General features: G+C 67.0%; 47 protein-coding genes, 1 tRNA gene and 1 pseudogene (1 of these 49 only partly in view). 15 read left to right on the top strand and 34 right to left on the bottom strand.

All coding sequences use genetic code 11. The annotated features are described in order from the left end of the window. The 6 genes from BMZ21_RS24160 to BMZ21_RS24135 all read right to left on the bottom strand — a co-directional run. Window positions 1-692, bottom strand: part of the annotated coding region (locus BMZ21_RS24160; RefSeq protein ID WP_280141491.1) for a DNA translocase FtsK (this coding region is incomplete at its 3' end). 919 nt of the annotated region lie to the left of the window's left edge; 692 of its 1611 annotated nt are in view. A gap of 145 nt (window positions 693-837) precedes the next feature. Continuing rightward, window positions 838-3828 (bottom strand): FAD-binding and (Fe-S)-binding domain-containing protein, encoded by a 2991-nt coding sequence (locus BMZ21_RS24155; RefSeq protein WP_091840786.1) that lies wholly within the window; start codon window positions 3826-3828, stop codon window positions 838-840. Continuing rightward, a complete protein-coding gene (locus tag BMZ21_RS24150) occupies window positions 3753-5276 on the bottom strand; it encodes a tripartite tricarboxylate transporter permease (RefSeq protein WP_091840737.1) in 1524 nt (507 codons plus the stop codon). The genes BMZ21_RS24155 and BMZ21_RS24150 overlap by 76 nt, the downstream gene beginning before the upstream one ends. Before the next feature lie 10 nt (window positions 5277-5286). Next, window positions 5287-5787: a tripartite tricarboxylate transporter TctB family protein gene (locus BMZ21_RS24145; protein WP_091840735.1), complete on the bottom strand. Its 501-nt coding sequence runs from the start codon at window positions 5785-5787 to the stop codon at window positions 5287-5289. Between the two features lie 202 nt (window positions 5788-5989). Continuing rightward, complete coding sequence (locus tag BMZ21_RS24140) at window positions 5990-6970, bottom strand: Bug family tripartite tricarboxylate transporter substrate binding protein (RefSeq protein ID WP_091840732.1); 981 nt, start codon at window positions 6968-6970, stop codon at window positions 5990-5992. A 128-nt stretch (window positions 6971-7098) separates the two neighbouring features. Further along, a complete protein-coding gene (locus tag BMZ21_RS24135) occupies window positions 7099-7815 on the bottom strand; it encodes a GntR family transcriptional regulator (RefSeq protein WP_091840730.1) in 717 nt (238 codons plus the stop codon). A gap of 150 nt (window positions 7816-7965) precedes the next feature. Between BMZ21_RS24135 and BMZ21_RS24130 the strand changes: the two genes are divergently transcribed. Next, window positions 7966-9153 carry a pyridoxal-phosphate-dependent aminotransferase family protein gene (locus tag BMZ21_RS24130; protein WP_091840728.1) on the top strand — a complete coding sequence of 396 codons (1188 nt, stop codon included), beginning with the start codon at window positions 7966-7968 and terminating at the stop codon, window positions 9151-9153. A gap of 140 nt (window positions 9154-9293) precedes the next feature. Here BMZ21_RS24130 and BMZ21_RS24125 read toward each other — a convergent pair whose 3' ends face one another. Then, complete coding sequence (locus BMZ21_RS24125; protein ID WP_091840726.1) at window positions 9294-9782, bottom strand: MarR family winged helix-turn-helix transcriptional regulator; 489 nt, start codon at window positions 9780-9782, stop codon at window positions 9294-9296. 149 nt (window positions 9783-9931) lie between these two features. Here BMZ21_RS24125 and BMZ21_RS24120 point away from each other — a divergent pair, with 149 nt between their 5' ends. The 4 genes from BMZ21_RS24120 (at window position 9932) to BMZ21_RS30065 (ending at window position 12543) form a co-directional block, all read left to right on the top strand. Next, window positions 9932-10348, top strand: a complete 417-nt coding sequence (locus tag BMZ21_RS24120; RefSeq protein WP_091840723.1) for an organic hydroperoxide resistance protein — start codon at window positions 9932-9934, stop codon at window positions 10346-10348. An 80-nt stretch (window positions 10349-10428) separates the two neighbouring features. After that, window positions 10429-11457, top strand: coding sequence for an alpha/beta fold hydrolase (locus tag BMZ21_RS24115; RefSeq protein ID WP_091840720.1), 1029 nt, complete (start codon window positions 10429-10431; stop codon window positions 11455-11457). A 131-nt stretch (window positions 11458-11588) separates the two neighbouring features. Then, window positions 11589-12095, top strand: a complete 507-nt coding sequence (locus tag BMZ21_RS24110) for a cupin domain-containing protein (RefSeq protein ID WP_091840717.1) — start codon at window positions 11589-11591, stop codon at window positions 12093-12095. A 124-nt stretch (window positions 12096-12219) separates the two neighbouring features. After that, entirely contained in the window at window positions 12220-12543 is a 324-nt protein-coding gene (locus BMZ21_RS30065; RefSeq protein ID WP_143079784.1) for a hypothetical protein, read from the top strand. Window positions 12544-13316: 773 nt separating this feature from the next. Here the strand turns inward: BMZ21_RS30065 and BMZ21_RS24105 are convergent. The 6 genes from BMZ21_RS24105 to BMZ21_RS24080 form a co-directional block, all read right to left on the bottom strand. Further along, window positions 13317-14936 (bottom strand): GMC family oxidoreductase, encoded by a 1620-nt coding sequence (locus BMZ21_RS24105; RefSeq protein ID WP_091840715.1) that lies wholly within the window; start codon window positions 14934-14936, stop codon window positions 13317-13319. 249 nt (window positions 14937-15185) lie between these two features. Continuing rightward, window positions 15186-16817 (bottom strand): ABC transporter ATP-binding protein, encoded by a 1632-nt coding sequence (locus BMZ21_RS24100; protein ID WP_091840712.1) that lies wholly within the window; start codon window positions 16815-16817, stop codon window positions 15186-15188. Next, complete coding sequence (locus BMZ21_RS24095; protein WP_091840709.1) at window positions 16814-17644, bottom strand: ABC transporter permease; 831 nt, start codon at window positions 17642-17644, stop codon at window positions 16814-16816. Before BMZ21_RS24095 ends, BMZ21_RS24100 begins: the two co-directional genes overlap by 4 nt. 3 nt (window positions 17645-17647) lie before the next feature. Further along, on the bottom strand, window positions 17648-18625 hold the full coding sequence (locus BMZ21_RS24090) for an ABC transporter permease (RefSeq protein ID WP_091840707.1): 978 nt from the start codon (window positions 18623-18625) through the stop codon (window positions 17648-17650). A gap of 40 nt (window positions 18626-18665) precedes the next feature. Then, the gene (locus BMZ21_RS24085; RefSeq protein ID WP_091840706.1) at window positions 18666-20270 is read right to left on the bottom strand and encodes an ABC transporter substrate-binding protein; all 1605 of its coding nucleotides are present in this window, start codon (window positions 20268-20270) and stop codon (window positions 18666-18668) included. Between the two features lie 103 nt (window positions 20271-20373). Next, on the bottom strand, window positions 20374-21222 hold the full coding sequence (locus BMZ21_RS24080) for a VOC family protein (RefSeq protein WP_091840704.1): 849 nt from the start codon (window positions 21220-21222) through the stop codon (window positions 20374-20376). A gap of 326 nt (window positions 21223-21548) precedes the next feature. Here BMZ21_RS24080 and BMZ21_RS24075 point away from each other — a divergent pair, with 326 nt between their 5' ends. Further along, a complete protein-coding gene (locus BMZ21_RS24075; protein ID WP_091840784.1) occupies window positions 21549-22877 on the top strand; it encodes an NAD(P)/FAD-dependent oxidoreductase in 1329 nt (442 codons plus the stop codon). Here the strand turns inward: BMZ21_RS24075 and BMZ21_RS24070 are convergent. From BMZ21_RS24070 to ligD, 7 genes and pseudogenes are all read right to left on the bottom strand, one after another. Further along, window positions 22874-23704 carry an inositol monophosphatase family protein gene (locus BMZ21_RS24070; protein WP_208862363.1) on the bottom strand — a complete coding sequence of 277 codons (831 nt, stop codon included), beginning with the start codon at window positions 23702-23704 and terminating at the stop codon, window positions 22874-22876. The genes BMZ21_RS24075 and BMZ21_RS24070 overlap by 4 nt on opposite strands. Window positions 23705-23736: 32 nt before the next feature. After that, window positions 23737-24579 carry an endonuclease/exonuclease/phosphatase family protein gene (locus tag BMZ21_RS24065; RefSeq protein ID WP_091840701.1) on the bottom strand — a complete coding sequence of 281 codons (843 nt, stop codon included), beginning with the start codon at window positions 24577-24579 and terminating at the stop codon, window positions 23737-23739. Window position 24580: 1 nt separating this feature from the next. Beyond that, on the bottom strand, window positions 24581-25420 hold the full coding sequence (locus BMZ21_RS24060) for a carbohydrate ABC transporter permease (RefSeq protein ID WP_208862366.1): 840 nt from the start codon (window positions 25418-25420) through the stop codon (window positions 24581-24583). Window positions 25421-25443: 23 nt separating this feature from the next. Then, the gene (locus BMZ21_RS24055; protein WP_091840695.1) at window positions 25444-26322 is read right to left on the bottom strand and encodes a carbohydrate ABC transporter permease; all 879 of its coding nucleotides are present in this window, start codon (window positions 26320-26322) and stop codon (window positions 25444-25446) included. A 4-nt stretch (window positions 26323-26326) separates the two neighbouring features. Next, the gene (locus tag BMZ21_RS24050; RefSeq protein WP_091840692.1) at window positions 26327-27616 is read right to left on the bottom strand and encodes an ABC transporter substrate-binding protein; all 1290 of its coding nucleotides are present in this window, start codon (window positions 27614-27616) and stop codon (window positions 26327-26329) included. A 54-nt stretch (window positions 27617-27670) separates the two neighbouring features. Continuing rightward, complete coding sequence (locus tag BMZ21_RS24045; RefSeq protein ID WP_091840778.1) at window positions 27671-28711, bottom strand: ABC transporter ATP-binding protein; 1041 nt, start codon at window positions 28709-28711, stop codon at window positions 27671-27673. Window positions 28712-28831: 120 nt separating this feature from the next. Beyond that, window positions 28832-28951, bottom strand: a pseudogene (gene ligD, locus BMZ21_RS31165) (non-homologous end-joining DNA ligase LigD); the annotation flags it as partial. Between the two features lie 194 nt (window positions 28952-29145). Between ligD and BMZ21_RS24035 the strand changes: the two are divergent. From BMZ21_RS24035 to BMZ21_RS24010, 6 genes are all read left to right on the top strand, one after another. Next, window positions 29146-30798, top strand: a complete 1653-nt coding sequence (locus BMZ21_RS24035) for an ABC transporter substrate-binding protein (protein WP_091840686.1) — start codon at window positions 29146-29148, stop codon at window positions 30796-30798. Between the two features lie 200 nt (window positions 30799-30998). Next, entirely contained in the window at window positions 30999-32597 is a 1599-nt protein-coding gene (locus BMZ21_RS24030) for an ABC transporter substrate-binding protein (RefSeq protein WP_091840683.1), read from the top strand. A 24-nt stretch (window positions 32598-32621) separates the two neighbouring features. Then, window positions 32622-33575 carry an ABC transporter permease gene (locus BMZ21_RS24025; RefSeq protein WP_091840679.1) on the top strand — a complete coding sequence of 318 codons (954 nt, stop codon included), beginning with the start codon at window positions 32622-32624 and terminating at the stop codon, window positions 33573-33575. Between the two features lies 1 nt (window position 33576). Continuing rightward, window positions 33577-34470 carry an ABC transporter permease gene (locus BMZ21_RS24020; RefSeq protein WP_091840676.1) on the top strand — a complete coding sequence of 298 codons (894 nt, stop codon included), beginning with the start codon at window positions 33577-33579 and terminating at the stop codon, window positions 34468-34470. Between the two features lie 3 nt (window positions 34471-34473). Next, window positions 34474-35514: an ABC transporter ATP-binding protein gene (locus BMZ21_RS24015; RefSeq protein ID WP_091840673.1), complete on the top strand. Its 1041-nt coding sequence runs from the start codon at window positions 34474-34476 to the stop codon at window positions 35512-35514. After that, window positions 35511-36491: an ABC transporter ATP-binding protein gene (locus BMZ21_RS24010; protein ID WP_091840671.1), complete on the top strand. Its 981-nt coding sequence runs from the start codon at window positions 35511-35513 to the stop codon at window positions 36489-36491. Before BMZ21_RS24015 ends, BMZ21_RS24010 begins: the two co-directional genes overlap by 4 nt. 211 nt (window positions 36492-36702) lie before the next feature. Here the strand turns inward: BMZ21_RS24010 and BMZ21_RS24005 are convergent, their stop codons facing one another. From BMZ21_RS24005 to BMZ21_RS23980, 6 genes are all read right to left on the bottom strand, one after another. After that, window positions 36703-40230 (bottom strand): DUF2339 domain-containing protein, encoded by a 3528-nt coding sequence (locus BMZ21_RS24005; protein ID WP_167561729.1) that lies wholly within the window; start codon window positions 40228-40230, stop codon window positions 36703-36705. Between the two features lie 458 nt (window positions 40231-40688). Then, a tRNA-Lys gene (locus tag BMZ21_RS24000) sits at window positions 40689-40764 on the bottom strand. A 194-nt stretch (window positions 40765-40958) separates the two neighbouring features. Then, window positions 40959-42236, bottom strand: coding sequence for a solute carrier family 23 protein (locus BMZ21_RS23995; RefSeq protein ID WP_091840667.1), 1278 nt, complete (start codon window positions 42234-42236; stop codon window positions 40959-40961). Between the two features lie 166 nt (window positions 42237-42402). Next, on the bottom strand, window positions 42403-44655 hold the full coding sequence (locus BMZ21_RS23990) for a tetratricopeptide repeat protein (RefSeq protein ID WP_091840664.1): 2253 nt from the start codon (window positions 44653-44655) through the stop codon (window positions 42403-42405). 116 nt (window positions 44656-44771) lie between these two features. Further along, window positions 44772-46334: a 2-isopropylmalate synthase gene (locus BMZ21_RS23985; RefSeq protein WP_091840661.1), complete on the bottom strand. Its 1563-nt coding sequence runs from the start codon at window positions 46332-46334 to the stop codon at window positions 44772-44774. Between the two features lie 547 nt (window positions 46335-46881). Further along, window positions 46882-47367 (bottom strand): hypothetical protein, encoded by a 486-nt coding sequence (locus BMZ21_RS23980; protein WP_091840658.1) that lies wholly within the window; start codon window positions 47365-47367, stop codon window positions 46882-46884. A gap of 253 nt (window positions 47368-47620) precedes the next feature. Between BMZ21_RS23980 and BMZ21_RS23975 the strand changes: the two genes are divergently transcribed. Both BMZ21_RS23975 and BMZ21_RS23970 read left to right on the top strand, forming a co-directional pair. Beyond that, on the top strand, window positions 47621-48262 hold the full coding sequence (locus tag BMZ21_RS23975) for a YoaK family protein (protein ID WP_244543985.1): 642 nt from the start codon (window positions 47621-47623) through the stop codon (window positions 48260-48262). A gap of 84 nt (window positions 48263-48346) precedes the next feature. Continuing rightward, window positions 48347-48682 carry a hypothetical protein gene (locus BMZ21_RS23970; protein ID WP_091840652.1) on the top strand — a complete coding sequence of 112 codons (336 nt, stop codon included), beginning with the start codon at window positions 48347-48349 and terminating at the stop codon, window positions 48680-48682. Window positions 48683-48710: 28 nt separating this feature from the next. Here the strand turns inward: BMZ21_RS23970 and BMZ21_RS23965 are convergent, their stop codons facing one another. The 8 genes from BMZ21_RS23965 to BMZ21_RS23930 form a co-directional block, all read right to left on the bottom strand. Beyond that, window positions 48711-50783 (bottom strand): M3 family metallopeptidase, encoded by a 2073-nt coding sequence (locus tag BMZ21_RS23965; RefSeq protein WP_091840775.1) that lies wholly within the window; start codon window positions 50781-50783, stop codon window positions 48711-48713. A gap of 170 nt (window positions 50784-50953) precedes the next feature. Further along, complete coding sequence (locus BMZ21_RS23960; protein ID WP_244543984.1) at window positions 50954-51673, bottom strand: NUDIX hydrolase; 720 nt, start codon at window positions 51671-51673, stop codon at window positions 50954-50956. After that, entirely contained in the window at window positions 51670-52569 is a 900-nt protein-coding gene (locus tag BMZ21_RS23955) for a PhzF family phenazine biosynthesis protein (protein WP_091840649.1), read from the bottom strand. The genes BMZ21_RS23960 and BMZ21_RS23955 overlap by 4 nt, the downstream gene beginning before the upstream one ends. After that, on the bottom strand, window positions 52566-53687 hold the full coding sequence (locus BMZ21_RS23950; protein ID WP_091840647.1) for an endonuclease/exonuclease/phosphatase family protein: 1122 nt from the start codon (window positions 53685-53687) through the stop codon (window positions 52566-52568). The genes BMZ21_RS23955 and BMZ21_RS23950 overlap by 4 nt, the downstream gene beginning before the upstream one ends. Before the next feature lie 59 nt (window positions 53688-53746). Then, window positions 53747-54298 carry a hypothetical protein gene (locus BMZ21_RS23945; protein WP_143079782.1) on the bottom strand — a complete coding sequence of 184 codons (552 nt, stop codon included), beginning with the start codon at window positions 54296-54298 and terminating at the stop codon, window positions 53747-53749. Then, a complete protein-coding gene (gene pdxY, locus BMZ21_RS23940) occupies window positions 54295-55143 on the bottom strand; it encodes a pyridoxal kinase PdxY (RefSeq protein WP_091840641.1) in 849 nt (282 codons plus the stop codon). The genes BMZ21_RS23945 and pdxY overlap by 4 nt, the downstream gene beginning before the upstream one ends. Before the next feature lie 158 nt (window positions 55144-55301). After that, a complete protein-coding gene (locus BMZ21_RS23935; protein ID WP_091840638.1) occupies window positions 55302-55718 on the bottom strand; it encodes a nuclear transport factor 2 family protein in 417 nt (138 codons plus the stop codon). A gap of 138 nt (window positions 55719-55856) precedes the next feature. After that, window positions 55857-56882 (bottom strand): ABC transporter substrate-binding protein, encoded by a 1026-nt coding sequence (locus BMZ21_RS23930; protein ID WP_091840635.1) that lies wholly within the window; start codon window positions 56880-56882, stop codon window positions 55857-55859. A gap of 254 nt (window positions 56883-57136) precedes the next feature. Here BMZ21_RS23930 and BMZ21_RS23925 point away from each other — a divergent pair, with 254 nt between their 5' ends. Next, window positions 57137-57646 carry a hypothetical protein gene (locus tag BMZ21_RS23925; protein WP_143079781.1) on the top strand — a complete coding sequence of 170 codons (510 nt, stop codon included), beginning with the start codon at window positions 57137-57139 and terminating at the stop codon, window positions 57644-57646. The last annotated feature ends 25 nt before the right edge of the window (window positions 57647-57671 follow it).

Raw genomic sequence — 57671 nt, 5'->3', positions numbered from 1 at the left:
GGCGGCGTCAGGCTCAACTCGAAGCGATAGGGCTGCGTCCAGCCGAACGACATCGTCGCCGACGCAGCCGCGGGAATCGGAGCAGCCACCGGGCGCCCCGGCTCGGCCGCGAGCGTCGGCGCGATCGGCCGAGCCGTCTCCACCGGGGCCCTCGCTGCAAGAACCGGCGGCGCAATCTCGAAGGCCGCTTCATCCTCCTGTTCGGCGTCCGGAATGAACTCCCAGAAGGCGGCATCGGAGAGGAAGGCGAACGGGGTCGTCACCGCCTCGGCCTGGGTCTCTTCCGGCGGCGGCAAATCGAAGTCGGGAGCCGTCAAGGCATCCTCACCCTCCCCCGCCATCTCGGCCTCGGCTTGCGCCATAATCTCGGGCATGGGCGCCTCGGGCGACCCGCCACCCCAGACCTGCTGCAGCATGCGCTGGGGGGTGCGCCAATAGCGGACGCGACCGGGATCGACGGGTGCCTCCGGCTCGGGCGCGGGCAGCGGGGTAGCCACCTCCGCGGCAACGCGCTCGACCGCCTGCCGGCGAACCTTGTCGGGGGTGCGACCGTAGCGGACGAGCCCCGCAGTGCCGGCGCGGGGATCAGCTGGAACCGCCTCCGGAATATCTGCGAAATCAGTGAGTTGATCCGAGATCCGGGCTGCGGGAGAGGCGTTGTTCGTCTGCAGATTGCGATGGATTCGACGCATGGATCAACGCTGGCCCGACACTCGCTCGACTGAGCATCGAGAGGTACCGGCGCAGGGTTAACAGCCCCTGAACCCGCGCCGGAAATTGCTGTGGATCGTGGCCTGCCAAGCCTGCTTCCTTGAGTGGTGTGGTTCCTCCGAAAGGTCAGTCCTTCAGCGCTCCGTCCAGCACCCTGACGACATGCACGGCTTCGCGGCCGGCGCCGTCATGGATCTGGTGGCGGCAGCTCGTGCCGTCGGCGACGACGAGATCGCCCGCCGCAGCCTTGCGCACCGCCGGGAGCAGCGAGAGCTCGCCCATGGCAAGCGAGACGTCGATCGTCGCGGCGCCATAGCCGAAGGCGCCGGACATGCCGCAGCAGCTCGATTCGATCGGCCTGACCTCCAGCCCCGGCACGGCCCGCAAGGTCTTCTCGACCGCGCCCATCGCGTCGAAGGCCTTCTGGTGGCAATGCCCGTGCAGATGCGCGACGCGTCCGCTCTGGTCGCGCAATGGCAGGCTGGTCCTGCCCGCGGCCATGTCGGCAGCCAGCAGTTCCTCGACCAGCAGCGCCGCCTTGGCCAAGGGCTCGACCTCGGCCTTGGGCAGCAGCGCGCCGAACTCGTCGCGGAAGCTCATCAGGCAGGACGGTTCGAGCCCGACGACCCGCGCTCCCCTGGCGACGAAAGGCGCGAGCGCATCGAGCGTCCGCCGCGCCTCGGCACGGGCCTCGTCGACCAGCCCGGCCGAGAGGAAAGTGCGCCCGCAGCAGAGCGGCCGGCCTCCCCCTGCGGCTTCGACGTGATGCAGGCGGTAGCCGCCGGCCTTGAGCACGCGCTCCGCCGCCTCCAGATTCTCGCGCTCGAAATAGCGGTTGAACGTGTCGCCGAAGAGCACGATGTCGCGGCCGTCGCCCCGCACGGCCGACGGGCTCGAAGGTCCAGCCGCCTCGCGCCAGGGCGCTCGCCAGACCGGCAGCGAGCGCCGCGCTGAAAAACCGAGCCAACGTTCGCTGAGCGTCGCCAGCAGCGGGACGCGATCGCGCAGGTTCATCAGCGGCGCGAGCTTCGCCGCGAAAGGTGCATAGCGCGGAAGGTTGGCGATCAGGCGTTCCTTCAGCGGCAGGCCGTGCTTGCCGTGGTAATGATGCAGGAACTCGACCTTCATCCGGGCCATGTCGACGCCGGTCGGGCAGTCGCGCTTGCAGCCCTTGCAGGAGACGCAGAGATCGAGCGTCTCCTTCATCTCCGGCGAGGTGAAGGCATCCGGCCCAAGCTGGCCGGAGATGGCGAGCCTGAGTGTGTTGGCCCGCCCTCGGGTGACGTGCTGTTCCTCGCGGGTGGCGCGCCAGGACGGGCACATCGTGCCGCCCGCCATCTTCCGGCAGGTGCCGTTGTTGTTGCACATCTCGACAGCGCCGCCGAGGCCGCCCCAGTCGGACCAGTCAAGCGCCGTCTCCACCGGCACCGGCGTGGCGTAGCCGGGCGGAAAGCGCATCAGGCTGCGATCATCCATATGATAGGGCCGGACGATCTTGCCGGGGTTGAGCCGGTTATTAGGGTCGAAGCCGTCCTTGACCACCTCGAAGGCGCGGGTCAGCGGCCCGCCGAACATCGGCTCGACGAAATCCGAGCGCGAGATGCCGTCGCCATGCTCGCCCGAGAACGAGCCCTTGAAGCGGCGCACCAGTTCGCAGGCCTCCTCGGCGATGCCGCGCATCGCCTTCACCCCGGCTTCCGTCTTCATGTTGAGGATCGGGCGGACATGCAGGCAGCCGACCGAGGCATGCGCATACCAGGTGCCGCGCGTACCGTGCCGCTCGAACAGGGCGGTGACCGCGTCGGTATAGTCGGCGAGGTGCTCGAGCGGGACGGCGCAATCCTCGATGAAGGAGACCGGTTTCCCGTCGCCCTTCATCGACATCATGATGTTGAGGCAGGCCTCGCGCACCTCCCAGACCGGCTTCTGGCGGGCGGGCTCGACGACCTCGACCACCGCATCGGGAAAGCCGTGATCGGCCATGCACTGGTCGAGGCGCCTGAGGTCGCCCTTCAGCGCGGCGAGATCGTCGCCGGCGAACTCGACCAGCAGCAGGCAGTTCGGCTTGCCCTTGGTGATGTCGGCGAGCGTGCGCACGAAGAGCGGGATGTCGGCGCCGAGCACCAGCACATTGTTGTCGACGAGCTCGACCGCGACCGGCCCGAGCGCAACGATGTGCTGCGTCGTCTCCATCGCCGCGCGGAAATTCGGGAAGTGGCAGACGCCCATGACTCGATGCTGCGGCAGCGGCGAGAGCTTCAGCGTCGCCTGCGTCGTCAGCGCCAGCGTGCCCTCCGAGCCGACCAGCAGATGCGACAGGTTCGGCCGCGGCACGATCAGCTCGTCGAGATTGTAGCCGCCGACCCGCCGCTGCACCTTGGGGAAGATCGCCTCGATCTCGTCGCGATGCCGGTCGGCCAGCGCGAGCATGGTCTCCATCAGCGCTCGCGCCCGCGGCGAGCCATTGTCACCGACCGGCCCCTCGCCGAGCGCGAAGGGTTCGCCGTCATGGAACATCGCCTTCAGGCCGACGACGTTATCGACGGTCTTGCCGTAGCGCAGCGAGCGCGCACCTGACGAATTGTTGCCGACCATGCCGCCGATGGTGCAGCGGCTCGCCGTCGAAGGCTCGACCGGGAAGAACAGCCCGTCCTTCTTCACATGGCCGTTGAGCGCTTCCAGTACGATGCCGGGCGCGACCGAAACGGTCTGGGCGGCCGGATCGTAGTCGCGGATCGCGTTGAAATGCCGGCTCATGTCGAGGATCAGCGCATCGCCGATCGGCTGGCCGTTCTGCGAGGTGCCGCCGCCGCGCGCGATCACCGGCACGCCATGTTCGGCCGCAATCGTCAGCGCCGCTGCGATATCGGCCTCGCTCGTCGGGAAGGCGACGCCCTGTGGCACGATCTGGTAGATCGAGGCGTCGGTGGCGTAGCGCCCGCGGGTGAAGGCGTCGAAGCGCACCTCCCCTTCCAGCGCCTGCGACAGCTTGCGTTCGAAGCCGAGATTGCGGCTGTGCGGGCGCGGCAATGTCGTCTGGTTCATTCCGCAGCCTCGGCGGTCTTGGGCTGGTTCTTGCCGCGCAGCGTGGCGATCAGGTCGCCCATCGGCCCCCAGAGCAACAGCAGCAGCGCCAGCACGACAAGAGTCCCGACGAGACCGTTCGCCCAGAATACGTTCAGCGACCCGCCCGAACCGAGCAGCGCCTGGCGGAAGGCGTCCTCCGCCCTGTCGCCGAGCACCAGCGCCAGGATCATCGGCGCCAGCGGATAATCGAGCTTCTTGAAGACATAGCCGATGATGCCGAAGATCAGCATCAGCCAGATGTCGAAGATCGAGTTCGAGATCGTGTAGGCGCCGATGGCGCAGACGATGAGGATCACCGGCGCGACGAAGGAGAACGGGATCCGCATGATCGCCGCGAAGAGCGGCACCGTCGCCAGCACGATGATCAGCCCGGCGAGATTGCCGAGATACATCGAGGCGATCAGGCCCCAGACGAAATCCTTTTGCTCGACGAACAGCATCGGCCCGGGCTGCAGGCCCCAGACCAGCAGGCCGCCGAGCAGGACGGCCGCCGTCGCGGAACCTGGAATGCCGAGCGCCAGCATCGGCAGCAGCGCGCTGGTGCCGGCCGCGTGGGCCGCAGTCTCCGGCGCCAGCACGCCCTCGATCTCGCCCTTGCCGAAATTCCTGCCATGCTTCGAGAAGCGCTTGGCGAGACCATAGCCCATGAAGGAGGCGGCGATGGCCCCGCCCGGCGTCACGCCCATCCACATGCCGACGATCGCGGAGCGCAGCAGCGTCGCCCAGTAGCGCGGCAGGCCGGCCCAGGTCCGCAGCACGATCTTGAGGTCGATCTTGGCCTGCTTGCCCTTGAACACCAGCCCTTCCTCGACCGTCAGCAGGATCTCGCTGACGCCGAACAGGCCGATCACCACGATCAGGAAGTCGAAGCCGCGCATCAGCTCGGTCGAGCCGAAGGTCATGCGCAGATCGCCCGAAATCGAGTCGAGTCCCACCGCGGCGAGCAGGAAGCCGATGCACAGCGAGGCGATGATCTTGGCGCGGTTCTCCCGGCCCATGCCGATGAAGGAGCAGAAGGTCAGGAGGAAGACGGCGAAGAACTCTGCCGGGCCGAAGCGCAGCGCGAACTGCGCGACCAGCGGCGCGACGAAGGTGATCAGCACCACGCCGGAGAGCGCGCCGATGAAGGAAGCCGTGAAGGCCGCCGTCAGCGCCTCGGCCGCCTTGCCCTGCACCGCCATCGGATAGCCGTCGAAGGTGGTCGCGACCGACCAGGCCTCGCCGGGGATGTTGAACAGGATCGAGGTGATCGCGCCGCCGAACAGCGCCCCCCAATAGATCGACGAGAGCAGGATGATCGCCGAGGTTGGGTCCATGCCGAAGGTCAGCGGCAGCAGGATCGCGACGCCGTTCGGTCCCCCTAAGCCCGGCAGCACCCCGACGATGATGCCGAGAATGACCCCGACCGCCATGAAGCCGACATTGTGCCAGGAGAGCGCGACCTGGAAGCCGGCGATGAGCGAGGAGAGATCGTCCATCGGTCGTCCTTCAGTAGCCGAGCATGGCTTCGAGCGGGCCCTTAGGCAGGGGCACGCGGAACTGCATTTCGAACACCCAGAAGCAGACGACCGGCACCAGCAGCGCGGTCAGCCCGATCGACCACCAACGCGAGGTCCCAACCACGGCCATGAAGGCGATGATGAAGACCGCCGAGGCAACATAGATCCCGAGCGGCTGGATCAGCGCGACGAACAGGACGAGCGGCCCGAGCACCCTGACGACCTGGCGCAATTGCTCATAGGTGACGAAGACCCCGTCTGGCCGGCGGAAGGACTGCCAGAGGATGAAGAGCGAGGCGGCGAGGAATATCCAGCCGACGCGGGCCGGGAAGAAGCCGTTCTGCGGGCCGCCATCCCAGCCGGCGCCGCGCCCATGCGAGTCGTAGAGCACGATGCCGGCGAGCCCGATCAGCAGCAGCGCCGTGGCAATCTCGACCGGGCGGCGCGAGATGCCGCGTTCGGGTGCTTCGGTTTCGGAAGGCAACGACATCGATCACTCCCGCTCATCATTCCGTGCCAGATCGAGGGCTCGGCCCCGCCCCTCGACACCCAGCCGCTACGGTTTCGTCATGCTCGCCCTTGTGGCGAGCATTCACGTCTTGAGCACCGCACGCGATCAGGAAACGAAGACGTGGATGGTCGGGACAAGCCCGACCATGACGATAGAGGCCGTGATCGCAGCCCTCGGAAGCTCACTTCGCCATGAAGCCGGCTTCGGTCATCAGCTTCTCGTGCTTCGCCTCGTCCGCCTTCAGGAAGGAGACGAAGGCCTCGCCGTCGCGGTAGTCGGCCGCCAGCGCATTGCGTGCGAGATAGTCCTTCCACTCCGGCGTCTCGGACACCTTCTTGAACAGGTCGACATAGAAGGCCTGCTGCTCCTTGCTGACCTTGCCGGGCATGAACATGCCGCGCAGCATCTGGTAGCTGACATTGAGCCCCTGCGAGGCGCAGGTCGGGATGTCGGCCCAGGACTGTCCGTCCGCTACTTTCTCGGTATAGGCCATCTTCTGCTCGGCGAAGACGCAGAGCGGGCGCGTGGCGCCGCCGCGCCAGTTGGCGAGATCCTCGGCCGGATTGTTGGTCGTCGCCTCGACATGCCCGCCCGAGAGCTGGGTCGAGGCCTGGCCGCCGGAGGTATAGGGGATATAGGCGAATTTGGTGCCGCCCTGCTTCTCCATGGCGAAGACGAGCAGGTTGTCCTCGCGCTTGGACGAGGTGCCGCCGATCTTCATCGGTGGGTTGGCGCTCTTGGCCGCCGTCATCAGGTCGCCCGCGGTCTTGTAGGGCGCCTTGGCATTAACCCAGAGCAGGAAGGAATCCTGCGCGAGCATCGCGACGGGCGTATAGTCGGTCCAGTTCAGCGCCAGCTTGGTCGCCATCGGCGTCATGAAGATGCCGCTCGAGGTGGTGATCAGCTTATGCGGGTCGCCGGCCGATTTCTGGATGTCGAGCATGCCCTCGGCGCCGCCGGCAGCGGGCTTGTTGACAACGATGATCGGTTGTTTGGTGAACTGCTGCTTCTGGATGATGCCCTGGATCGTCCGCGCCATCTGGTCGGACGCGCCGCCCGCCGAGAACGGCACGACGATCTCGATCGGCTTCGTCGGCTCCCAGGCGAAAGCCGGCGAGACGAGGCCGAGCGGCAGGACTGCGGCAAGCCAATGGTGCTTCATGGTCGCTCTCTCCCTGAGCGCGCTCTGGTGGCGCTAAGGGAGCGAGCCTAAGGTCAAAAAATTTTGCATTCAATCTAAAAGTTGATGCCTTTCAAATTGACGACCATCCTCGCCTTCACTGGATCTCTTCACGCGCCCGCAGCCAGAGCAGGCGCCTGCGCCGCCTTCAGCTTGTTGCGCAGATGCAGGAACAGGATGTCGCTGAGTTCGGAACCGGCGCGACGGCGCAGGGCGTCGAGGATGGCCTCGTGCTCGCGCATCGCCTCTCCCAGCCGGTCGCGATCCTTGGCGAGATTGGCGGAATAGCGCACGCGGCGGATACGACCGGCCAGGCCGGCATAGGTCGCGCTCAGGGTGGCATTGCCTGCAGCCGCGACGATCAGTTGATGGATCGCCTGGTTGCAATGGAAATAGCCATGCATGTCGCGGCGCAGGTAAAACCGATACATCTCGTGATGAATCCGCTCGATCTCGGCGAATTCCACCTCGGTTATCCGCTCGCAGGCGAGGCGCCCGGCCAGGGCCTCCAGCCCGCCCATGACATCGAAGAGCTCGCGCAGATCGGCAGAGCTCAGTTCGCGGACCCGCGCGCCGCGATTGGGCAGAAGCTCGATCAGCCCTTCCGCCGCCAGCACCTTCAACGCCTCGCGCAGGGGCGTGCGCGAGATGTTGAAGCGCTCGCACAGCGCCCGCTCCGGAACCCGGGCACCATCCTCGAGATTGCCCTCGACGATGAAGTCCCGCAGCGCGACCAGCAGCCCCTCGTGCAATGAGGCGACCGGCTTCGCAATCTCGGCAGGCGCCGGGCTTTGCTCATCAAGCGTATCGAGAAATGGTTCGCTCATGCATCATCGCTAAGTCGGCTCGGACCAGCTGTCGAGCCCGATTGTCGATCATCGGCATACCATACCGCAGTTGATCTTCCAAAAAATGAATGCAAAATGATCAGCAATGGCGCTGCGGCGCTCAAGCCCTGACGGGAGGAAAACAAGATCATGCAAGGGCGTCACTTCCTGCACATCCCCGGCCCGAGCCCGATTCCGGACCGCATCCTGCGCGCCATCGCTATGCCGATCATCGATCATCGCAGCGCCGAGTTCGCCGCGCTCGGCAAGGAGGTCCTCGACGGCAGCAAGGCCGTCTTCAAGACGAAGCAGCCGGTGGTGATCTATCCCTCTTCAGGCACCGGTGCCTGGGAAGCGGCGATCGTCAACACCCTCTCCCCCGGCGACACCGTGCTGATGGCCGAGACCGGCCATTTCGCGACCTTGTGGAAGACGATCGCCACGCGATTCGGCGTCGAGGTGGAGCTCATCCCGGGCGATTGGCGCCGTGGCGCCGATCCGGCCGCGATCGAGGCACGTCTCTCCGAGGACAAGTCCCGCCAGATCAAGGCGGTGATGGTCGTCCACAACGAGACCTCGACCGGCGCGACCAGCCGCGTCGCCGAGATCCGCAAGGCGATCGACGCTGCCGGGCACCCGGCCCTGTTCATGGTCGACACCATCTCCTCGCTCGCCTCGGTCGACTACCGCCATGACGAATGGCAGGTCGACGTCACCGTATCGGGCTCGCAGAAGGGCCTGATGCTGCCGCCTGGCCTCAGCTTCAACGCCGTCTCGGAGAAGGCGCTGGCGGCTTCGAAGAGCAACACGCTGCCGCGCTCCTTCTGGGACTGGCAGGAGATGATCAAGATCAACGCCGGCGGCTTCTTCCCCTACACGCCGGCGACAAACCTCCTCTACGGGCTGAAGGAGGCACTCGCCATGCTGCGGGAGGAAGGCCTCGACAACGTCTTTTCCCGCCACCAGCGCCTCGCCAGCGCCTGCCGTGCCGCCGTCAAGGCCTGGGGGCTCGAGGTGCTCTGCCAGAATCCGGCCGAGCACTCGCCTGTGCTCACCGCCGTCCTGATGCCGCCGAGCCATGACGCCGACCGCTTCCGCAAGATCGCGCTGGAGAAGTACAACATCTCGCTCGGCTCCGGCCTCGGCAAGGTCGCCGGCAAGGTCTTCCGCATCGGCCATCTCGGCGAGTGCAATGAGCTCGCTCTGCTCGGCGCCCTCTCTGGCGTCGAGATGGGTCTTGCCGCGGCGGGCGTGCCCCATCGTAGTGGCGGCGTGGCCGCGGCGATGGCTGAGTTTGAAGGCTCCGAGTCCGGCAATCAGGCGAAGGCTGTCGCTTGAGCGTCGCAAAGAAGCAGCTAGTCACACCTCGTCATGCTCGCCCTTGTGGCGAGCATCCACGTCTTGAACACCGCGCAGCAGGAAGGAAGACGTGGATGGTCGGGACAAGCCCGACCATGACGAACACGCCTGCCTAACGCCTATTCGGCCTCGGCCGCCCCAGCCGCCGTCGTCTCCTGCCCGCGCGCGGCACGCCGCAGATTCTCCCGCAGCCTGACCACAGCCTTCTGCACCACCGGAAAATCCTCGCCGAGTCCGGCGGCCGCCACCAGGTTCATCGGCAGCGCCTTCTCCCTGAGTTTGCGCCCCTCCGGCGTCAGGCTGACGCGCACCTGGCGCTCATCGGCCGGGTCGCGCCGGCGGCGGATATAGCCGAGCGCTTCGAGCTTCTTCAGGATCGGGGTCAGCGTGTTCGATTCCAGGAACAGCTTCTCGCCCAGGCCGCCGACGCTCTGATTGTCCTCCTCCGACAGCGCGATGATCGCGATGTACTGGGTGTAGGTCAGGCCGAGTTCGTCGAGGATCGGCTTGTAGGCGCGCCCATAGGCCAGATTGGCCGAATAGATCGCGAAGCAGAGAAAATCCGCCAGCCTGGGCACCTTCGGATCGTCTTGGGTCGGAGCGGGCATGGTCGAGCCTCATCGTGAGTGCGTCATCGCCACCCTGATATATATCGCATCCGATTAAATCGGAAGTGTTGACATCGTGTCCTTGCTTCACATATAGAGCCGCATCCGATTAGATCGGATGCGATCTAAATCATACAAGGAAGCCCGACATGCCCTCCACCGACAAGGTTCTCTACACCGGCCGCACCCACACCACCGGCGGTCGCGACGGCGCTGCCCGCAGCTCGGATGGCCGCCTCGACGTCAAGCTGACCTCGCCCGGCGCTCCCGGCGTCGGCACCAATCCCGAGCAGCTCTTCGCCGCCGGCTGGTCGGCCTGCTTCATCGGCGCGATCGGCTTGGCGGCGCGCGAGCGCAAGGTCGCGGTGCCCGCCGAGACTGCTGTCGACGCCGAAATCGACCTGCGCCATGGCGAGCGCGGTTATGTCCTGCAGGCTCGCCTGAACGTCGCCCTGCCAGGGCTGGATCGCGAGACGGCCCGGGCTCTGGTCGATGCCGCGCACCAGACCTGCCCCTACTCCAAGGCGACGCGCGGCAACATCGACGTCGAGATCAACCTCGTCTGAGCCTTACCGGACGGCGCCGCGCGGAGATCTCCGCCGGCGCCTCCTTACCTGACCATCCCAGCGCAGAAGGCATCGCCACCATGGACAAGACCAAAGCTCTCGGCCCCCTCGATCCCAGCCGCCGCCTCTTCATCGGTGCCATGGCCACAGCAGTCGCGGCAGCCGGGCTCGGTCTGAACCGGTCAGCCTTGGCGGCTTCGCCTGCGCTGTCGTCCTTCGGCACCCTCAAGCAGATCGACGCAGGCGTGCTCAGCATCTCCTATGCCGAGCAGGGGCCGGCCGATGGCCCGGCCGTCATCCTGCTGCATGGCTGGCCCTATGACATCCACACCTATGTCGACGTCGCGCCGCTTCTCGCCAAGGCGGGATACCGGGTGATCGTGCCGTCCCTGCGCGGCTATGGCGGAACCCGTTTCCTCTCCGCCGATACGCCGCGCAACGGCCAGCAGACGGCGCTCGCCGTCGACGTGATCGCGCTGATGGATGCGCTTAAGCTCGACAAGGTCCTGCTCGGCGGCTGCGACTGGGGCGCGCGCACGGCCTGCATCGTCGCGGCGCTCTGGCCGCAGCGCGTCAAGGGGCTGGTCTCCGTCAGCGGCTACCTGATCGGCGGCCAGAAGCTGAACGAGGCGCCGTTGCCGCCGAAGGCCGAGCAGCAATGGTGGTACCAGTTCTATTTCGCCACCGAGCGGGGCGCAGCCGGCTACGCGAAGAATACCCGCGATTTCGCCCGCCTGATCTGGGAGACAGCCTCGCCCAAGTGGGCATTCGACGACGCGGTCTTTGCGCGCTCGGCAACGGCCTTCGACAATCCAGACCATGTCGCGATCTCGATCCACAATTACCGCTGGCGCCTCGGCCTGGCGCAGGGCGAGCCGCAGTTCGATGCCCTGGAGAGCAAGCTTGCAGCCTTCCCGGTGATCTCCGTGCCGACATTCACCCTGGAAGGCGACGCGAACGGCGCGCCGCACCCCGATCCTGCCGCCTATGCCCGGAAGTTCTCCGGCTGGTATCGACACCGGACGCTCGATGGCGGCATCGGCCACAACCTGCCGCAGGAGGCTCCCGCCGCCTTTGCCGAGGCGATCATCGCGGTCGATCGCGCCTGAAAGCGACGTTGCGAAGAGCGGCTTGGGAGGGTTACCCGAGCCGCCACCGGGTCCCTACAAATGTAAGGAAATCGCGAGGGCCGCCTTTACCCCTCCTCCCTATGATCTCCCGCGATTTTAGGGAGATATCGATGGCCTTGAAGATGATGCTCGCCGGCGCGGCCGCCATGATGCTCAGACAGATTCCGCTGGCCGTTCCGGTCGAGCAGACGCCGGTGGTGTCGCATGCGCTGGACGCCCTGCCGATGGAGCCGGCCCCGATCGAGCCGTCCTGGATCCTCGCCGGCGAGCCGATGGCCCGCGTCGGCCTGCATTCGCGCAGCGGCGACGACGCTGCCTCAACGGCGGTCTGGGATTGCACTGCCGGCGAGTTCCGCTGGTTCTTCGACTGGGACGAGACCGTGATGATCCTGGAAGGCGAGGTGCACGTCACCGCGCAGGACGGCTCGGAGCGGACACTGCGCCAGGGCGACATCGCCTACTTCGCCGGAAAGACCTGGGCGACCTGGCGGATCGACACTTACGTCCGCAAGATCGCCTTCTGCCGCAAACGCCTGCCGGCGCCGGTCGCCCTCGCCTACCAGCTGCGCAACATGCTGCGCGGTGATCGCGGCTCGCAGGGCGGCCTCGCCGCCTGAGCGGCTCAAAGCCCTATTCGCAAGAAGAAAGAGGCCCGGCCGATCTGGCCGGGCTTTTTTCTTGCTTGGCGGGAGTTCAGCGTCTCGGGTCGGTCCCCGCGCCTGGCCTTCCCTTCGCTTCGCCGTGAGCACAACCGCCGCCGCTGGCGCCAATGCCGGTGTCGCGGCCGGCCATGCCGGTGCCACCGGGAGCAGTGGGATTATCGGCTCCGCCTGCTCCGCCCGCTATCAGGTTCAGGCTGCCGTCCATTGCCCCGCCGCCGGCACCACCATCGGCCGGCGCCGGGCCGGCGAGCACCATGGCGACCGGGACAAGCGCCGTGCTGGCACGCAGGCGCGCAGCAAGCCGTACGCAACACGGCTTCTCAGCCTCGGCGAAGCGCGCGAATCTCTCGAAATCCCCCCAACCAAACCGCAATCGACCGCGCAGCGCCCCGGCGAGCCATGAACCACCGTTCACATCCGTTGTCCGCGGCGCTGTGTTGCGGACTTGCCGCAACGCATGGGTCCATCGCCTTCGGACGCAATTTCCGAATGTCACGGACGCCGAGCCGCAGCGATCCCCTTTTGGTCTTGCTGACCCCCTCTAAGAACACACCATGCTGCCTCAACGTCAAGTTGCAGCCATTGCGTACCACACGCAGGAAAGCGTTCCGTCATGGCGCTCATCCCGGCGAACGACAGCCCCGCCGTTCCAAGAGCTTTGCGCCGGCCGTCGATCTCGCTCGGAGGCGCGCGTGGATAACGCCACAATCAATCCCCGGTCCCGAAACCTGTCGTATTCTCTTCCCGTCCCGCCCGACCAAGGGGGGCTGTCGCGAGGCATCGTGCGGCCGGGCGGGAGAGCGGTGTCCGTTCTGAACAGTCGTCGCGGGCTGGAATGGCGGAGGGGCCTCGTCCGGGCGAAGCCAGGTCTTGCTCGACCTGAAGGCCCGGCGAGGCTCCTTGAAGAGAACCGCGCGCGGGGTTCGGAGGCGGTGAGCGTCTGCCGTCTCGACACTTCGACATCGACATTCGACATGGCGGCGGAACGCTGCCGCAACCGGACCCCGCGCACCCCTTGGGCTCGCGCTCGCCTTCAGACCCTCGCGGCGGAAGCCGGCGGGGCTATCGGCTTAGCCAGAGCATTTTCGAGCGAAGTGGACACCGGTTCGCGTGAAGAAAATGCGATAAAACAAAGACCAAGAATATTTCCGCGATTCGAAGAACTGCGGAATTGCTCTAGCGCGCGTCCTCGCGCACCATCTGCGCGCCCTTCTCGCCGATCATCATGCTTGGCGCGGCGGTGTTGCCGGAGGTGATCGCCGGCATCACCGAGGCGTCGATGACGCGCAGGCCCGCGATTCCACGGACACGCAGGCGCTCGTCGAGCACGGCCATGGCGTCGTCCTCCCGGCCCATCTTCACCGTGCCGACCGGATGGAAGATCGTGGTGCCGATCCGCCCCGCGACCTCGGCCAGCGCCTCGTCGCTGTCATAGCCCGGCCCGGGCAGATATTCCTGCGGCCTGAAGCGCGCCAGCGGCGCTTGCGAGACGATGCGGCGGGCGAGCTTCAGCGCATCGACCGCGACCTGCCGGTCCTCTTCAGTCGAGAGATAGTTCGGTGCGATCGCGGGCGCAGCGGCGGGATCGGCCGATTTGAGGTGGACGCTGCCGCGGCTCGACGGGCGCAGATTGCAGACGCTCGCGGTGAAGGCGCCGAACGGGTGCAGCCCATCGCCCCATTTGTCGAGCGAAAGCGGCTGGAAATGGAATTCGAGATTGGCCGTGGCGTAATGCGGCGCCGATCTGGCGAAGGCGCCCATCTGCGAGGGTGCCATGGTCAGCGGGCCGGTGCGCCGCGCCGCATATTCCAGCGCCATCAAAGGCCGGCGCCAGAGCCTAGCATAGTCGGTGTTGAGCGTGCGCACGCCCTCGACCTTGTAGATCGGCCGCAGCTGCAGATGGTCCTGCAGGTTCTCGCCGACGCCGGGCGCATGCCGGACGGTCTCGATGCCGAGCCCGCTCAGGCGCTCGCCATCGCCGATGCCGGAGCGCTCGAGGATGGCAGGCGAGCCGACGGAACCGGCGCTGAGCAGCACCTCGCCCGAGACTTGGGCGAGATAGCGCTCGCCGCCCCGCGTCAGCACGACACCGGTGGCGCGGCCCTCCTCGACGACGATGCGCTCGACCATGCAGCCGAGCTCGACCCGCAGGTTGTCGCGATCGAGCGCCGGCTCCAGGAAGGCGCGCGCCGCGCTGAAGCGCCGGCCGCGCTTCTGGGTGACCTGGAAATAGGACGAACCCTCGTTGTCGCCGGTGTTGAAATCGTCGATCTTGCGGATGCCGGCTGCCTCGGCCGCGTCGCGCACCGCATCGAGGATGTCCCAGCGCACGCGCGGATGCTCGACGCGCATCTCGCCGCCCGAGCGATGGAAGCGGCCGTCCGGAGCGATATGGTCCTCGTGCTTGAGGAAGAGCGGCAGGACATCGTCCCAGCCCCAGCCGGTCAGCCCCTGTTGGCGCCAGCCGTCATAGTCGGCCGCCTGTCCGCGCATGTAGATCATCGCATTGATCGCCGAGCTGCCGCCGACGACCTTGCCGCGCGGATAGGCGAGGACACGGCCGCCGAGCCCGGCCTCGACCTCGGTCTGGTACAGCCAGTCGGCGCGGGGATTGCCGATGGCGTAGAGATAGCCGACCGGGATGTGGAACCAGATCCAGTCGTCCTTGCCGCCGGCCTCGACGATCAGCACCTTGCGGCGGCGATCGGCCGAGAGCCGGTTGGCCAGCACGCAGCCGGCCGAGCCGGCACCGATGACGACGTAGTCGAAGCTGCCGATATTGATCTCGCCGGCCATTGGTCGCCGCCCTGCCCTGTTCGCCTGAAGCAATTCCGCAATTCTTCGAATCGCGGAAATGGTCTAGGTCCTTGTTTTGTCGCATTGTCTTCGCGCGAACCGGTGTCCGCTTCGCTCGAGAATGCTCTTGTCTTTCGTCAGGGATAGAGCGGCGATGCGCCCTCGGCAACGGATGCCGGGCTGAAACGACGGGACAGCGCCGGAGAGCGGTGTCTCGACCTGCTCCGATCTGCGCCTATCGTCGCCAGATCAAGCCATCGCCTCTCGAGCGAGCCCTTGCCCTTCGCCGAACCCACGGCCCGGGATCGAGGCCAGCAGCGCCTGCGTGTAGGGGTGCTGCGGCTCACCGAAGACCTTGCCGATCGGCCCGGCCTCCACCACCTCCCCGCTCTTCATCACCGCGACGAGATCGCAGACCTGCGCGGCGACGCGCAAGTCATGGGTGATGAAGACGATCGAGAGGCCGAGGCGCTGGCGCAGCTCCGCCAGCAGCTTCAGCACCTGCGCCTGCACGGAAACGTCGAGTGCCGAGACCGGCTCGTCCGCGACCAGGACCGCCGGCTCCAGCGCGAGAGCCCGGGCGAGGCCGATGCGCTGGCGCTGGCCGCCCGAGAACTCGTGCGGATAGCGTTCGGTTGCCGCCGGGTCGAGCCCGACCAGGCCGAACAGTTCCTTGGCGCGGGCCAGAGCCTGGGGCCGCGCCATGCCGTGGACGATCAGCCCCTGCGCCACCGCCTCGCCGGCCTTGCGGCGCGGGTTCAGCGAGGCGAACGGATCCTGGAACACCATTTGGATATCGCGCGTCGCCGAGCGCATCTCCTCGCGGCTCAGGCTGGCCAGATCGACGCCGTTCAGGCGGATCTCGCCACTTTCGGGATTGATCAGGCGCACGAGGCAGCGCGCCAAGGTCGACTTGCCTGAGCCGGATTCGCCGACGATGCCGAGCGTCGCGCCCTTGGGCAGCACCAGCGAGACATCCTTGACCGCATGAGTGACGCGCTGCCCGCGCCCGAGGAAGCCGCCGGTGCGGTAGGTCTTCGAGACATGGCCGATCGTCATGATCGGCTCGTCCGAGAGCGCTCGCGCCGGCGGCGCCTTCAGCGGCGGCACCGCGGCGATCAGTTGCCTGGTATAGGCGTGCTGCGGGTTGCCGAGCACGGAGGCGGTCGTACCCTGCTCGACGACCTCGCCCTTGCTCATCACCGCGACCCGGTCGGCGATCTCGGCGACCACGCCGAAATCATGGGTGATGAACAGGACGGCCGTGCCCTTGCGGCGCTGCAGGTCGCGGATCAGCTTGAGGATCTGCGCCTGGGTGGTGACGTCGAGCGCCGTCGTCGGCTCGTCGGCGATCAGCACTTTTGGATCGAGCGCCAGCGCCATCGCGATCATGGCGCGCTGGCGCTGGCCGCCGGAAAGCTCGTGCGGATAGGCCTTGAAGGCGAGAGCCGGATCGGGAATGCGGACTTCCTCAAGCAAGGCCAGCGTGCGCGCCTTGATCTCGGCTGCCGACAACTCGCTATGCAGCTCGAACATCTCGCCGATCTGGTCGCCGATGCTGCGCAGCGGGTTGAGCGCCGTCATCGGCTCCTGGAAGATCATGGCGATGCCGGCGCCGCGCACCTTGCGCATCTGCGCCTCGTCCAGCCCGCAGAGATCGCGGCCCTCGAACAGGATGCGGCCGCCGTCGATGGTGACGGCGCCAGGCAGGAGCCGCATGATCGCGTTGGCGGTCATCGACTTGCCGGAGCCGGATTCGCCGACAACGCAGAGGATCTCGTTCGCCGCCAGCGACAGCGAGACCTTTTCCATCGCATGCGAGCGGTCGCCGCCGGCCGGCAGCTTCACGCTGACATCGTCGAGGACGAGGATCGGGCTCATCGGCTCTTCAGCCTCGGATTGAGGGCGTCGTTGAGCCCCTGCCCGACCAGCGAGACGGCGAGCACGGTGACGAGGATGGCGATGCCGGGAATGGCCGAGACATACCATTGCACCCGCAGCACGTCGCGGCCGGCGCCGATCAGATTGCCCCAGGAGGCGACGTTCGGATCGGAGAGCTTGAGGAAGGCGAGCGCGCTTTCGAGCAGGATCGCGATCGCCATCACGACGCTGGCATAGACGATCACCGGCGGCAGCGCGTTCGGCAGGATCTCGCCGAAGATCAGCCTCATATCCCTGAGACCGAGCGTCCGGCCCGCCTGCACGAATTCGCGGTTGCGCAGCGACAGGAACTCCGCCCGCGTCAGCCGGGCCGAAGCGGGCCAGGAGACGATGCCGATCGCGACCGTCACGGTGGTGATGGTCGAGCCGAAGACCGCGACCAGCACCAGCAGCAGCAGGAAATTCGGCAGGGTCTGGAACGCCTCGGTGACGCGCATAAGCGCGGTATCAACCCAGCTGCCGTAATAGCCGGCGAGCGCGCCGATGGTGATGCCGATCATCACCGAGATCACCGTCGCGACGCCGCCGATCAGGAGCGAGATGCGCGCGCCATGGAAGATCTGGGCGGCGATGTCGCGCCCGGAATTGTCGGTGCCGAGCAGGAAGCGCGGATTGCTGAACGGCCAGATCAGCGGTCGCCCGGCGAGCGCCAGCGGATCGCGCGGATAGAGGTAGTCGGCGCTGGCGGCCATGGCGAGGACGAGGATGAGCAGCACGAGGCCGATGACGGCTGAAGGGCTGCGGAAATAGAGCTTCACCAGGTCCATGGCTCAGCTCCCCGTCGTGATGCGCGGGTCGAGCCGGGCATAGAGCAGGTCGACGATGAAGTTGACCGCGATCACCAGCAGAGCCGAGACGAAGACGATGCCGAGCAGCGTGTTGAGGTCGCGCTGGATCACCGATTCATAGGCGAGGCGCCCGAGCCCCGGCAGGGAGAACACGCTTTCGACCACGACCGAGCCGCCGAGCATGGTGCCGGCCTGCAGGCCGATCAGCGTGACCATCGGTAGCAGCGCGTTGCGTAGCACATGGCGCACCACGACGCGTGTCTCGTCCATGCCCTTCGAGCGCGCGGTGCGGACGAAGTCGAGATTGAGCACCTCGAGCATCGAGCCGCGCATGATGCGGAGGTAAATCGCCATGTAGAACAGGCCGAGCGTCAGCGTCGGCAGGACGAGATGCAGCGCGATGTCGAGCGTCCGCCGCAAGCCGGTGTAGCTGACTGTGATGTCCTCGAAGCCGCCGGCAGGCAGCCATTGCAGGTAGATCGAGAAGACGACGATCGCCATCAGCCCGAACCAGAAGGTCGGCATCGCGTAGAACGTCAGGCCGAGTGTGGAGATCAGCGTATCCGGCCATTTGTTGACGCCGCGCGCCGCGACGACGCCGAGGATCAGCCCGAAGAAGAAGGCGAAGGAGAGCGAGGCCGTCATCAGGAGGATGGTCGCGGGCAGCCGCTCCGCGATCACCGTCGCGACCGGCTTGCCATAGATCGCTGAGAAGCCGAGATCGAGCCGGACCAGCCGCCAGAGATAATTGCCGAGCTGGGCCCAGACCGAGAGATCGAGCCCGTAGAATTCGCGCAGCTGCTTGGCGGTCGCGGCATCGCCGCCGCCCATCTGCGCCATCAGCGCATCGACGGTGTCGCCGGGCGCGAGCTGCAGCAAGAGGAATACCCCGATCAGGATCAGGAACAGGGTCGGGATCGAGGCGGCAAGACGCCGCCCCGCGAGACTTAGGACACGCATGGCAACTGGCCGTATTGGGCTGACAACGCAGGCGGGAGCGTCACTCCGCCAACCAAAGATCGTGCCAGGAGGACGAGCCCCAGCGCGGCGTATTGGAGTGGTTGCGCGCCTTGGCAGTGATCGCGGTCAGGAAGATCTGCTCGATCGGCGTCCAGATCGGCAGCTCGGTATTGGCGCGCCGGACGAAGTCGCCATAGAGCGCCTTGCGCTTGGCCGCATCGACCTCGGTCGCCGCATCGTCGATGATCTTGTCGATGGTCGGATCGGTCCAGTCCCACTGATTGGTCCAGGGCGCGCCCTTGGGCTGCCCGGAGCGGTACCACACCGTGGTCGAGACGGCCGGATCGTTGCGGTACTGGTGCCAGCCGGTGGCGAGATCGAAGGCGTGGTCGTCATAGACCTGCTTCAGATAGCCGCCGCCATCGGTACGGACGATCTCGACCTTGATGCCGACATCGGCGAGCGATTGCTGGATGAAGGTGGCGAAGAGCGAGATGTCCTCGCCCCAGGGCGCCGGCAGCAGCCGCAGCGAGAAGCGCGTCCCGCCCGCGCCGGGCTTGAAGCCGGCCTCGTCGAGCAGCTTGGCGGCGAGCTTCTTGTCGAACGGATACTGCGGGCCGTTGTCGGCCGGGTAGAAATCGGTCGAGACCGAGGGGATCGGCCCGGTGCCGCGCTTGGCGAAGTCGCCGAGGAAGTTCTCGATGAAGAACGGGATGTCGAGCGCATGCGCGATGGCGCGCCGGACGCGGATGTCGGCGAACTCCTTGCGGCGGAAATTGAACTCGATCGTGTTGGTGCGGGCGTTGCCCTCATTGCCCTTGGTCGAGACGATGAAGCGCGGGTCCTTGCCGAGGCGGGCCGAGTCCGAGATCGTCAGGCCCGAGAACGGGCTGTAATGGATCTGCCCGGCTTCCATCTGGGCGGCCGCCGCGGCGCGATCGGTGACCACGCGCCAGACGATCCGGTCGAGATAGGGCGCATTGGCGCGCCAGTAGTTCGGGTTGCGCTCGGCGATGACGTGCTGGCCGCGCTCGTACTGCACGAACTTGAACGGGCCGGTGCCGACGGGCGCGAGGTTGACCGGGTTCTGGCGGATGTCGCCCTTGCCCTCGTAGAGATGGCGCGGCGAGACATAGCCGAGGTCCGGCAGCGCCCGCAGCAGCAGGTTGAGCGGCATCGGGCGCTCATAGCGGAACACCGCCGTCAGCGGATCGGGCGTATCGACCGCGGTGAGGAAGAGCTGCAGCGTGGTGCCGTAGTTCAGGATCTTCTTCCACATCTCCATCGCCGTGAACTGCACGTCGGCGGAGGTGAAAGGCTTGCCGTCATGCCAGGTCACGCCGGGGCGGAGCTTGAAGGTGATGGTCTTGCCGTCGGGCGCGGCCTCCCAGCTTTCGGCGAGCACGCCGACCGGCTGGCCCTTGGCGTCGAGATCGACCAGCTGCTCCTGGATCTTGCCGCCGATGATGTAGACGCCGGTCGAGGCCTGCAGGCTCGGGTTGAGCTGGCGCTGCTCGGCGCCGTAGTGGACGGTGAAGACACCGCCCTTGCGCGGCGTCTCCTGGGCGAAGGAGCGCATCGGGAACAGCACGCTGGAGGCGATTGCGGCACTGGTCATCAGCGCGGCGCGGCGGGTCATATCCATGGATGGTCTCCTGGGGGCCGGCGTGCAGGCTCGGCACGATGCGGGCGTCACAAGGCCCCGTCAATGCGACGAGGCCGTTCTCGAAAAGCGAAAAACCGCACTATTACGGCAGGAAGCTCACGATCAGGCCATTGGCGGAGGCTGCGGGGACACTGACCGCCGCGCCATGGCGGACGCCGACCGAACCGAGCGCCTTGGCCGCGCCGTCGAGGTCAGAGCTCGCCAGCACGATCGCCACCGCTCCGCCGGGTCCGGCGCCGACCCGCACCTCATCCGGATAGCGCTTGGCGAGGCCGGCGGCATCGTAGAACAGGAAATCGGCGCGCTTGCCGCCGGAGGGCACCAGCCAGCCATCGTCCTGCTGCTTCACCGGTTCGTCGATCAGCCGGCTGAGATGCTCGGCTGCGGCCTTCGGATCGTCGGCGAGCACCTCGACGCGGATGATCCGGCTCGCACCATTGGCATGGCTCTGCAGTTCCGGAATCCAGACGGTCTCGCGGGTCAGATGCTGGCAGGCGAAGATGCGCAGGCTGCCGGGGTTCTCGTCGAGCGGCCAGCGGAAAACGTTGAACTTGGCTTCGCCCTTGCCACCATTGGGCAGGTCGACCGGGCGGCCGAAATGCACCGGGCCGAGCGCTTCGAGACCGCGGCTCTTGAGCTCGTCCGCGCCGGCGGCGGCATCATCGGTGGTGAAGGCGGCCCGCTCGATGCCTTCACGCTCTTTGAGGAAGTCGCGGGTCGGCTTGTTGTGCTCGGTCTCGGCGAGGATGCCGAGCAACTCGACATAGTCGTCGCCGAACATGATCGTGTAGTTGCCGCTGCCGAGAATGGGCGAATGCGTGCCGCGCGGCGAGACGGTGAAGCCGAGGCTCTGCCATTGCCGGGCGGAAGCGTCGAGATCGCGAACCGTCACCACGACATGGTCGAGACCGAGAATATGCTTGAGCGGCATGACGCCCCCTTGTGACCAGAACCCAGCGGACGGGAGAGTTCATCCGAACGGAAGTTAGGGCGCAACCGTTTCGGGATGACGATTCCAGCAGCCCCCGCTGCGCCGGAGACATAGCGTCGGGAGAATAGTCTTTTCAAGGAGACGATCGGAGAAGCCAAAATTTGGTAGAATCCGGTCGTTCCATCCAAGAAAAATAGAAAATTATCCTCCGTCGGATGAACGGCCGGGAACAGCCTGCTTGCAGCTTGGCGGACATGGCGGCAAGGATGAGGCTGGCCCGTCATGTGGGCCCTCGCTCATTGATGCCCAGCCGAAAGACGCCGCCGATGACTGCCCCTTCCTCCGTCACCTGGCCGCCATCGCTCTGGGCCGCCACGGCCCAGCCCGGTCCTGTGCTCGGGACGCTTGAAGGCGCGATCGAGAGCGATGTCGTGGTGATCGGCGCCGGCTTCACCGGGCTTTCGACCGCGATCCATCTGCGCGAGAGCGGGGTCGGCGTCACCATCCTGGAGGCGGCCGAGCCGGGCTGGGGCGCCTCGGGGCGCAACAACGGCCAGGTCATCCCGACGCTCGCCGGCCATGACCCATCGGCAATGACCGCCCGGCATGGCGAGGCCGGCGAACGTTTCAACGCCGTGCTGCGCGACGCTGCGCAATATCTCTTCGATCTCGTGCGCAAATACGAGATCCCGGCCGAGGCCGAGCAGGCTGGCTGGGTCCAGCCGGTGCATTCGCCGGGGCGCTTCAAGCTCGCCGAGAAGCGCGTCCGGGAATGGTCGGCGATCGGCGCGCCGGTCGAATTGCTCGATCGTGCCGCGACTGCGGAGATGCTCGGCTCGGATGCCTGGTTCGGCGGCTTCTGGAACCGCACCGGCGGCCATATCAATCCGCTGGCCCTGACCCGCGGGCTCGCGGAAGTCGCGCTCCGGCTCGGCGCCACCATTCACGCGCGGTCACCGGCGGTGAGCATGGTGCATCAGAACGGCCGCTGGCTGGTGACGACGGCGAAGGGCTCGGTGACGGCCCGCGCACTCGTGCTGGCGACCAACGCCTATACCGGCGAGTTCGAGCCAGGCCTCGCCCCGGAGATCGCCAATGAGGTCATCCCCGTCCTGTCCTGGCAGATGGCGACCAGGCCGGTCAGCGACAACATCGCCAAGACGGTGATCCCGGGCCGGCAGGCGATGTCGGACACGCATCGCGAGCTCTATTTCGCCCGCTGGGACGCCCGCAATCGCCTGGTCACCGGCGGCGCCGCGATCCTGCCCGGCGCCGGCGGGACCAATCTGCGCCCGACGGTCGCGGCACGGCTGAAGCGGCTCTGGCCGCAGCTCGGCGATGTCGCTTTCGACTATGTCTGGTCCGGCTATGTCGGGATGACCCCCGACAACCTGCTGCAACCGCAGGTGCCGGGCTATCCGCGTATCCACCAGCTCGGAACGAACGGCTTCGGCTGGGTCGGCTGCAATGGCCGCGCCGTCGCGCTGTCGATCTCGCTCGGCCGCGAATTGGCGAAAGCGATACAGGGGACGGCGCTGGAGACGCTGGGCCTGCCGCTCTCGACGCCGAAGCCGCAGCCCTTCCAGGGCCTGATCCGCCGGATCGCGCCGCTGGCCCTGCCGCTCTACCGCAGGCTGGATGCGCAGGAGATTTAGGCGGGCTCCCCTACCAGGATACCGCGGATCTCCTGCCAGCTCTGTGCATCGGGCGCGCAGAGCAGGCCGAGCGTCGGCTGCGCCGGCCGATAGGGCTGGCCGTCCAGCATGCGGACATGGCCGCCGGCCTCGGCATGGATCAGCGAGCCCGGCGCGTGATCCCATGGGTTGAGCCGGCCATAGAGCAGGAAATGGCCGTTGCCGGCGGCGGCGAGCCGGTACTCATGACCGCAGCAGCGCAGCGAGCAGACATTGGCGAAGGCCGGCGTGCGCCCCGGCAGCGTGCTGCGCAGCGGCTCCGGGAAATACTGCCAGCTCATCATGCCGGTCATCTCGCGCGGGGCAGCCGCCTGCGCCACACGCAGGTCGCGGCTGGTGCCGTCGCCGGCGAGCCAGGCGCCTTCGCCACGCAGCGCCATGGCACTGTCGGCGACGACGGGATCGTGGATCACCGCCGCAACGACCTCGCCCTTGACGACCGCTGCCGCCATCACCACGAAGAGCGGCAGGTCGGAGGCGTAGTTCAAGGTACCGTCGATCGGATCGATGACGAAGGCGAGCTCGGCATCGCCGAGTCTTTCGATCAGCATGGGATCGGCGGCGGCCGCTTCCTCGCCGATCAGCACCGCCCCCGGGAAGGCGCGCGCAAGCTCGGCGCTGATGAAGCGCTCCGCCGCCTCGTCGGCTTCGGTGACGAGATCGGTCGCCGAACGCTTCTCGCGGATCTCGCCCTCTCCGAGATTGCGGAAGCGGGGCATGACCTCGCGCCGGCCCGCCTCGGCGAGGATGCCGGCGAGCCTCTCATGGTCCTGGCGGGTGAAGATCATCGTGGTCCAGTCGGCAAGGGAGTGCGCAGGAATCAGCCGAGGTCGAATTCGACCAGGATCGGCTGGTGGTCGGAGACCTTGGTCTCGATATCGCAGATGACGGTGCGGGCCCGGGCCGCAAGATCGGGCGTCGCCAGCACATAGTCGAGGCAGCCGGGCTGGCCGTAGGTCTGGTCGAACAGGTTGGCGGTCGGCGGGTGCGGGGCGTTGCCCTTCACCGCGGCCCAGAGGTCGACCAAAGGCGGCTCGTCGCCGTCGAACGGCGCCAGCAGGCGCGCCAGCACGGGATCGTCCGGCCGCATGTTGAAGTCGCCGGTCAGCACCGCGCTCGGCGAGCTCGGCGTCATCCGGTAGGTGTGCGGCCCGGCCGCCCGGGGTTTGGCATGACGGGCCAGCGCCATGCGGTGGGCCTCGCGGATGCCCTCGACCTGCGCAGCGCGCAGCTCCGAGGCCGAGTATTCGAGATGCGTCGTCATCAGCCTGACCGGGCCCAATGGCGTCAGCGCCATCGCCTCGATCAGCATGCGCGGCATGTTGCGGGTCTGCGCCGCCTCCCAGGGCAGAAGATGGCGCAGCGCCTGCGCGACCGGATAGCGCGTCAGCAAGAGGTTGCCGAAGCGCTGGCGGCGGCCCTTGCCGTCGGCGACATCGACGCCGATGCCCTCGATCGCGGTGAAGCCGGGCAGCAATTCGGAGAAGCGGGCGAACTGGTCGGTCTCGTCGTTGAAGTCGAGCTCGGGAAAGTTGTCGGCGACCTCCTGCAGGCACAGCACGTCGAAATCCGCCATCTGCCGGGCATGGGCGACGACGCGCGCCGGATCGACGCGATCGTCCATGCCGCGCGCCCACTGGATGTTCCAGGTGATCAGCTTCATCTCACTTGATTCCTGCGCGCATGAAACTCTGCACGAACTGGCGCTGGAACAGCAGGAAGCCGACCAGCAGCGGCGCCGAGGTCATCAGCGTCGCCGCGCAGATCACGGCCCAGTCGATGCCCTGGTCGCTCGACGAGAACACCTGCAGGCCGACCGTCAGCGGCCGCGACTCCACCGAATTGGTGACCAGCAGCGGCCAGAGGAAGTTGTTCCAGTGATAGCTCACCGAGACCAGGCCGTAGGCGATGTAGGTCGGCTTGGCGAGCGGCACATAAACCCGCATCAGCACCTGCAGCGGGCTGGCGCCCTCAACGCGGGCGGCATCGTCGAGCTCCTTCGGCACGGTCTTGAAGGTCTGCCGCAGCAGGAAGATGCCGAAGGCCGAGGCGATATAGGGCAAGGCGATCGCCGGGATCGTGTCGATCAGGTTGACCCTGGCGAGGGTGCGGTAGTTCTCGACGATCAGCGCATCCGGCATGATCATCAGTTGCGCCAGGATCAGCGCGAAGGCGATGTCGCGCCCCCAGAAATCCTGCCGCGCCAGCGCATAGGCTGCGAGCGTCCCCAGAACGAGCTGGAAGGCGAGGATCATGGTGACGAGGATGAAGGTGTTGAGGAAATAGCGGGCGAAGGGCGCGGCCGCCCAGGCGCGGGTGAAGTTGTCCAGCGTCAGCGGCGCGGTCAGCTCGAAGCGGGTGGTGTACTCGGCCGGATGGATCGCGGCCCAGACCGCATAGGCCAGCGGCAGCACCCAGATCAGCGCGAGCAGGATCGCGCCCAGGGATTCGAGTGTCAGCGAAAGGCCCTTCGGCGCGTAAGGGTCGGGTCGGGTCGCGGCCATCGGCTGCGGGCGAGGCGCAGCACTCATCGGTAATGCGTCCTGCGCTCGAGCCAGCCGTATTGGACGAAGGCGACGAGCGCGAGCAGCGCGAGCAGCACGCAGGTCAGCGCCGCCGCATAGGCCGTGTCCCAGAAGCCGAAGCCGACCTGGTAGATGTAGAACAGCAGCAGCGTCGTCGCATTGTCCGGGCCGCCGCGCGTCATCACGAAGATATGGTCGACCATGCGGAAGGCATTGATCACCGCATTGATCAGCACGAACAGCGTCGTCGGCATCAGCAGCGGGAACTGGATGCGCCGAAAATAGGTCCAGCGCGAGGCGCCCTCGATCGCCGCCGCCTCCCCCAGGCTGGGCGGAATCGCCTGCAGCGCCGCAAGGTAGAAGATCATGAAGAAGCCGGCCTCCTTCCAGATCGCGACGATGGTGACGGCGTAGAGCGCCGTATCCTGCGACCCCAGCCAGTTGGTCGAGCGCCCGCCGAAGGCGCCGACGATCTGCTCGAGCAGGCCGTATTGCGGGGTGAAGAAGAACAGCCAGATGTTGGCGACCGCGATCATCGGCAGGATGGTCGGGGTGAAATAGGCCATCCGGACCAGGGTGCGGCCGGCGATCCTGTCATTGACCCAGACCGCCATCAGCAGCGCCAGCGCGATCGAGGTCGGGATCGTGCCCATGGCGAACCAGAGATTGTTCGCCATCGCCTTCCAGAAGATCGGGTCGGCCAGCATCTGCTCGTAATTGTCGAGCCAGACGAAGCGCGCCGGGCGCCGCGCCCGCGGCGTCGACATGAAGCTGTCGACGAAGCTCGCGACCGCGGGCCAGTGCGTGAACAGGGCCAGGCACGCCATGGCCGGCAGCAGGAGCAGCCAGCCATGGATCGTCGCGGTCGCGCGGTTGGTCATCGGCTCAGCGATAGGCCTTCAGGATGCGCTCGGCTTCCGCTTGCGCGTCCTCCATCGCCTTCTGCGGCTGCTTCGTGCCGGTCAGGGCCGCCTGCAGGCCGTCGTTGAGCGCCTTGGTGACGCGCTGGTTCTCATGGGTCGAGAGCTCGGCGACGGCGGTCGGCAGCTGGTCGCGGGCGACGAGGGCCTGCGGGAAGTCGGCGACGTATTTCTTCATCGCCTCGGTCTCGTAGGCTGCCGGCGTCACCGCGACATAGCCGGTATCGGCGCTCCACTGTGCGGCGCGCTCGGGCGTGGTGATCCAGCGCACGAACTTGAACGCCGCTTCCTGCTCGGCCGGGCTCGCCTTCTTGGAGAGGTAGAAATTGCCGCCGCCGGTCGGGCTGCCCGGCTTCTTGCCGGCGGGCAGCACGGCGACGCCGAAGGGGAACTTGGCGTTGGTGCGGACATTGGTCAGGTTGCCGGTGGTCGTCCACATCATCGCGACCTTCTTTTCGAAGAAGTCGCGCGGCGTGGTGCCCCATTCAACGATGCCCGGCGGATGGACCTTGTGCTTCTGCGAAAGGTCGACCCAGTACTGCAGCGCCTCGACGACGCCGGGATTGGCGTAGTCGGTCTTGTCGCCGGCCGCATTGGCGAGGATGGCGCCGGCCTGCGTGGTCAGCCCCTGGAAGAGCCAGTAGGGGAAGCCCGAGGACGGAATCTGGATGCCCCACTGGCTGGTGTTGCCGGCGGCGTCGCGCTTGGTCAGCTTCTGCGCGAATTCGAGCTGCTCGGCCCAGGTCTTCGGCGGCGTGTCGGGATCGAGGCCGGCCTCCTTGAACAGCTCCTTGTTCCAGTAGAGCACCACCGTGGAGCGCTGGAACGGGACGCCCCATGTCTTGCCGCCAGTCTGGCTGTTCGCCATGAAGCCGGGGAAGAAGCTGGAGAGCCACTTCCTGTCGTCCTCGGTCTTGATGAAGGGATCGAAGGGAACGATCGCTTCCTCGTCGATCAGGGTGAACATGTCGGTCGACAGCAGTACCGAGAGCACCGGCGGCGTGCCGCTCTTGTGCGCGGTCAGCGCCTTGACGATCGTCTCCTGGTAGGTGCCGGCATAGATCGGCTTGACCTTGATCGTCGGGTTGTCCTTCTCGAAGCCGGCGGCATAGGCGTCGATCAGCTTGGTGATAGGCCCGCCCACGGCGACCGGATAGAAGAAGGACAACTCGGCCGATTGGGCGAGCGCAGGCCTCGCCATGGCGAGCGAACCAGCCACCGCCGCCGTACCACCCAGAAATTCGCGCCTGTCCATAGTCGTGCACTCCCCTTGGTTGCGGCGCTTGAGCGCCTGGTTGTTCAGGCGTCGTCAGTCGAGGACGAGCCTCTGCTCGGTCTTCAGGTCGAACCAGTGCACCGCCGATTGCGACAATCTGATATGCACCCGGTCGCCTGCCACAGCACGGACCTTCCCGGGCCGGCGCACGATGAAGGGCTGGCCCTCGATCCGCGTCTCGACCAGCGTGTCGGCGCCGAGATATTCGACGGCGACGACGTCGGCCGCGATGCCGGTTTCGGCGAGCTCGGTCATCTCGGGGCGGATGCCGACAGCGAGCGAGCCCGGTTCGGCCTGGGATGGCGGCGCGAGCCCGTCTCCGCCCGCCGCCAGGACGGATGCGAGCGGAATGACGTTCATCGGCGGCGTGCCGACGAAGCGCGCGACGAAGATCGTCGCCGGGTTCTCGTAGAGCTGGTCGGGCGGCGCATCCTGCTCGATCCGGCCGTTGCGCATCAGCACGACCTGGTCGGCCATCGTCATCGCCTCGACCTGGTCATGCGTGACATAGACCATGGTGATGCCGAGACGCTGCTGCAGTTCGCGGATTTCGCGGCGCATCTCGACGCGCAGCTGGGCATCGAGATTGGAGAGGGGCTCGTCCATCAGGCAGACCGGTGCCTCGGCGACGATGGCACGGCCGAGCGCGACGCGCTGCTGCTGGCCGCCGGAGAGCTGCGAGGGCTTGCGTTCGAGCAGGCCGGCGAGTCCGAGGATCGTGGCGGCGCGCTTGAGCCGCTCGTCGCGTTCGGCGCGCGAGACCTTCCGCACCTTCAGGCCGAACAGGATGTTCTCGGCGACCGAGAGATGCGGGAACAGTGCATAGTTCTGGAACACCATGGCGATGCCGCGCTGCGAGGGCGCCGCGCCGGTCACGTCGCGCCCGCCGATCGCGATGGTGCCGCTGCTGCTGTCCTCCAGCCCGGCGATCAGCCGGAGCGTGGTCGACTTGCCGCAGCCGGACGGGCCGAGCAAGGCGACGAGGTCGCCACCCTTCACCATGAAGCTGATGTCGTCGACCGCCGCCGCGCCGCCCCAGTGCTTCGAAACGGCCTTGAGATCTACCGAAACCATGCGCGACCCGGCCATCCCCAGCGCCATCGTGAGCCGGCGCAGAAAACCGGACTCGCCGGCTACGATCAAGCGGTGAGATTGATGCTAAAAGTCGGGCAGAGACAAGAGTGGCGCCGCCGCATTGCGCAGATAGTCGACGAAGATCCGGCCATTGCGGGCCTTTTTCGACAGGGTCGCGGTGAAGCGCTTGGGTTCGGCCTGCTCCATCGTCTTGGCGACGTCGCTGGCGAAGATCTTGACCTCGGCCAGGCCCCCGATTTCCGGCGCCCGCCCTCGCCTTCCGCGCCAGATGGCCGGCATTGCGGGAAGATGCGTGAGGCTTGCGTGGTATTGCAGCAATGCCTTCTCTTCTGCCACCGAGCCTATGGCACGCCCGTTGCTAGCCCCTCCCCAATCCGCGCGAACCAACGCCGGGCCTCGAGGGGAGCACCGTCATGTCGTCCAGGTTCACCACGCGCGCCGTCATGCTGGCGCTCGGCTTTTCAACCACGCTCGTGGGCACCGCGCTCGCCCAGGAGAAAGTGCTGCGCATCGGCATGACCGCCGCCGATATCCCGCGGACTCATGGCCAGCCCGACCAGGGCTTCGAAGGCAACCGCTTCACCGGCATCCCGATGTATGACGGGCTGACCAACTGGGACCTGTCCTCGGCCGACAAGGCCAGCGTCGTCATTCCCGGCCTCGCCACCGAATGGTCGGTCGACGCCGGCGACAAGACGAAATGGGTGTTCAAGCTGCGCCCGGGTGTGAAGTTCCAGGACGGCTCGGCCTTCGATGCCGCTGCGGTAGTCTGGAACGTCGAAAAAGTGCTCAATAAAGAGGCAGCCCACTTTGCTGCCGATCAGGTGGGCGTCACCGTCTCGCGCATGCCGACCTTGAAGTCGGCCAAGGCGATCGATCCGCTCACCGTCGAGCTCACCACCTCCGAGCCCGACGCCTTCCTGCCGATCAACCTGACCAATCTCTACATGGCCTCGCCCACGCATTGGGCAGCCAAGCTCGCCGCCGTCCCGGCCTCGGTGACCGACGCCGCCGAACGCTCCAAGCAGGCCTGGGCCGCCTTCTCGGCCGACCCGTCCGGCACCGGCCCGTTCAAGGGCGTCCGGCTCGTGCCGCGCGAACGCTTCGAGATGGTCGCCAACAAGGCTTACTGGGATCCCAAGCGGGTACCGAAGGTCGACCGTGTCGTGCTGCTGCCGCTGCCCGAAGCCAATGCCCGCACCGCTGCCCTTCTCTCGGGCCAGGTCGACTGGATCGAGGCGCCGGCGCCGGACGCCGTGCCGCAGATCAAGCAGCGCGGCTTCTCGATCTATACCAATGCCCAGCCGCATGTCTGGCCCTGGCAGCTCTCTTTCGCCGAAGGTTCGGTCTGGCTCGACAAGAAGGTCCGCCACGCCGCCAATCTGTGCGTCAACCGCGAGGAGCTGAAGACCCTTCTCGGCGGGCTGATGGAGGTGCCGAAGGGCACGGTACCGCCCGGCCATCCCTGGTGGGGCAATCCGAAGTTCGAGATCAAATACGATCTCGAAGCCGCCAAGAAGCTGATGACCGAGGCGGGCTTCTCGGCCTCCAAGCCGGCGAAGGTGAAGGTGCTGACCTCGGCCTCGGGCTCGGGCCAGATGCAGCCGCTGCCGATGAACGAATTCATGCAGCAGGCGCTGAAGGACTGCTATTTCGACGTCGCGCTCGAGGTCGGCGAGTGGAACGCCGTCTTCACCAACTGGCGCGAGGGCGCCAAGCACGCCAATGCCCGCGGCGCGAACGCCACCAACGTCACCTATGCGGCGATGGACCCGTTCTTCGCCATGGTCCGCTTCGTCTCGACCAAGACCTTCCCGCCGGTCTCCAACAACTGGGGCTATTTCGGCAATGACGAGTTCGACAAGCTGATCGCCGACGCCCGTACCTCCTTCGACGGCACGGCGCGCGATGCGGCGCTCGCCAAGCTCCACGCCCGCATCGTCGAGGAGGCGCCCTTCGTCTGGGTGGCGCATGATGTCGGCCCGCGCGCGATGAGCGCCAAGGTCAAGGGCGTGGTCCAGCCCAAGAGCTGGTTCATCGACATCGCGCCGATGTCGATGGAGTGACAGGGCTTAGAGCCTGCCGTTTCCGTCATGGTCGGGCTCGTCCCGACCATCCACGCCTTCCCGTGACTGATCGCATGCAGCGTTCAAGACGTGGATGCTCGCCACAAGGGCGAGCATGACGGTGCGGTTCGGGCGCCTTCATGCCCATGGCACGGCCCTTGCTGAGCCGGTTCAGAACTCTTCCAGATCAAAGGTGCCCGATGCTTCGCACTGCCCTGGCCCTCTCGCTCGCTGCCGGCGTCGCGCTTCTTGCCCAGCCGGCCCTGGCGCAAGGCACGCTGCGCATCGCGATGACCGCCTCCGACATTCCGCTGACCACAGGCCAGACCGACCAGGGCGGCGAGGGCATGCGGTTCATGGGCTATACGGTCTATGACGCGCTGATCAACTGGGACCTCTCCAGCGCCGACAAGCCCTCCGACCTGAAACCCGGCCTCGCCACCGCCTGGGCGGTCGATGCGAGCGACAAGACCAAGTGGACCTTCACCCTGCGCGAGGGCGTGAAGTTCCATGACGGCTCCGAGTTCAGCGCCGAGGCGGTGGTCTGGAACCTCGACAAGCTGCTCAAGAACGACAGCCCGCAATTCGACCAGCGCCAGGCGGCGCAGGGCCGCTCGCGCATCCCGGCCGTCGCCGCCTACAAGGTGATCGACAAGTACAAGGTCGAGATCACGACGAAGTCGCCCGACGCGACCCTGCCCTACCAGCTCGCCTGGATCATGATGTCGTCGCCCGCGCAGTGGGAGAAGGTCGGCAAGAACTGGGAAGCCTTCGCCAGGACACCGTCCGGCACCGGCCCGTGGCAGCTCACCGCCTTCCAGCCGCGCGAGCGGGCCGAGCTCTCGCCGTTCAAGGACTATTGGGACAAGGCGCGGGTACCCAAGCTCGACAAGCTCGTGCTGCTGCCGCTGCCCGAGCCCAATGCACGCGCCGCCGCGCTGCGCTCCGGCCAGGTCGACTGGATCGAGGCGCCGGCGCCCGATCTCGTCGAGTCGCTGAAGGGCGCCGGCTACAAGATCGTCACCAACGCCTATCCGCACAACTGGACCTGGCATCTCTCGCGCGTCGAGGGTTCGCCCTGGAACGACATCCGCGTGCGCAAGGCGGCCAATCTCGCGATCGACCGCGCCGGACTGAAGGAGCTGCTCGGCGGCATGATGATCCCGGCCGAGGGGTTCTACCCGCCCGGCCATCAATGGTTCGGCAAGCCGAGCTTCAAGCTGAGCTACGACCCGGCGGCGGCCAAGAAGCTGCTCGCCGAGGCCGGTTACTCCCCGGCCAAGCCGCTCCAGACCCGCATCCTGATCTCGCCCTCCGGCTCGGGCCAGATGCAGCCGCTGCCGATGAACGAGTTCGTCCAGCAGAACCTCGCCGAGGTCGGCATCAAGGTCGATTTCGAGGTGGTCGAGTGGAACACGCTGATCAACATCTGGCGGGCCGGCGCGAACCACGACTCGTCCCGCAAGGCGACGGGGATGAACTACACCTATTTCATCCAGGACCCGTTCACCGGCTTCATCCGCCATCTGCAATGTGATCTGAAGCCGCCGGCGGGCACCAATTGGGGCATCTATTGCGACCCCGAAATGGACAAGCTGTTCGACCAGATCCGCACCACCTTCGACCCGGTGGAGCAGACCAAGATCCTGCAGAAGACGCACGAGAAGTATGTCGACGACGCGCTCTTCCTCATGGTGACGCACGACGTCAACCCGCGCGCCCTGTCGGCCAAGGTCAAGGGCTTCGTCCAGGCCCAGAACTGGTTCCAGGACTTCTCGCCGATCTCGATGGACAAGTGAGCAGCGAATGACGCGAGGCCGGCCATGCTGACCTATCTCGCCAAGCGCATCCTCTATGTGCTGCCGGTGGCGCTCGGCGTCAGCCTGTTCTGCTTCCTGCTCGTCCATATCGCGCCGGGCGACCCGCTGACCTCGGTGCTGCCGCCGGACGCCTCGCAGCAGATGCAGGAGGAGATCAGGAAGCTCTACGGCTTCGACCGGCCGCTGCCGGTGCAGTTCGGGCTCTGGCTCTGGAAGGCGGTGCAGGGCGATCTCGGCACCTCGATCGCGACCGGCCGCCCGGTCGCCGCCGAGGTCTGGCGCGCCGTCGGCAACACCCTGCTGATTGCCTGCCTCGCCACCGTGATCGGCTTCGTGCTCGGCTGCTTCTTCGGCTTCGTCGCCGGTTATTTCCGCGGCTCCTTCCTCGACAAGTTCGCCTCGATGCTGGCGGTGCTCGGCGTCAGCGTGCCGCACTACTGGCTCGGCATGGTGCTGGTCATCGTCTTCTCGGTGCAGCTCGGCTGGCTGCCACCTGGCGGTGCCGGCCCCGGCGGCTCGGCCTCCTGGAAATGGGACTGGGAGCATGTCAGCCACATGATCCTGCCGGCCATCACCATGTCGGTGATCCCGATGGGCATCATCTCGCGCACGGTTCGCGCGCTGGTCGCTGACATCCTGAATCAGGAGTTCGTGCCGGCGCTGCGGGCCAAGGGCCTGATGGATTTCGGCGTCTTCCGCCATGTCGTGAAGAATGCCGCACCGACCGCGCTCGCGGTCATGGGCCTGCAGCTCGGCTACCTGCTCGGCGGCTCGATCCTGATCGAGACGGTTTTTTCCTGGCCGGGCACCGGTTTCCTGCTCGGCAACGCCATCTTCCAGCGCGACCTGCCACTGCTGCAAGGCACGATCCTCGTACTCGCCATGTTCTTCGTCGGCCTCAATGTCCTCGTCGACATCGTCCAGGGCCTGCTCGACCCGCGCGTGAGGAGGCGTTGAGATGAGTGCGGTGACGTCTCCGGCCGCCATGCCGGCTGTCCCCCAGCCGGTGCGCTCTCCCGGCTACTGGTCCGGCGTCTTCAGGCGCTTCCGCAAGGACAAGGTCGCGGTCGGTGCCGGCATCGTCGTGCTGCTGATCATCCTGATGGCGGTCTTCGCCGATTATGTCGCCCCGGCCGACCCGACCCGTTCCTCGATGCTGCGGCGCCTGCGCCCGATCGGCACGCCGGGCTATCCGCTCGGTGCCGACGAGCTCGGCCGCGACATGCTCTCGCGCCTGATCCACGGCGCCAGGCTGTCGCTGTTCATGGGCGTGGTGCCGGTCTTCATCGCCTTCGGCTTCGGCTCGCTGATCGGGGTCGCTGCCGGCTTCTTCGGCGGCAAGTTCAACACGATCACGATGCGCACCGTCGACATCTTCTACGCCTTCCCCTCGGTGCTGCTGGCGATCGCGCTTTCCGGCGCTCTCGGCGCCGGTGTCTTCAACTCGCTGCTCTCGCTGACCATCGTCTTCATCCCGCCGATCGCCCGCATCGCCGAGAGCGTGACGACGCAGGTGCGCTCGATGGACTATGTCGAGGCGGCGCGGGCCAGCGGTGCCGGCTCCGGCACGATCATCCGCGTTCACGTCCTCGGCAATGTGCTCGGTCCGATCTTCGTCTACGCCACCAGCCTGATCTCGGTCTCGATGATCCTGGCCTCGGGCCTCTCCTTCCTCGGCCTCGGCACCAAGCCGCCGACCCCGGAATGGGGCCTGATGCTGAACACGCTGCGTACCGCGATCTATGTCCAGCCCTGGGTCGCCGCACTGCCGGGCGTCGCGATCTTCATCACCTCGATTTCCTTCAACCTGCTCTCGGACGGGCTGCGCTCGGCCATGGACGTGAAAGGCTGAGCCATGTCGCTCTCGCTCCATGCCGAAGACGGACTCGACCGCGGCGGCGCCGGCACGCCGCTGCTCGAGGCGCGGACGCTGACCAAGCATTTCCCGCTCGGGCGCGGCGCGGTGGTGCGCGCCGTCGACGGTGTCGACTTCACGGTGATGAAGGGCGAGACGCTCGGCGTCGTCGGCGAATCCGGCTGCGGCAAGTCGACGACCGCGCGCGTGGTGATGCAGCTGATCCCGCAGGACGAGGGCCAGATGCTGTTCGATGGCGAGGCCGTCGGCAGCTCGGCGCTGTCGCTCAAGGACTATCGCCGCCAGGCGCAAATGGTCTTCCAGGATTCCTTCGCCTCGCTCAACCCGCGGCTGACCATCGAGGATTCGATCGCTTTCGGGCCCATGGTGCACGGCGTCCCCAAGTCGGGCGCGATCCTGCGGGCCCGCGACCTGCTCGCCCGAGTCGGGCTCGATCCGGCCCGCTTCGCGGCACGCTATCCGCACGAGCTCTCCGGCGGCCAGCGCCAGCGCGTCAACATCGCCCGGGCGCTGGCGCTGGGGCCGCGCCTCGTCATCCTCGACGAAGCCGTCTCGGCGCTCGACAAATCGGTCGAGGCGCAGGTGCTCAACCTGCTGATGGACCTGCGCGAGGAGTTCGGGCTGACCTACATCTTCATCAGCCACGACCTCAACGTCGTCCGCTTCATCAGCGACCGCGTCATGGTGATGTATCTCGGCGAGGTCGTCGAGATCGGCCCGGTCGAGGAGCTCTACGACGATCCGCGCCATCCCTATACGAAGGCGCTGCTCTCGGCGATGCCGTCGATGGACCCGGACAACCGGACGATGGAGGCGCCGCTCGCCGGCGATCCGCCGAACCCGATCAATCCGCCGGAAGGCTGCCGTTTCCATCCGCGCTGTCCGCAGGCCCAGACGATCTGCTCCAAGGCCAAGCCGGCGCTGACCCCGGTCGGTGCCGGCCAGCGGCTTGCCGCCTGCCATATGGAGATTCCCGGCTCCGGCCATAGCCGCGCGCCCGCGCTGGAGGATGCCGCATGACGACACCTCTCGTCGCGATGGAGAACGTCACCGTGCGCTTCAAGGGCGCGCAGACGGTCCATGCGGTCAATGGCGTCTCGCTGACGCTGGAGCCCGGCAAGGTGCTCGGCATCCTCGGCGAATCCGGCTCGGGCAAGAGCGTGACGCTGAAGACGCTGCTGCGCCTCCTGCCGGAGAGCCGCACCGAGATCGGCGGCAAGGTCATGGTCGACGGCAAGGACGTGCTGGCGCTCGGGCCGCAGGAACTCTCGGATTATCGCGGCGCCGTCACCTCGATGATCTTCCAGGATCCGGCGCTGGCGCTCGATCCGGTCTACACTGTCGGCGAGCAGATCGCCGAGGCGATCGTCCGGCATGAGAAGCTCTCGGCGAAGCAGGCGATGGCGCGCGCGCTCGAGCTGCTCGAACTGGTGCGCATCCCCTCGCCCGAGCGGCGACTCAAGGCCTATCCGCACGAAATGTCCGGCGGCATGCGCCAGCGCGCCATGATCGCGCTGGCGCTCGCCGCCCGCCCGAAGCTCCTGCTCGCAGACGAGCCGACGACGGCCCTCGACGCGACCGTGCAGATCCAGATCCTCCTGCTTCTGCGCCAGCTCCAGCGCGATCTCGGCATGGGCGTGATCTTCGTCACACACGACATCGGCGTCGCGGTCGAGGTCTCGGACCGTCTCGCCGTGATGTATGCCGGTCAGATCGTCGAGACCGGCACGGTGCGCGAACTGCTCAGGGATCCGCGCCATCCCTATACGCGGGGTCTCCTTGCGGCGAACCTGCATGGCGCGAAGAAGGGCGAGCGGCTGGAGGCGATCCCCGGCGCGCCACCGCCGCTGAACGAGGCGCCTTCCTCCTGCTCATTCGCGCCACGCTGCAAGCAGGCGCAGGACATATGCCGAGCGAACTTGCCTCCTGCCGTGGCACTTGGCGAAGGCCGGCTCGTCCGCTGCGTTCAGGCCGAAGCGGCGCTTCAGCCTGCATGAGCGCCCAGCCGTCCGGCTCTTCGGTCAGCTGCCGTAGATGCGGACATAATCGCCCCGCAGCCGCGCCTCACGGTCCTCCGGCCTGAGCGGCTGCGGAAACGGCACGTGAGGCGCTCTTACGCCGGCAGCGGGCGTTGGACCTGCACCCGGAAGCGGACGCTCACGGCTCTGGTGGTGGACGCCGGAACTGGCGCCGTTACGGACACCCCCGCTACGCGCTGGCAGGCGCGGCGGTCTCCGTCCCGCGGCGCAAAACGCGCTGATAGGCGAGACCTATCGCGACGAGACTCCCGCCCAGACCGATGAAGGATAGGGCTCGCAACAGCCCCTCCAGCCCCGACATGTCGACGAGAAAGGCCTTGCAGATCGCAATCGTGACGATGCCGAGCGACGCCAGGCGCAGATCGCGCGACCGGACTCGAAAACCCAGCGCCAGCAGGGCCACGCCGTAGAACAGGATCGCGGCCGAATAGGCATAGAGCTCGCCGGCGCTGACATCGGTGCCGAACAGGTCGGCACCGACGAAGGCCCGCCGGACCTCCGTGACGACATAAGCCAACGCCCCGAGAATGGCGGCAATGCCATAGATCCGCACGATCAGCGGCCGGCGAAGATAGGCCTGCGCCCAGGCGGCGGCTGCGAAGGCGAGCGCCGCCGGCAGCAGATAGCCGAGGAGCGCGTTGTCGAGGATCGGAATGCCTGCCAGAGGTTGGTCGGTCATCGCAGGACTGGCGATGAACGCCGCAACGGCGAAGAAGCCGCAAGACGCGAGCGTCGCGACCAGCGGGTCGATTTGCGCGCTGCGTCCCTGCCAGCGGACGGCGCCCGCGATCATGACCCCAATGGCCAGCATGAAGGCGAGTGAGGCGTAGATTCCGGATTCGGCCAGGGTGATCGGCACCTCGGACGAGAGAGTCGGGCCGTGCAGCCCGTGGCGCAGCAGCAGGAAGGCGCAGCCGATGGCGGCCGCGGCCGCGGCGAGTCCGAAGGCGCGCGAGAGCGTGGCGAGGCCATCGCGCAGCCACCATGCGGCGCCGGCAAGAGCCAGGGTCGTCAGGCCATAGCCCCAGAGAATGCGGTTGAAGATGACCGGTCCCTCGACCGCGCTTCCGTCGAGGAACGGGTTGCGGCCGAAGCCGAGAGCGAGCACGGCCCAGCCGATCGCGATGGCCCCCAGCGTCGAAACACTGAAACGCGCCATCAGGCCCGGCGCGGCATCATGCCAGAGCCGTGCCGCGGCGGTCAGAGCGATCAGCACGACCGTGATCATAACGGCCTCCGCATAGCCGACCGAGGCGCCGTCGAGCGGCGAGAGCTGTGGCCCAGCGAAGGCCTGCCGGGTGATCAAGACGATGCCGAGCGAGACCAGGAATGCGCCGCAGGCGCTCAGCGCATTCGCGACGGGCGAGCTGTCCTCTCTACCCATGGTGAAGCCCAGCGCGCCGAGCACGCTGCCGGCGACGACGTACCAGAGCAACCGGTTCAGCACCGACCAACCATCGACTGTGGTGCCGTCGAAAAGCGGATTGAGCAGGGCTCCGAGCCCGCCGACAGCGAGAAGGATCGTGAGCGCAGCGGCGGCCAGCCCTGCGATCCGGAAGGGAGTGTCGCCGACCAGGCGGGCGAGGCGCTGGAAACCGGCGCCGAGCAGGCCGGCTGCCATGGTCAGGCAGGCAACCTCCTCGAAAAGCCTGTTGCGCGGCTGGGCATAGTGGCCGGCAATCCAGGCCAGATCGGGCGTGAGATCCGGGCCGACGAAGACTTGATGGACCTGCAGCAGCACGAAGGCGGCGGTGAAGAAGGCGGCGAACGCCTGATGCACCGTCTTCGGCCGATCCTGTCCGTCGCGCAGCGCTAGCGCGGCCACCCAGAAGCACAGGGCGGGCAGGGCATAGGCCGGGATCAGCCAGTTGAGCAGTGGCCACGCGCCCATGTCTGTGAGGATCGGAGCCCAGAGCCAGCGGACGAAGGCCGCGGTCGCAAGGCTGGCGGACATCGTCCGCAGCAATGGGATCGGGCGGATGCGGGCGAGAATGGCGAGGCCGGCTGCGGAGATCGCGAAGCCCACGACCAGCCAGGTCTCGCGCAGGGCCAGTGCCACGGCAACGCCGAGCGCGATCGCACCCGCGGCGGCATAGGCGGCGGAGCCGATCAGGGCGAGCGGATTGCCGCGCGATCTGGTTCTGGCGCGCTCGACCCGCAGCAGCAGCTCCGAGGCAAGGAACAACGCTGCGACCAGCAGCGCGGCCAGGGCTGCGAAACCGGGCGCGCGCTCGAAGCCGTTGACGCGCAGCGTCGTCGCCAGCAGCAGTAAGACCGGCGCCAGCGCCGACGCGAAAGCCAGGCAACCGCGCTCGACATAGCCGCCGGAGCCGGCCCAGCGGCGCGTGGCCAGCGCCGCGAAGGGCAAGCCGGCGATCACTGCCCCGAAAAGGGCGGCGGTCCAGACCAGCCCCGGCCCGGCATCGGGGGCGATGCTCAGCCGGACGAGGTCGAGCAGGGTCGCGGGCGAAAGGCCAAGCGGCCCGTCTTGGCGGGGCCAGAGCAGCACCATGCCAACGGCGCCGGCTCCAGCGACGAGGGCGAGCGGCGCGAGATCGCGATGGCGGACGGCCGCCACGATGCCGACCGCGACGGTGACGAGAATCGCGACATGCAGTGGCCCCTGGGCACCCATCGCGACCCAGAGCACACCGGCGATGACCAGCGGCACGGCGATGGCCACGAAGCCAGTGATGTCGAAGGAGACGAGGCGCCCGCGCACCACTTCGCTGCGGCGGAGCAGCAGCGGCAGCTCCTTCAAAAGCAGCCAGGCGAGCACGGCGCCGGCCATTGCGAGGAATGAGGGCCAGAGCAGCCCGCGCATGGCGAAGGCGATCATCACGGTCCAGGCGCCGTGGCCGGCGACAGCCGCCAGGGTGACAATTCGGCTCGGGCGCCGGGCGTGCAGCACGAAGGCCGTAGCTGTGACGAAGGCGATGAAGAACGAGAGCGTGGCGAAGGCCGGGACAGTGCTTGCGATCAGAAAGGGCGTGACGTAGGAGCCGACCAGGCCGAATAGCCCGAGTGCCGGCCCGTGAAGCAGCGATGCCGCGAGCGCCGACAGACCGATGAGCGCCATGATCGCGAAGGCGGGTGTCGCGCCGATGAAGCCATAGATGGCATGGGCGGCGAAGACTACGCCGAACCCGGCGAGAACGCTGACACCGGCAAGTACGGAGGGGATGTTGGCGTTGAGCAGCACGCCCGGCGCATTGAAGGGCAGCAGCCCCTCACGACGGCGCAGATACTCGCTTGCCCCTGCCAGCAGCAGGGCGAACGCCGCGCCCATCAGCAGCCGCACCCCGGGACCGAACATGCCGGCCTCGATCGAGTAGCGGACGAGGAACAGGCCGCCGAAGGCGAGTGCCACGCCGCCGACCCAGACGGCCCAGCGCGAGCCGATGGTCTCTTCGATGTCGCGACCTGGCGGTTGTGCTGCGGCCTCCGCGTCCGCCTCCGGCCGAACCTCCTGTTCGAAGCGATCGAAGGGCGTGGGAGCAGGATCGGCCGCTGGCTCGGGAAGCGTTTCGTCGCCCGTCCGAGCCGCGAGTGCGATCGCTTCGGGCGGGACCTCATCGAGCGTGGGTGCGATGGGCCCGGGCGCCACGACAGGCCCGGCCGGTTCGTCGGCCTCTGGCTGGATCGTCACTGGCGGTGAGGGCTCGGCCGCGATCGCGGCGGCCTCGACGGACTCCACGCCTGTCGCCGCAACGCCGCTGAGCTTCAGGCTCGCCAGCTCCTCGCGGAGCGCGGCGAGTTCAGACTTCAGCTGTACGATCTGCTCGAGGGCGGCAGCGCTGCGACCGGATGCGCGAAGGGCCGCCCAAGGGACAATAACAAAGAAGAAGAAACCAAAGAGCAGGCCGAAAATCACCCATTCCATGACGATTGATCGGCCCCCGATCGGCGCAACATGCGAAGCGCGCGACCAGCCTATCGCGGCGGATCAGAGTTGTCATTGCGAGGACGGCCGCCGGCAAGGCAGGGCTTGACCAGTCTAAGCACCTCAGCGGCATGCCGAAGGAACTCTCCGATCGAGTCCGCGCTCCTCAGGACGAGGTCGTCGCGAGCGTCAATCTCGATCAGCGGTGGACAGCAAACGGTGAGCCCGGCCGCTTCGGCGGGCTTCAACAACGGCTATGTCATTAAAGTTCGTGGTGGGTGATGTAGGGCTCGAACCTACGACCCGCTGATTAAGAGTCAGCTGCTCTACCAACTGAGCTAATCACCCATACGCCACGAAGACGTTGTCGGCGAGGCGTGGACCGCGTCCCGACGGGCGGCGATGTAGCAAACACCCCCGCCCCTGTCCACCCGTTTGCGACAGAAATATGCAAACTCGCTCTGGAGACCTTCGGCTTGCCGCGTGGCGAACTCGGAGAATGCCTGCCGCACCGAGTGCAGCAGGCCGTTTTCCGGGGGTTTTCAGGCCGCCGAGCGGCGATTCAGCAGATGATAGAGCGCGATCGCGGCGAAGGTCGCCGTACCGATCCCGCCGAGCTCGTAGCCGAAGATCGGCAGCTTGAGATCGCCGGCGCCGAGAATCAGCGCGGTCGCCACCGTCAGGAGATTCTTCGGCTCGGCGAAGTTCACCTTGTTCTCGACCCAGATACGGCCGGCGGTCGCCGCGATCAGGCCGAAGACGACGACGGCGAGCCCGCCCAGCACCGCCACGGGAATCGTGCCGATCACCGCGCCAAACTTGGGCGAGAAGCCGAGCAGGATGGCGATCGCGCCGGCAGCGACGAAGACCAGTGTCGAATAGACCCGCGTCACCGCCATCACGCCCATGTTCTCGGCGTAAGTCGTGACGCCGGTGCCGCCGCCGGAACCGGCGATCATGGTGCCGACGCCGTCGGCGAAGAAGCCGCGCCCGATCAGCCCGTCCAGATTGCGCCCGGTCATCACCGAGATGCCCTTGATGTGCCCGAGGTTCTCCGCGACCAGGATGATCGCGACCGGCACGATCAGCGCAATCGCCTTCGCGTCGAACACCGGCGCGACGAAGTTCGGCAGGCCGAACCAGGCGGCGGCCGCGACCTTGCCGAAATCGACGGGCGGCGCGCCGAAGCTCGTCGCCGTCGCGGCGTAGAGGACATAGGCCGCAAGGCCGCCGATCAGCACCGGCAGGCGCTGGATCAGGCCGCGGCCATAGACCGCGATCAGCGCAACGGCGATCACCGTGAACAACGCGATCCACTTGGTATAGGCGCTGGCCGAGATCATGTTCATCGCGACGGCGGTGAGGTTGAGGCCGATCGCCGCGACGACGGCGCCGGTCACCACCGGCGGCAGCAGCGTCTCGATCCAGCGCGTGCCGACGCCCTGCACGATCAGGCCGATCAGGGCATAGACCGCGCCGCAGGCGATGATGCCGCCGAGCGCGACCGGCAGGTTGGCGTTGGGGCCGGTGCCGGCATAACCGGTCGCGGCGATGACGACACCGATGAAGGCGAAGGAAGAACCGAGATAGCTCGGCAGCCGTCCGCCGGTGATGACGAAGAACAGCAGCGTCGCGATGCCGGAGAAGAAGATCGCGACGTTCGGGTCGAAGCCCATCAGGATCGGCGCCAGCACGGTCGCGCCGAACATGGCGACGACATGCTGCAGGCCGGCAATGATCGTCTGCCCGGTCGGCAGGCGCTCGTCCGGCATCACGTCGCCAGAGGTCTTCAGCGTCCAATTCGGAAAATAGCCAGCCATCTCGCCGCTCCCAGCCAACGCGCCTGCACGCACCGGGATTTAATAGTGGCAAGAATCGGGCCTGCGCCAAGCGAACGACACAAGCCGTCCACCGCAAACAGCGCGCTAGGACGCAGAACCGTGTTGAAAGCCGCTCTTCGCGCTCAGGATCGGTTGCCGAAGCGCCTCAGGGCGCCACGCCGAAGGCGCGGTAGCGCTCCTCGGCCTGTGCGTCGAGCGCCTTGGCCCTGGCGAAATCGGCCGCCGCCTCCGCCGCATCGCCGCGGCGCTGATGCGCCAAAGCGCGGCCGTACCAGGCCTGGCCGAGCCGTGCGTCGAGCGACAGCGCCCGGTCGAAATCGGCGATCGCCGCATCGGTCTGGCCGAGCGCCGTGCGCAATGCAGCACGCGCCACCCAGCCATCCGGATCGGCTCGGTCGGCCGCGACGGCAGCGTCGAGATCGGCCAGCGCCCGCTCATATTCGCGCGCATGCTGCAGCAGCAGCGCCCGGTTGAGCAGGGCCGCGGCATTGGCGGGCGCGACCGCGACGACATCGTCATAGGCCTTGAGCGCGGCGCCGAGCTGGCCGCGCGCCGTCAACGCCCTCGCCCGCTGGAACAGCGCCTCGATCGAGCGCGGCTCGCTGCGCAGCGCTGCATCCGCATCGGCCTGCGCCGCAACGAAGGCGCCGTCGCGGAAATTCAGCCGGGCGCGCTGCACCAGTGCTGCCGGGTTATCCGGCTCGAGCAGCAGGGCGACGGCAAGGTCGGCCCGCGCCTGCGCCTCGCGCTGCGGCTGGCCGATGCTGTACTGGGCTCGCCGGATCAGGCGCGGCACGTCGAAGGCGTCGAGTCCCAGCGCGGCATCGAGGGCCACGAGCGGATTGGGCGGGACGGGCAAGGAAACCAGGGCCGCCTGCGGCTGCGGCCGCAACGCGCGATAGGCGCCCTGGAGCGCGGCACGCTCCCGCGTATAGCGATCGCTGGCGCTCCGCCACAGCCCGGCGAGGCGCGCCGGCCAGACCTCGATCGAGCGGCCAAGCGCCGGCAACAGCTCCTCGCGCCGCTCGAGCGCCCCTTCATGCTCCGGATCGACCGCGAGCAGCGCGCCATAGGCGGCGGCGGCGGCGCTGCGATCGCCGTGGATCTCCTGCGCCAGCCCGAAGCCGAACAGGGTGGCGTGATCCTGCGGCTTCAGCGCGAGCGCGGCGCGATACGCCGCCAGCGCCGGGACCGGCCGGCCGAGCGCCAGCAGCGCGTCGCCGCGCATGCCATGCCAGGCGCCGGCATCATGGCCGGGACCGGCCCGGTCGAGATCGCGCAATGCCTTGTCGTTGCGGCCGAGCTGCAGCAGGAGCTGCGCGCGGTTGCGCAGCGCATTGCCGTCGCCCGGGACGAGCGCGATGGCGCGGTCGAGGTCGCGCAACGCCTCTTCGCGCCGGCCGAGTCCGGCAAGCAGGCCGGCGCGATTGTTGAGGCCGAAGGCAGCCTGGGGTTGGACCGCGAGCAACCGGTCATAGGCCGCAATCGCGTCCTCGGCGCGGCCCATGCGCTGCAACAGGAAGGCGCGCCGGGACAGCGATGCCTCGTGCCGGCCGTCAAGGCGCAGCGCCCGCTCATAGCTGGCGAGCGCCGGGCCCTCATGCCCGAGCGCTTCGAAGGCCCGCCCGCGCTCCAGCCAGACCTGCACGACGGTCGGCTCCAGCCGCAGGGCCCCGTCGAAGGCGGCGACCGCCTCGCGCGGCCGCGCCAATGCGACAAGCGAGAGCCCGCGCCGGTAATGATAGGAGGTGACCTCCGGTTCCAACGCCAGGGCGGCATCGAAATCGGTGAGCGCCGCCTCATGCTCGCCCTCGTCCTGCCGGAACCGCGCCCGCGTACCGCGCGCCCAGCTATTGGACGGATCGAGGGCGATCGCATCGTCGAGATCGGCGCGCGCTCCGGCGATGTTGCCGGCGCGCTCGCGCAGCAGCGCCCGGTCGGCCAGCAGCGTCGCGCGCCCGCCGAGGACCATCGCCCGCTCGATCAGCGCTGCTGCTTCGGCATGCCGGCCGAGCTCGGACAAGGTGTGCGCCCGGCCACGCATGGCGGCCAGATGATTCGGCACTGCCTTGAGCGCCGCATCGAAATCGCGCAGCGCCTCATTGAGGGCATTCTCGGCCTCGGAGATCCAGCCGCGGCTGGCGAGCAGATCGGCGCGAACGGCGCGGTTGAACTCGCCGGTCAGGCTCTCGTCGCAGGCCGCTCGCCGCTCGGCGCTGCCGGCCTCGATGGGACCCATGCAGATGCGCAGGCGTTCCTGGACCCGTTCGGCCCGCTCCGGCGGCACGGCCGGCGCATAGGCCACGGCGGGACAGGCGGCCAACATGGCAAATGCGCTGACCGAGATAAGGCGCAGCAGGTTCATCAGGAACGTCTCGCGGTGATCCCAAGTGCCCATGAGAGCGACACCCGTTTTGCGAATCCAGACTTTGTTCCTGTGGAAAGCAAAAAATGAGCCGCTGTGCCGCGCTGGTCACAGCGCGGCACAGCGGCTCCGGCTTCGACACCCGAAGATTACTCCGCTGCCTGGGCGTGCACGCGGCTGCCGCGCGCGACCAGCTTGTTGAGCGCCGCCAGATAGGCCTTGCAGGACGAGACCAGCGTATCGGGATCGGCGCCGCGCCCGGTCACAGCCGCGCCGTTCTGGCCGAGGCGTACGGTGACCTCGGCTTGAGCATCGGTGCCCTCGGTGACGGCATGGACGTCGTAGAGCTCCAGCACCGCCTCATGCGGCACCAGCGCCTTGACCGCGTTGAACACCGCATCGATCGGCCCGTTGCCCTCGGCCTCCTCGGCCACGACCCGGCCGTCGATGTCGAGCTTCAGCATGGCGCGCTGCGGGCCGCGCGTGCCGGCGATCACCGTCAGCGAGACCAGCTTCACGCGGTCATGGGCGGTGGCGAGGTTCTCGTCGACCAGCGCCTCGATATCCTCGTCATAGACATGCTTCTTGCGGTCGGCGAGCGCCTTGAAGCGGGTGAAGGCGTCCTCCAGCTGGTTGTCGCCGAGCGTGTAGCCCATCTCGGTCAGCTTCGAGCGGAAGGCGGCGCGGCCGGAATGCTTGCCCATCACCAGCGAGGTCTTGGTTACGCCGACCGAGGCCGGGGTCATGATCTCGTAGGTCTGCTGGTGCTTCAGCATGCCGTCCTGGTGGATGCCGCTTTCATGGGCAAAAGCGTTCCGGCCGACGATCGCCTTGTTGTACTGCACCGGGAAGGAGCAGGCGCTCGAGACCGCCTTCGAGGCGCGCATCAGATAGGTCGCGTCGATGCCGGTGTCGTAGGGCATCACGTCGCCACGCACCCGTAGCGCCATCACGATCTCCTCAAGCGCCGCATTGCCGGCGCGCTCGCCGATGCCGTTGATCGTGCACTCGACCTGGCGCGCCCCGCCCTCGATCGCCGCCAGCGAATTGGCGACGGCAAGACCCAGATCATTGTGGCAATGCGCCGAGAAGATCGCCCTGTCGGCATTGGGTACGCGCTCACGCACCGCCTTGAACATGGCGCGGTATTCGTCCGGCGTGGCGTAGCCGACCGTATCGGGCAGGTTGATCGTGGTCGCGCCGGCTTTGATCGCAGTCTCGACCGCCCGGCAGAGATAGTCGATCGGCGTGCGGGTCGCATCCATGCCCGACCATTCGACGTCTTCGACCAGGTTGCGCGCCTGCGTCACCGTCCGGGTGATGATCTCCAGCACCTCCTCCTCGCTCTTGCGCATCTGGTGCTGCAGATGGATCGGCGAGGTCGAGACGAAGGTGTGGATACGCGGCCTGGCGGCATGGCGCACCGCCTCGCCGGCGCGGGCGATGTCGGCGGAGATGGCCCGGGCGAGGCCCGCGACGGTCGCGCGCTTGATCCGGCCGGCGATAGCCGAAACGGCCTCGAAATCACCGTCCGAGGCAATCGGGAAGCCGGCCTCGATGATGTCGACGCCCATCATGTCCAGCATGTCGGCGACCTCGAGCTTCTCCTCGAAGGTCATGGTCGCGCCCGGGCATTGCTCGCCATCGCGCAAGGTGGTGTCGAAGATCAGGACGCGGTCCTTCGCGGACACGGTGTTGCCTGCATTGCTCATCGGTCTTGTCCCTGGTCAGGGCGCGCCGCATTTCGGTTCGGGCTGGCGCGCGAGGTCTGGAGCTTTGTTCCCGTCATCCCCTGAGCGCCCAGGCACACGTGCCCGGCCGGCCCTCAGGGGCAGGTAAGAAGAAGCAGCTGACCAAGGAGCGAGGGAGCGCGCGACGGGACACACACGCCAGCCGTCCGCGCAGCGGCGCAGTTCAGGCTCTCGGCATGGGTGGCGGATGCGGCCACGAACGATCCTCTCGACGACTTGGGCTGTCTACCGGATCGTAGGATAGGAAGGCAAGCCTCTAAGGTCTTGAACGTTCGTGCGCTGCACGAAGACTTCTCACCGTTCAAAATGATTTGGCAAACGTTCGTCGCTCGGACTCCTCCCTTCCCCCTTGTGGGGAAGGGTTGGGGATGGGGGTGGTGCCGCCTGGTGATCGTTCTCAGAAGAAGGCAGCAGCGACAGCGCCATCAGGGGTTACCGATCGCTCCGGCTTTGCGACCCCCACCCCTGCCCCTCCCCACAAGGGGGAGGGGTTTCCGAGCGCGTCACCCTAACCAGCCGCCCCGGCCCGCTCCTTCAGCGTCCTGGTCTCGCCGAACGGCCCCGGCCAGATCTGCAAACGATAGAAGTCGTCCCCCTCCAGCCCGTCATCGCTCAGGTCGTCGAGGCCGACATAGGAGACCCGCAAACGGTAGCTCCCGGGCGCCAGCGAGAAGCGCGCCCGCTCCTGAGGCGCCCCTTCCGTGCAGCCGATCAGCATCATCTGCCCGGAGCGCACGCGGAAGGAGCACTCGTTGACCAGCTCCCATTCGCCGAAATCGGCCTCCGGCGCCTCATCATGGACCGAGAGCACGACGGGTACGTTCATGTTCCTGGCGGTGGCGATGCCGACCGAGCAGTCGCCCACGGCGAGCATCCGCTCCACCGTCTCATCGGTCCAGAACGTCCCCCAATCCTCATCGACCGCCTCGTCCTGCAGATAGAACTGGAAGTAGTCGGCGAAGATTTCGAGCTCGGTGGTATGCAGCACGGTCATGACAATCAGGGTTCCGTCGAATTGTGACGGGAGTAAGAGGCTCTAAGAGTCTGTTTGGAAACTCAGCCCTCATCCTGAGGAGGCCGCGTCAGCGGCCGTCTCGAAGCGTGCTCCAGATGCTTCCGGAGTCTACTGGAGCATCCTTCGAGACGCCATTCCCAACGGAATGGCTCCTCAGGATAAGGACTCAGGGGAGTTTCCAAGCGGGTTCTCAGCACGCAGGGCCGACCTGCCTAACCGGAGTGGTTTGCCTGTGTTGCGCTATGATCGTCCAGCCGTCGGACTCGCCTTGGGCCTCTCGGGGCTCGCCGGCTTCGTCGACGCCCTCGGCTTCCTGAACATCGGCGGCTTCTTCGTCTCGTTCATGACCGGCAACACCACCCGCCTCGGCATCGAGCTGGTGGAAGGCCGCTTGGACGGCGTCCTGGTGGCCGGCATGATCATCCTTCTCTTCGTCTTCGGGGTGATCTGCGGCTCGCTCGTCGGCCATGTCGGCAAGCACCGGCGTCAGGCTGCCGTGCTCGCCTTCGTCACGCTGGCGCTGGCGCTTTCGGCCGGTCTCTACGGCGCCGGGCTGGCGATAGCCGCCGCCGGCACCCTCGCTCTGGCGATGGGTGCCGAGAACGCCGTCTTCCAGCGCGACGGCGAGGTCACGATCGGCCTGACCTACATGACCGGCACGCTCGTCAAGATGGGCCAGCGCCTCGCCGGCGCGCTGCTGGGCGGCCCCAAGCGCGCCTTCCTGCGCCATTTCGTGCTCTGGCTAAGCCTGCTCGCCGGCGCGCTGCTCGGCGCCTATGCCCACAGGCATGTCGGACTGGCGGCGATCTGGCTGGCGGCCATGGCAGCAGCCGTGTTCACCATCGTCGCCTTCTTTATGCCCAGTGAGGACTGAGCGATTAGATCCGTTCCATCGGGGACCTTTGCCTCGCGAATGGAATCAACCATGGTTCCGGTCCGACCAGCCGGAGCTCCGCTTATGCGCGTTGCCTTCTTCGCCGCCGCCCTCGGCCTCTCCCTCGCCGCCTGCCAAACGGCTGCTCCCCCGCCGGCACCCTCGCCCGAGCAGGCGCCGACCGGCGTCACGCCCAACACCTTCCGGATGCCGACCGGCTCGGGCTGCGCCGGCGAGGTCGACCGCTTCCAGGCGGTGATGGACAACGATTTGCAGACCGGCCACACCACCAAGGGCGTCCACACCCGCGTCAGCGCCGAGATCGACACGGCCCGAAAGAGCTGCGCTGCGGGCAACGATGCCGGTGCGACCTCCCAGATCCGCGCCACGCGAGCAAAGTTCGGCTATCCGGCCGGCTGATCCCTCTGCTCTCGGGGGAGAAGGAAGCTCAGGCCGCCAGCCCCCGCTTCTCTAGGAGCGCGTCCGGCGTCGGCAGACGGCCCCTGAACAGCGTATAAGCCTCGGCTGGATCGCGCGTGTCGCCGGCCGAGTAGATGTAGCGCTTGAGCTTGCCGGCGACTTCCGGGGCGAAGACGTTGCCCGCCTCGATGAAGGCGTTGAAGGCGTCGGCGTCCATCACCTCCGACCAGAGATAGCTGTAATAGCCGGCCGAATAGCCGTCGCCCGAGAACACATGCGAGAAATGCGGCGTGCGATGGCGCATGGTGATCTCGGCGGGCATGCCGATCCGCGCCAGCTCCTTCGCCTCGAAGGCGAGCGGATCGACCTCCGCCGGCGCCTCCAACGAGTGGAAGGCCAGATCGACCAGCGCCGAGGAGGTGTACTCCACCGTCGCGAAGCCCTGGTTGAAGGTCTGCGCCCGCTTGATCTTCTCGATCAGTTCGTCGGGGATCGGCTCGCCCGTTTCGGCATGCAGGCAGAAGCGCTGCATGACCTCCTTCGTCAGGAACCAGTGCTCGTAGAGCTGCGAGGGCAGTTCGACGAAATCGCGCGAGACCGAGGTGCCGGCAAGCGAGCCGTAATGCACGTCCGAAAGCAGGCCGTGCAGGGCATGGCCGAATTCGTGGAAGAGCGTGCGCGCATCGTCGATCGAGAGCAGCGCCGGCTTGCCTTCGGCCGGCTTGGCGAAGTTGCAGACATTGACGATGATGGGGCGGACCTCGCCGTCGAAATTGCGCTGGCCGCGGTAGGCGCTCATCCAGGCTCCCGAGCGCTTCGAGGCGCGGGCGAAATAATCGCCGAGGAAGAGGCCGATATGCCGGCCGGTGGCGGTCTCGCTCACCTCGAAGACGCGGACATCCGGGTGATAGCCCTTGAGGTCAGGGCGCTCGGCGAAGGAAAGCCCAAACAGCTTGCCGGCAGTGTCGAAGGCGGCGGCGATGATCCTGTCGAGCTGGAGATAGGGCTTCAGCACGGCCTCATCGAGCGCATAGGTCTTCTGCCGGACCTTCTCGGCGTAGAAGCGCCAGTCGGACGGGCGGATCGGCGCGTTCTCCCCTTCGCTCTGGGCGAGCGCGGCAAGATCGGCCGCCTCCTGCCCCGCGCGGGCGCGGGCCGGCTTCCAGACCAGCTCGAGCAGATTGCGCACGTTCTCCGGCGTCTTCGCCATGGAATCATCGAGCTTGAAATGGGCAAAGGTGGCAAAGCCGAGCAGCTTGGCCTTCTCGGCCCGGAGCTTGACCATCTCGGCGACGATGGCGCGGTTGTCGGTCTCGCCGCCATTCTCGCCGCGCTTGCTCCAGGCGCTGAAGGCCTGCTCGCGCAGCGCTGCCCTAGTCGAGAAGGTCAGGAAGGGCTCGATGATCGAGCGCGCCAGCGTCACCACATGCTTGCCCTCCTGGCCGCGATCGGCGGCAGCACGCGCCATCGCCGCGACGACGAAGGGCGGCAGGCCGTCGAGATCGGCTTCGTTCTCGATGATCAGCGCATAGCTGGCCTCGTCCTTGAGCAGGTTCTGGCCGAAGCTGGTGCCGAGGCCCGCCAATCGCTCGTTGATCGCAGCGAGCCTCGCCTTGGCCTCGCCTTCGAGCCTGGCGCCCGAGCGGATGAAGCCGCGATGCGTCCGCTCCAGCAGGCGAAGCTGCTCCTCGCTCAGCCCGAGAGTCTCGCGCGCCTCGAACACCGCATCGACGCGGGCGAAGAGCTCGGGATCCATCATGATCGCCGACCAGTGCCGCGACATCACCGGCGACATCTCCCGCTCGATCGCCTGCAGCGCCTCGTTGGTGTCGGCCCCAGCGAGATTATAGAACACGCCGCCGAGCCGGCTCATGCCACGGGCGGAGCGTTCGAGCGCCTCGATCGTATTGGCGAAGTTGGGCGCAGCCTTCTCGGCCTTGATCGCCTCGATCTCGGCCCGATGCTGCTCCAGCGCAGCCGGATAGGCCGCCTTGATGTGCTCGGGCGTGATCTCGGCGAACGGCGGCAGGCCGAACGGCGTCTCCCAGGCGCGCCCGAACGGGTTGCCGGTGGGCAGGGCAAGGACTTCGGACGCGATCATGGACTGGCCTTTCAGCATTGCTGCATCGATCGAATAGAGTGGTCGTCCCGGGCGGAGCGAAGCGAAGACCCGGTACCCATTCCTGAACCTCTCTTGGAAAGGCTCAGAATGGGTCCCGGATCGGCGCGGCTTCGCCGCTTGTCCGGGACGACCGAGATCCAGGAGGCGGATTACTCGCCCCCGAAGATATGGACGAGATAGGGCATCATGAAGGGCGGCATGTCATAAGCCGCGCAATCGGCGAGATTGCGGGCGATCACGATGTCGGACAGCTCCGGCTCGTCCTGCCGTGCGATCCGCGCCAGCATCATTTCACGCGCCTCGTCAGCCGGCAGGTCGATCGCGACCGGCCGCATGAAGGCCACTCGCCCTGGCACAATCACCGCGGTCCAGCGCTCCTCGACAGAAATCTCGTCGAGCGTCAGCCCGGTCTCCTCGCAGAGCTCGCGGGTGACGCTGCCGGCAAGATCGAGCGTGCCGTCGGGGCGGACATCTTCCCGGTCCGGCGTGCCGGCGGCGAAATAGACCTTGCCGGGGTTGGCGGTGTGGTCGCCCATCCTTCCGAGCAGGAAAGCCCCGTCGGCCGCCCTGAGCGCCGCCATGGCGAAGCCGTTGCGGATCGCCGGAGGCGGCAGTCCGAAATCGCGCCAGCTCATGAAAGCGGCGTAATCAGCTTCGAAATAGCCGGCATGGAACACACCACCCTCGATCGCCGCCCGATGCTGCAGCATGACGCGGCCGTTGAACATCGAGGGCTTGCCGGAGCTGATCGCAGCCCAATGCGCCGCGATCTCATCTGCGCGTTCGCGAGCGAAAGCCCAGTCGTAAGCTTCAACCTTCGCCTCGACGCGATCGAGCGCGACGATCTCGCCATCGAGTACACCATTCACAGCAGCACGCCCTCGCTCATCACCACCGCCGCGCCACCGATCGTCGCCGAGGCGAGCGCGCCGCCCGCGACCGTCAGCGTCAACTCGATCTGCGAGGGTCGGCCCATCTCGTAGCCCTGCTCGATAACGAAGCGGTGCGTGCCATCGCCCGGCTGGTCGAACGCCATGATCGCGCCGGCGAACGCGGCGACGGCCGAGCCGGTCGCCGGATCCTCGGTCACGCCGGCCTCCGGCCAGAACATGCGGGCGTGATAGTGATGCCCGGCCTCCTCCGTCTCGCGGCAATAGAGGAAGGCATTGCCGTTCTGGGCCGGCGCCATCACGCGTTCGAACGCTCCTGCGACGCGCGCCTTGGCAATCGCCTCGCGGCCGGAGACCGGCACCATCGTGTAGGCGACGCCAGCCGAGAACGCGCTCGGCCGATGTCCCTCGAAGCCGAGATCAACCGCGTCCAGCCCAAGCGCCTCCGCCAGCTCGGCAACAGCGATCGGCTGCGCGATCTGCTCCGGCAGCTTCGGCAGAGTGAAGGTGGCGCGGGCGCTCCGCGCATTGCCGAGCTCGATCATGCAGGGCACCAGCCCGACCTTCTCCTCCAGCACGAGCCTGTCCGCCGCCCGTCCCTCGGCCGCATCGCGCAGGGCCAGCAGCGCGGCGGTGCCGACCGTCGGATGGCCGGCGAAGGGCAGTTCCTGCCCCGGCGTGAAAATGCGGATCGCCGCGCGGTGGGCGGGGTTGGCCGGCGGCGCGACAAAAACCGTCTCCGACAGGTTGAACTCGCGGGCGATCGCCTGCATCGCCGCGCTGTTCAGTCCCTCGCTATCCAGCACCACGGCGAGCGGATTGCCCGCATGCGGTCTTGCCGTGAACACGTCGAGCGTGACGAAGCGGCGGCTCATGCGGTCTCCTTCGGGATCGTAAGCTCGATCGTCAGCGGGCAATGGTCGGAGGCCTTGGGCCGGTCCCAGCCGACGCGCGGATAGCGGTCGCAGGTCAAAGCGAGCTTCGCCATCGAGCGATCGGCCTCGCGCGGATCGAGCGGCACGCGGTACGGCAGGCCGCGCCGGATCAGCTGCATCGCCGGGTTCGGATTGGCCGCAGCGAGCGCCGGCGAGAGCAGGATATGGTCGAGCGGCATATGGCTGTCGATCAGCGCCTGGCGCTCCTCCGACCAGTAGCGCCGGAAATGCGTCCAGCGCTCATGCGGCGGCAGACTCTCCATCGGATCGACCGCGAAATCATCCAGCAGCGGCTCGATGCCGCTGTCACCTTCGTCGACCGGAGCGGCGAGCGGGCCGAGCCCGATGCGATAGCCGTTGAGATCACCGAGGATCGCCCAGTTCGCCTCGCGCCAGCCAGGACCGAACCAGTCCTTGATGATTGTCTTCACCGCCAGCGCTTCGGCTCGGCGGATCGGCAAGGTCGCCTGCCGGCCATCGTCGCGGCCATTGTTCATCGACTTGAAATGGCAGCCGAACAGGGTGAGCCGCCGGTCGCCGAAGTCGAGCTCGACCGCAAGGCAGTCGCGGGCGAAGACCTTGTCGCGCGGATTGATGCCGAAGGCGGCGATCCCGGGCGAGAACGCGTCAGCGTCCGCAAAGCTCATGCCCTTATAGGAGCGCACTGTGACCTGCGGCGGCTTCACCAGATCGCGCCGTGCGGCGAAGCCGATATCGATATTGCGCCGGTCATTGCCGTCGAGCAGGGTGAAATGGCCATAGCGATGGTCGGCGATGCGGTGGACGTAATTGGCGAAGAAGGCTTGCAGGCTCGCCAGCGAGTCGACCTCCTGCAGCATCCAGAGATCGGCATTGGCCTCGGCGATGGCGAGCGCCGTCATCTGGCGCTTGTCGTCCTCGAGCGCGACGGCGAGCGAGCGCTCGACCGCGTCGCGCTCGTCGGCGCGCGGGAAATGGAACAGCGACATCGCCGCCGCCGTCTCGGTCCGCCCGCCGGGCTCGAAGCGATGGCGCGTCAGCAGGTTCTCGACATTGAAGGTGCCGAGGCGCAGCTTCATCTCGTTCCGATCATGCGGCGAAAAGCGATGCCGCCCTATCCACCCGGCAGGAGCCGCCGTCAACTCGTCCCGAGCGCGTTCCCGGAGACCACCTTGCAGGATTGAGCGGTCTCCCGCGCGGTGAAGTTCCTGATATTCTCCCGCAGGAGGCTCATGCTGCAGCCCGAGCCGCTGACGTTGATGATCTGGCGGAAATGCACGCCCCGTCGATTGGTCCATTGTCGCGACAGCGCCGAACCGGTCCAGGCAAATTTCGCCTGCCGGCTCTCGCCGGCACCCTCGCGGTCGCCGATCGCTTCGTGCGATCCCTGATTGCCGACGCTGCCGCTCTTCAGATCATGCCGGTGGAAGATGCGCCCCTTCGACGAAACGTAGACGATCTCGGTCCAGGTCTGAGAAAAATTTCGTCCGTTACCCAGAAGGACGACTTCGCTGTACTGGGCGACGATCGATTTACCCTCCAGCGCCTCGAATGTCTGCGCCGAGGCCGAGAGCACAAATCCGCTCGCAATCAGCGCCGATACTGCAAGCATGCACTTCATGACAGGGCCTGTCCTCAACTCGCGAGACGAAGAGCCGGCAGGATAGGCTTTCGTCTCGCAGGAGTTCAAGTCTTCTCCGCGACAAAACTGACGCTCGGCGTGACGAACTCGTCCTGCGCCGCCACGGTCAGGATCTCGCGCGAGCCTGCCTCCTTGGTCCGCTTCAGCAGCCCGTAGATCGAGGAGGCCGCCTTGCCGAGCGCGCTCGCCGCCGAGCCGTCGCGCAGATAATGGACGAAGAACAGCGCCGCGATCGCATCGCCGGCACCATTGATGTTGATGTCGATTTTCGGCGTGCGCACCCGGTACGTCCCCTGCCCGTCCGCCGCCATCAGGTCGATCGAATCCGCCGGCGTCTCGTTGGTGATCAGCGAGGTCACCAGCACGACCTTCGGCCCGGCATCACGCAGCGCCTCGACGGCGCGATGGGCGTCGGCGAGCGTCCTGACCTCGACATCGGTGAGCAGTTCCAGCTCGAACTGGTTCGGCGTGACGATGTCGGCCGCCGGTACCGCCTGCTCGCGCATGAATTCGGGGATCCCCGGCCGGACGAAGACGCCGCGGCCGACGTCGCCGATCACCGGATCGCAGCAATACCTCGCCTTGGGATTCGCCTCGCGCACTCTTGCCACCGCCGAGAGGATGGCGTGGCCGATATCGGCCGAGCCCATATAGCCTGACAGCACGCCGTCGCATTTTTCGAGCACGCTGCGCTCGCCGATGCCCGTCATCAACTCGTCGATCGTCGCACCATCGAAGACCTGCCCCTTCCACGCGCCATAGCCGGTGTGGTTCGAGAACTGCACGGTGTGGATCGGCCAGACCTCGACGCCGAGCCGCTGCATCGGGAACACGGCAGAGGCATTGCCGACATGGCCATAGGCGACATGGGACTGGATCGAGAGGATGTTCATGAGGGTAGGCCAGCCTTCGACGAAACGACGCGGCGAACCTAAAGCAATTCCAGCAAAAGTGCGTAGCGGTTTTGCGGCCGGAATTGCGCGAAGACGGCAAGATGGCTGGCGGGGCCCGCGCCAATCGAAAGCGGTGATGGGAGCGATGACGAAAGCGCTCAGCTCACCGCAGCAGCCGTGATGCGCGCTACCCCGGCCGTATCGGTGAACTGCGCGAGACTGCGCACCTTTCCGTCCTCGAAACTCAGCAGATCGAGCGTCTGGAAAGTTTCGGTGCGGCCAGTCGGCACGAAGGTCACATCGGCCTGCCAGTGATAGGCGGCTCGGTCGCGTTCGACGACGACATCCAGCGTCTCGAAATTCGCAAATCTGAAAGCGCCGATGAACTCGGCCATCTGACCGCGCACCGCTACGCAGCCTTCCAGCGGCCGGCAGATAGCCTCGCGCTCCGCCGCTCCCATGAGCTGAAATCGGCAATCGGGATGGAAATAGGTCATCAACGCGTCGAGATCACCTTTTACCCGTGCGGCATAGGCCTTCTCGATCAAGCCCTTGATCTCGGAGCGCTCAGTCATCTGACCTCTCCTTGCGTCATCGGACACAGTCTCGCGCCGTAGAGACTGCAAGTCCAGCGTGCAGTTGCGCCGCTCTCAAATGGAGATGGCGCCGCTTTGCAGCGGCGCCAGCTTGGTCGGCGTCGCGCCGAAACGAGATCAGGAGCCTGCAGCCGCCTTCTTGGCGAACGAGTCGATGAAGGTCTTGGTCAGGTCGACATTGGAGTTCGTCAGCTCGGGGTCGAGCAGCTTGAGCGAGTCGTACATGCTCTTCATCGCATCGGCGGTCGGGATGCCGGTGCGCGAATAGCTCTCCTGCGAGTTCTTCACCGCCGTCAGGTAGAGCGGCTTGTCGCCGAGATGGTATTCCGCCGGGACGAGATCGGCGACATCCTCGGGCTTGGCCGTCTCCAGCCATTTCAGCGACTTCATCAGCGCGTTGACGAGTTTCTGTGTCGTCACCGGGTTCTTCTCGGCAAAGTCGTTCTTGAGATAGAGCACCGCAGCCGGATTCGAGCCGCCGAACAGCGCCTTGGTACCGGCCTCCGTGCGGGTGTCGATCAGCGAGACGATGTCGCCGTCCGATTCCAGCTTCGAGGTGACGGGGTCGAGATGCGAGATCACGTCGACCTGCTTCTGCTTGATCGCCGCGACGGCGCTCGCGCCGGCGCCGACGCCGATGATCGCGGCGTCGCTCGCCTTCAGGCCCGCCTTGACCATGGCGTACTGCGCGGTCAGCGCCGTCGAGGAGCCGGGCGCGGTGACGCCGATCTTCAGGCCCTTGAAATCGGCCGCGGACTTGACCTTGTCGGCAAGGTCCTTGCGTACCGCAATGGTGATCGCCGGGAAGCGCCCGAGCTCGATCACGGCGCGGATGTCCTGGCCCTTAGCCTGCATGCGGATGGTGTGCTCATAGGCGCCGGTGACGACGTCGACCGAGCCGCCGACCAGCGCCTGCAGCGACTTGGCGCCCCCGCCGAAATCGTTGATCTCGACGTCGAGCCCCTGCTCCTTGAAGAAGCCCTTCTTCTCCGCGACGGTCAGCGGGAGATAGTAGAGCAGCTGCTTGCCGCCGACGCCGAGCGTCAGCTTGGGCTTCTCGGCATTCTGGGCGAAGGCCGGCGAGAGGCCGAGGGCCGTGGTGACAGCGAGCGCGGCCAGCGCCGCACGACGAGTGAAAAACATCGGTTTCCTCCGGTTGAGCGATGACGCGCTTCGAAAAAGGCGCGATTTCGCGACGAAGATAGGCGCATTGCCGCAGGCGGGGCAAGCGCAGGCATGCCGATGCACAGCGCGCGCAGCCGGGGCCGATCGCCGCGGAAGCGACAGGAAAGATTCAAGGCTTGTTAAAGCCGGTCTTCCACACTGGCCGTCGCTGCAACTTCCGACGATGCCTCGACGACGGCTTTCGACCAGAACGGACGAAACAGGAGACGGTCATGGTGGACGCAGTAGCGGCCCGGACTGCGCCTTCCCCCTATGAGCTTCCGCAGAGCCCGCCGTCTGGCGTGCTGGCTCCGGATAGTGCGAGCTCTTCGTCTGCCACGGTGACCTCGGCAACGCCCGATCGGGACGATGCCGTCATCCTCGATCTGTCCGACCAGGCTCGCGCCGCCCTCGCCCAGGGCAGCACAAGCGGGCGGACACCAGGAGCCGGCGGGGACGACCCGGCCGAGCCGAGCTGGGTCGAAAAGCGCTTCAAGCTGATGACGGAGTACACGGCGCTCCAGCAGGAGCTCGTCTGGCTTAGCGACCGCGCGATGGCCAATGCGCTCGACGAGATGTTCCAGGGTGGCGCCGCAGCACAGGACGAGGGCGGCACGACGGACAAACAGGAGCAGTTCGACCGCGACATGCAGCGGCGCGAGGAGCTGATGCCGCGCTATGCCGAGCTGATACGGATGCTCGGAGCTTCGCCGGGCCAGAAGAGCACGGACGAATCGGGCTAGAGCATTTTCGAGCGAAGTGGACACC

This window comes from Allobosea lupini (assembly GCF_900109525.1).
GTDB classification, from domain to species: domain Bacteria; phylum Pseudomonadota; class Alphaproteobacteria; order Rhizobiales; family Beijerinckiaceae; genus Allobosea; species Allobosea lupini.
Note: the sequence above shows the minus strand (reverse complement) of the source record. Positions and strands in the feature narration are given on the sequence as shown.

Excerpts from the sequence above, each read along its gene's own strand:
- BMZ21_RS24150 (WP_091840737.1), bottom strand. The coding sequence starts at position 5,276 with ATGGACGATCTCTCCTCGCTCATCGCCGGCTTCCAGGTCGCGCTCTCC.
- BMZ21_RS24145 (WP_091840735.1), bottom strand. The coding sequence starts at position 5,787 with ATGTCGTTGCCTTCCGAAACCGAAGCACCCGAACGCGGCATCTCGCGC.
- BMZ21_RS24140 (WP_091840732.1), bottom strand. The coding sequence starts at position 6,970 with ATGAAGCACCATTGGCTTGCCGCAGTCCTGCCGCTCGGCCTCGTCTCG.
- BMZ21_RS24135 (WP_091840730.1), bottom strand. The coding sequence starts at position 7,815 with ATGAGCGAACCATTTCTCGATACGCTTGATGAGCAAAGCCCGGCGCCT.
- BMZ21_RS24130 (WP_091840728.1), top strand. The coding sequence starts at position 7,966 with ATGCAAGGGCGTCACTTCCTGCACATCCCCGGCCCGAGCCCGATTCCG.
- BMZ21_RS24125 (WP_091840726.1), bottom strand. The coding sequence starts at position 9,782 with ATGCCCGCTCCGACCCAAGACGATCCGAAGGTGCCCAGGCTGGCGGAT.
- BMZ21_RS24120 (WP_091840723.1), top strand. The coding sequence starts at position 9,932 with ATGCCCTCCACCGACAAGGTTCTCTACACCGGCCGCACCCACACCACC.
- BMZ21_RS24115 (WP_091840720.1), top strand. The coding sequence starts at position 10,429 with ATGGACAAGACCAAAGCTCTCGGCCCCCTCGATCCCAGCCGCCGCCTC.
- BMZ21_RS24110 (WP_091840717.1), top strand. The coding sequence starts at position 11,589 with ATGGCCTTGAAGATGATGCTCGCCGGCGCGGCCGCCATGATGCTCAGA.
- BMZ21_RS24105 (WP_091840715.1), bottom strand. The coding sequence starts at position 14,936 with ATGGCCGGCGAGATCAATATCGGCAGCTTCGACTACGTCGTCATCGGT.
- BMZ21_RS24100 (WP_091840712.1), bottom strand. The coding sequence starts at position 16,817 with ATGAGCCCGATCCTCGTCCTCGACGATGTCAGCGTGAAGCTGCCGGCC.
- BMZ21_RS24095 (WP_091840709.1), bottom strand. The coding sequence starts at position 17,644 with ATGGACCTGGTGAAGCTCTATTTCCGCAGCCCTTCAGCCGTCATCGGC.
- BMZ21_RS24090 (WP_091840707.1), bottom strand. The coding sequence starts at position 18,625 with ATGCGTGTCCTAAGTCTCGCGGGGCGGCGTCTTGCCGCCTCGATCCCG.
- BMZ21_RS24085 (WP_091840706.1), bottom strand. The coding sequence starts at position 20,270 with ATGGATATGACCCGCCGCGCCGCGCTGATGACCAGTGCCGCAATCGCC.
- BMZ21_RS24080 (WP_091840704.1), bottom strand. The coding sequence starts at position 21,222 with ATGCCGCTCAAGCATATTCTCGGTCTCGACCATGTCGTGGTGACGGTT.
- BMZ21_RS24075 (WP_091840784.1), top strand. The coding sequence starts at position 21,549 with ATGACTGCCCCTTCCTCCGTCACCTGGCCGCCATCGCTCTGGGCCGCC.
- BMZ21_RS24070 (WP_208862363.1), bottom strand. The coding sequence starts at position 23,704 with ATGATCTTCACCCGCCAGGACCATGAGAGGCTCGCCGGCATCCTCGCC.
- BMZ21_RS24065 (WP_091840701.1), bottom strand. The coding sequence starts at position 24,579 with ATGAAGCTGATCACCTGGAACATCCAGTGGGCGCGCGGCATGGACGAT.
- BMZ21_RS24060 (WP_208862366.1), bottom strand. The coding sequence starts at position 25,420 with ATGGCCGCGACCCGACCCGACCCTTACGCGCCGAAGGGCCTTTCGCTG.
- BMZ21_RS24055 (WP_091840695.1), bottom strand. The coding sequence starts at position 26,322 with ATGACCAACCGCGCGACCGCGACGATCCATGGCTGGCTGCTCCTGCTG.
- BMZ21_RS24050 (WP_091840692.1), bottom strand. The coding sequence starts at position 27,616 with ATGGACAGGCGCGAATTTCTGGGTGGTACGGCGGCGGTGGCTGGTTCG.
- BMZ21_RS24045 (WP_091840778.1), bottom strand. The coding sequence starts at position 28,711 with ATGGTTTCGGTAGATCTCAAGGCCGTTTCGAAGCACTGGGGCGGCGCG.
- BMZ21_RS24035 (WP_091840686.1), top strand. The coding sequence starts at position 29,146 with ATGTCGTCCAGGTTCACCACGCGCGCCGTCATGCTGGCGCTCGGCTTT.
- BMZ21_RS24030 (WP_091840683.1), top strand. The coding sequence starts at position 30,999 with ATGCTTCGCACTGCCCTGGCCCTCTCGCTCGCTGCCGGCGTCGCGCTT.
- BMZ21_RS24025 (WP_091840679.1), top strand. The coding sequence starts at position 32,622 with ATGCTGACCTATCTCGCCAAGCGCATCCTCTATGTGCTGCCGGTGGCG.
- BMZ21_RS24020 (WP_091840676.1), top strand. The coding sequence starts at position 33,577 with ATGAGTGCGGTGACGTCTCCGGCCGCCATGCCGGCTGTCCCCCAGCCG.
- BMZ21_RS24015 (WP_091840673.1), top strand. The coding sequence starts at position 34,474 with ATGTCGCTCTCGCTCCATGCCGAAGACGGACTCGACCGCGGCGGCGCC.
- BMZ21_RS24010 (WP_091840671.1), top strand. The coding sequence starts at position 35,511 with ATGACGACACCTCTCGTCGCGATGGAGAACGTCACCGTGCGCTTCAAG.
- BMZ21_RS23995 (WP_091840667.1), bottom strand. The coding sequence starts at position 42,236 with ATGGCTGGCTATTTTCCGAATTGGACGCTGAAGACCTCTGGCGACGTG.
- BMZ21_RS23990 (WP_091840664.1), bottom strand. The coding sequence starts at position 44,655 with ATGGGCACTTGGGATCACCGCGAGACGTTCCTGATGAACCTGCTGCGC.
- BMZ21_RS23985 (WP_091840661.1), bottom strand. The coding sequence starts at position 46,334 with ATGAGCAATGCAGGCAACACCGTGTCCGCGAAGGACCGCGTCCTGATC.
- BMZ21_RS23980 (WP_091840658.1), bottom strand. The coding sequence starts at position 47,367 with ATGACCGTGCTGCATACCACCGAGCTCGAAATCTTCGCCGACTACTTC.
- BMZ21_RS23970 (WP_091840652.1), top strand. The coding sequence starts at position 48,347 with ATGCGCGTTGCCTTCTTCGCCGCCGCCCTCGGCCTCTCCCTCGCCGCC.
- BMZ21_RS23965 (WP_091840775.1), bottom strand. The coding sequence starts at position 50,783 with ATGATCGCGTCCGAAGTCCTTGCCCTGCCCACCGGCAACCCGTTCGGG.
- BMZ21_RS23955 (WP_091840649.1), bottom strand. The coding sequence starts at position 52,569 with ATGAGCCGCCGCTTCGTCACGCTCGACGTGTTCACGGCAAGACCGCAT.
- BMZ21_RS23950 (WP_091840647.1), bottom strand. The coding sequence starts at position 53,687 with ATGAAGCTGCGCCTCGGCACCTTCAATGTCGAGAACCTGCTGACGCGC.
- pdxY (WP_091840641.1), bottom strand. The coding sequence starts at position 55,143 with ATGAACATCCTCTCGATCCAGTCCCATGTCGCCTATGGCCATGTCGGC.
- BMZ21_RS23935 (WP_091840638.1), bottom strand. The coding sequence starts at position 55,718 with ATGACTGAGCGCTCCGAGATCAAGGGCTTGATCGAGAAGGCCTATGCC.
- BMZ21_RS23930 (WP_091840635.1), bottom strand. The coding sequence starts at position 56,882 with ATGTTTTTCACTCGTCGTGCGGCGCTGGCCGCGCTCGCTGTCACCACG.
- BMZ21_RS23925 (WP_143079781.1), top strand. The coding sequence starts at position 57,137 with ATGGTGGACGCAGTAGCGGCCCGGACTGCGCCTTCCCCCTATGAGCTT.